Annotated in this window: 65 protein-coding genes and 1 tRNA gene (1 of these 66 running past the window's edge); 10 read left to right on the top strand and 56 right to left on the bottom strand. The window is 42.8% G+C overall.

What is annotated here, in order from left to right; translation table 11 throughout:
* Positions 1-389 precede the first annotated feature (389 nt).
* From WKT01_RS03170 to WKT01_RS03145, 6 genes are all read left to right on the top strand, one after another.
* Positions 390-542, top strand: coding sequence for a hypothetical protein (locus WKT01_RS03170; protein WP_270395115.1), 153 nt, complete (start codon positions 390-392; stop codon positions 540-542).
* Between the two features lie 177 nt (positions 543-719).
* Entirely contained in the window at positions 720-1013 is a 294-nt protein-coding gene (locus tag WKT01_RS03165; RefSeq protein WP_117973978.1) for a ribbon-helix-helix domain-containing protein, read from the top strand.
* The gene (locus WKT01_RS03160) at positions 980-2371 is read left to right on the top strand and encodes a relaxase/mobilization nuclease domain-containing protein (RefSeq protein ID WP_270395110.1); all 1392 of its coding nucleotides are present in this window, start codon (positions 980-982) and stop codon (positions 2369-2371) included. The genes WKT01_RS03165 and WKT01_RS03160 overlap by 34 nt, the downstream gene beginning before the upstream one ends.
* The gene (locus WKT01_RS03155) at positions 2368-2628 is read left to right on the top strand and encodes a transposon-encoded TnpW family protein (protein WP_117973976.1); all 261 of its coding nucleotides are present in this window, start codon (positions 2368-2370) and stop codon (positions 2626-2628) included. Before WKT01_RS03160 ends, WKT01_RS03155 begins: the two co-directional genes overlap by 4 nt.
* A gap of 104 nt (positions 2629-2732) precedes the next feature.
* Positions 2733-3563 (top strand): recombinase family protein, encoded by an 831-nt coding sequence (locus WKT01_RS03150; RefSeq protein WP_117973974.1) that lies wholly within the window; start codon positions 2733-2735, stop codon positions 3561-3563.
* A 54-nt stretch (positions 3564-3617) separates the two neighbouring features.
* On the top strand, positions 3618-4406 hold the full coding sequence (locus tag WKT01_RS03145; protein WP_270395109.1) for a DUF4368 domain-containing protein: 789 nt from the start codon (positions 3618-3620) through the stop codon (positions 4404-4406).
* 113 nt (positions 4407-4519) lie between these two features.
* On the opposite strand, the gene WKT01_RS03140 is transcribed toward WKT01_RS03145, so the two are convergent.
* From WKT01_RS03140 to WKT01_RS03090, 11 genes are all read right to left on the bottom strand, one after another.
* On the bottom strand, positions 4520-5500 hold the full coding sequence (locus tag WKT01_RS03140) for a LacI family DNA-binding transcriptional regulator (protein WP_117973971.1): 981 nt from the start codon (positions 5498-5500) through the stop codon (positions 4520-4522).
* Positions 5501-5508: 8 nt separating this feature from the next.
* Positions 5509-6264 carry an aminoglycoside phosphotransferase family protein gene (locus WKT01_RS03135; protein ID WP_117973969.1) on the bottom strand — a complete coding sequence of 252 codons (756 nt, stop codon included), beginning with the start codon at positions 6262-6264 and terminating at the stop codon, positions 5509-5511.
* A gap of 161 nt (positions 6265-6425) precedes the next feature.
* Positions 6426-9044, bottom strand: a complete 2619-nt coding sequence (adhE, locus tag WKT01_RS03130; protein WP_117973967.1) for a bifunctional acetaldehyde-CoA/alcohol dehydrogenase — start codon at positions 9042-9044, stop codon at positions 6426-6428.
* Positions 9045-9260: 216 nt separating this feature from the next.
* Complete coding sequence (locus WKT01_RS03125; RefSeq protein WP_117973965.1) at positions 9261-10844, bottom strand: response regulator; 1584 nt, start codon at positions 10842-10844, stop codon at positions 9261-9263.
* Entirely contained in the window at positions 10837-12624 is a 1788-nt protein-coding gene (locus WKT01_RS03120) for a sensor histidine kinase (protein ID WP_117973963.1), read from the bottom strand. The genes WKT01_RS03125 and WKT01_RS03120 overlap by 8 nt, the downstream gene beginning before the upstream one ends.
* 2 nt (positions 12625-12626) lie before the next feature.
* Positions 12627-15800 carry a hypothetical protein gene (locus tag WKT01_RS03115; protein WP_340311436.1) on the bottom strand — a complete coding sequence of 1058 codons (3174 nt, stop codon included), beginning with the start codon at positions 15798-15800 and terminating at the stop codon, positions 12627-12629.
* 68 nt (positions 15801-15868) lie between these two features.
* A complete protein-coding gene (locus tag WKT01_RS03110) occupies positions 15869-17185 on the bottom strand; it encodes an ABC transporter substrate-binding protein (RefSeq protein ID WP_117973959.1) in 1317 nt (438 codons plus the stop codon).
* Between the two features lie 50 nt (positions 17186-17235).
* Positions 17236-18078, bottom strand: a complete 843-nt coding sequence (locus WKT01_RS03105) for a carbohydrate ABC transporter permease (RefSeq protein ID WP_059067947.1) — start codon at positions 18076-18078, stop codon at positions 17236-17238.
* Positions 18078-18977: a carbohydrate ABC transporter permease gene (locus WKT01_RS03100; RefSeq protein ID WP_117973957.1), complete on the bottom strand. Its 900-nt coding sequence runs from the start codon at positions 18975-18977 to the stop codon at positions 18078-18080. The genes WKT01_RS03105 and WKT01_RS03100 overlap by 1 nt, the downstream gene beginning before the upstream one ends.
* Positions 18978-19174: 197 nt before the next feature.
* Positions 19175-19726 (bottom strand): hypothetical protein, encoded by a 552-nt coding sequence (locus WKT01_RS03095; RefSeq protein WP_117973955.1) that lies wholly within the window; start codon positions 19724-19726, stop codon positions 19175-19177.
* A 38-nt stretch (positions 19727-19764) separates the two neighbouring features.
* Positions 19765-20493 carry a hypothetical protein gene (locus WKT01_RS03090; protein WP_117973953.1) on the bottom strand — a complete coding sequence of 243 codons (729 nt, stop codon included), beginning with the start codon at positions 20491-20493 and terminating at the stop codon, positions 19765-19767.
* A 181-nt stretch (positions 20494-20674) separates the two neighbouring features.
* Here WKT01_RS03090 and WKT01_RS03085 point away from each other — a divergent pair, with 181 nt between their 5' ends.
* Positions 20675-21166, top strand: a complete 492-nt coding sequence (locus WKT01_RS03085; RefSeq protein ID WP_059067938.1) for a hypothetical protein — start codon at positions 20675-20677, stop codon at positions 21164-21166.
* A gap of 116 nt (positions 21167-21282) precedes the next feature.
* Here the strand turns inward: WKT01_RS03085 and WKT01_RS03080 are convergent, their stop codons facing one another.
* The 31 genes from WKT01_RS03080 to rpsJ form a co-directional block, all read right to left on the bottom strand.
* The gene (locus WKT01_RS03080) at positions 21283-21819 is read right to left on the bottom strand and encodes a bL17 family ribosomal protein (RefSeq protein WP_059067936.1); all 537 of its coding nucleotides are present in this window, start codon (positions 21817-21819) and stop codon (positions 21283-21285) included.
* A 120-nt stretch (positions 21820-21939) separates the two neighbouring features.
* Entirely contained in the window at positions 21940-22899 is a 960-nt protein-coding gene (locus WKT01_RS03075; protein ID WP_059067934.1) for a DNA-directed RNA polymerase subunit alpha, read from the bottom strand.
* 82 nt (positions 22900-22981) lie between these two features.
* On the bottom strand, positions 22982-23575 hold the full coding sequence (gene rpsD, locus WKT01_RS03070; protein ID WP_059067932.1) for a 30S ribosomal protein S4: 594 nt from the start codon (positions 23573-23575) through the stop codon (positions 22982-22984).
* A 98-nt stretch (positions 23576-23673) separates the two neighbouring features.
* Positions 23674-24069, bottom strand: a complete 396-nt coding sequence (gene rpsK / locus WKT01_RS03065; RefSeq protein WP_059067930.1) for a 30S ribosomal protein S11 — start codon at positions 24067-24069, stop codon at positions 23674-23676.
* A gap of 27 nt (positions 24070-24096) precedes the next feature.
* Positions 24097-24465 carry a 30S ribosomal protein S13 gene (gene rpsM, locus WKT01_RS03060; protein WP_059067928.1) on the bottom strand — a complete coding sequence of 123 codons (369 nt, stop codon included), beginning with the start codon at positions 24463-24465 and terminating at the stop codon, positions 24097-24099.
* A gap of 642 nt (positions 24466-25107) precedes the next feature.
* The gene (gene rpmJ, locus WKT01_RS03055; protein ID WP_003497809.1) at positions 25108-25221 is read right to left on the bottom strand and encodes a 50S ribosomal protein L36; all 114 of its coding nucleotides are present in this window, start codon (positions 25219-25221) and stop codon (positions 25108-25110) included.
* Positions 25222-25382: 161 nt separating this feature from the next.
* Positions 25383-25601, bottom strand: a complete 219-nt coding sequence (infA, locus tag WKT01_RS03050; protein WP_004074886.1) for a translation initiation factor IF-1 — start codon at positions 25599-25601, stop codon at positions 25383-25385.
* A 28-nt stretch (positions 25602-25629) separates the two neighbouring features.
* Positions 25630-25881, bottom strand: a complete 252-nt coding sequence (locus WKT01_RS03045; protein WP_117973951.1) for a KOW domain-containing RNA-binding protein — start codon at positions 25879-25881, stop codon at positions 25630-25632.
* A gap of 3 nt (positions 25882-25884) precedes the next feature.
* Positions 25885-26529 carry an adenylate kinase gene (locus tag WKT01_RS03040; RefSeq protein ID WP_059067925.1) on the bottom strand — a complete coding sequence of 215 codons (645 nt, stop codon included), beginning with the start codon at positions 26527-26529 and terminating at the stop codon, positions 25885-25887.
* Between the two features lie 93 nt (positions 26530-26622).
* Entirely contained in the window at positions 26623-27975 is a 1353-nt protein-coding gene (secY, locus tag WKT01_RS03035; RefSeq protein WP_117973949.1) for a preprotein translocase subunit SecY, read from the bottom strand.
* A complete protein-coding gene (gene rplO / locus WKT01_RS03030; RefSeq protein WP_059067921.1) occupies positions 27975-28415 on the bottom strand; it encodes a 50S ribosomal protein L15 in 441 nt (146 codons plus the stop codon). Before rplO ends, secY begins: the two co-directional genes overlap by 1 nt.
* Positions 28416-28443: 28 nt before the next feature.
* The gene (gene rpmD / locus WKT01_RS03025; RefSeq protein ID WP_059067919.1) at positions 28444-28623 is read right to left on the bottom strand and encodes a 50S ribosomal protein L30; all 180 of its coding nucleotides are present in this window, start codon (positions 28621-28623) and stop codon (positions 28444-28446) included.
* Between the two features lie 60 nt (positions 28624-28683).
* Positions 28684-29193 (bottom strand): 30S ribosomal protein S5, encoded by a 510-nt coding sequence (rpsE, locus tag WKT01_RS03020; RefSeq protein ID WP_059067918.1) that lies wholly within the window; start codon positions 29191-29193, stop codon positions 28684-28686.
* 16 nt (positions 29194-29209) lie between these two features.
* On the bottom strand, positions 29210-29578 hold the full coding sequence (gene rplR / locus WKT01_RS03015; RefSeq protein ID WP_059067916.1) for a 50S ribosomal protein L18: 369 nt from the start codon (positions 29576-29578) through the stop codon (positions 29210-29212).
* Positions 29579-29595: 17 nt separating this feature from the next.
* Positions 29596-30138, bottom strand: a complete 543-nt coding sequence (rplF, locus tag WKT01_RS03010; protein ID WP_059067914.1) for a 50S ribosomal protein L6 — start codon at positions 30136-30138, stop codon at positions 29596-29598.
* Positions 30139-30428: 290 nt separating this feature from the next.
* Positions 30429-30830: a 30S ribosomal protein S8 gene (gene rpsH / locus WKT01_RS03005; protein WP_059067912.1), complete on the bottom strand. Its 402-nt coding sequence runs from the start codon at positions 30828-30830 to the stop codon at positions 30429-30431.
* Positions 30831-31083: 253 nt separating this feature from the next.
* On the bottom strand, positions 31084-31269 hold the full coding sequence (locus WKT01_RS03000; RefSeq protein ID WP_059067910.1) for a type Z 30S ribosomal protein S14: 186 nt from the start codon (positions 31267-31269) through the stop codon (positions 31084-31086).
* A gap of 13 nt (positions 31270-31282) precedes the next feature.
* Positions 31283-31822, bottom strand: coding sequence for a 50S ribosomal protein L5 (gene rplE, locus WKT01_RS02995; RefSeq protein WP_059067909.1), 540 nt, complete (start codon positions 31820-31822; stop codon positions 31283-31285).
* 23 nt (positions 31823-31845) lie between these two features.
* A complete protein-coding gene (rplX, locus tag WKT01_RS02990) occupies positions 31846-32160 on the bottom strand; it encodes a 50S ribosomal protein L24 (RefSeq protein ID WP_059067907.1) in 315 nt (104 codons plus the stop codon).
* Positions 32161-32172: 12 nt separating this feature from the next.
* Positions 32173-32541 (bottom strand): 50S ribosomal protein L14, encoded by a 369-nt coding sequence (gene rplN, locus WKT01_RS02985; protein ID WP_059067905.1) that lies wholly within the window; start codon positions 32539-32541, stop codon positions 32173-32175.
* Between the two features lie 37 nt (positions 32542-32578).
* Entirely contained in the window at positions 32579-32836 is a 258-nt protein-coding gene (gene rpsQ, locus WKT01_RS02980) for a 30S ribosomal protein S17 (RefSeq protein ID WP_059067903.1), read from the bottom strand.
* A gap of 11 nt (positions 32837-32847) precedes the next feature.
* Entirely contained in the window at positions 32848-33054 is a 207-nt protein-coding gene (gene rpmC, locus WKT01_RS02975) for a 50S ribosomal protein L29 (protein ID WP_059067901.1), read from the bottom strand.
* Entirely contained in the window at positions 33044-33481 is a 438-nt protein-coding gene (gene rplP, locus WKT01_RS02970; RefSeq protein WP_059067899.1) for a 50S ribosomal protein L16, read from the bottom strand. Before rplP ends, rpmC begins: the two co-directional genes overlap by 11 nt.
* A complete protein-coding gene (rpsC, locus tag WKT01_RS02965; RefSeq protein ID WP_059067897.1) occupies positions 33481-34137 on the bottom strand; it encodes a 30S ribosomal protein S3 in 657 nt (218 codons plus the stop codon). Before rpsC ends, rplP begins: the two co-directional genes overlap by 1 nt.
* A gap of 11 nt (positions 34138-34148) precedes the next feature.
* Positions 34149-34535 carry a 50S ribosomal protein L22 gene (gene rplV / locus WKT01_RS02960; protein ID WP_059067895.1) on the bottom strand — a complete coding sequence of 129 codons (387 nt, stop codon included), beginning with the start codon at positions 34533-34535 and terminating at the stop codon, positions 34149-34151.
* 32 nt (positions 34536-34567) lie between these two features.
* Entirely contained in the window at positions 34568-34849 is a 282-nt protein-coding gene (gene rpsS, locus WKT01_RS02955; protein ID WP_059067893.1) for a 30S ribosomal protein S19, read from the bottom strand.
* 26 nt (positions 34850-34875) lie between these two features.
* Complete coding sequence (rplB, locus tag WKT01_RS02950) at positions 34876-35718, bottom strand: 50S ribosomal protein L2 (protein WP_059067891.1); 843 nt, start codon at positions 35716-35718, stop codon at positions 34876-34878.
* Positions 35719-35956: 238 nt separating this feature from the next.
* Positions 35957-36256, bottom strand: a complete 300-nt coding sequence (rplW, locus tag WKT01_RS02945) for a 50S ribosomal protein L23 (protein ID WP_059067889.1) — start codon at positions 36254-36256, stop codon at positions 35957-35959.
* Positions 36256-36876 carry a 50S ribosomal protein L4 gene (rplD, locus tag WKT01_RS02940; RefSeq protein ID WP_059067887.1) on the bottom strand — a complete coding sequence of 207 codons (621 nt, stop codon included), beginning with the start codon at positions 36874-36876 and terminating at the stop codon, positions 36256-36258. The genes rplW and rplD overlap by 1 nt, the downstream gene beginning before the upstream one ends.
* Before the next feature lie 30 nt (positions 36877-36906).
* The gene (gene rplC / locus WKT01_RS02935) at positions 36907-37593 is read right to left on the bottom strand and encodes a 50S ribosomal protein L3 (RefSeq protein WP_059067885.1); all 687 of its coding nucleotides are present in this window, start codon (positions 37591-37593) and stop codon (positions 36907-36909) included.
* Positions 37594-37710: 117 nt separating this feature from the next.
* Complete coding sequence (rpsJ, locus tag WKT01_RS02930; RefSeq protein WP_059067884.1) at positions 37711-38028, bottom strand: 30S ribosomal protein S10; 318 nt, start codon at positions 38026-38028, stop codon at positions 37711-37713.
* A gap of 451 nt (positions 38029-38479) precedes the next feature.
* Here rpsJ and WKT01_RS02925 point away from each other — a divergent pair, with 451 nt between their 5' ends.
* Positions 38480-39148, top strand: coding sequence for a hypothetical protein (locus WKT01_RS02925; protein ID WP_059067841.1), 669 nt, complete (start codon positions 38480-38482; stop codon positions 39146-39148).
* A gap of 4 nt (positions 39149-39152) precedes the next feature.
* Here the strand turns inward: WKT01_RS02925 and WKT01_RS02920 are convergent, their stop codons facing one another.
* From WKT01_RS02920 to WKT01_RS02890, 7 genes are all read right to left on the bottom strand, one after another.
* A complete protein-coding gene (locus WKT01_RS02920; protein ID WP_117973945.1) occupies positions 39153-39986 on the bottom strand; it encodes a VanW family protein in 834 nt (277 codons plus the stop codon).
* The gene (locus WKT01_RS02915; protein WP_059067837.1) at positions 39961-40527 is read right to left on the bottom strand and encodes a YqeG family HAD IIIA-type phosphatase; all 567 of its coding nucleotides are present in this window, start codon (positions 40525-40527) and stop codon (positions 39961-39963) included. The genes WKT01_RS02920 and WKT01_RS02915 overlap by 26 nt, the downstream gene beginning before the upstream one ends.
* Positions 40528-40741: 214 nt before the next feature.
* The gene (prdB, locus tag WKT01_RS02910) at positions 40742-41467 is read right to left on the bottom strand and encodes a D-proline reductase (dithiol) protein PrdB (protein ID WP_082667501.1); all 726 of its coding nucleotides are present in this window, start codon (positions 41465-41467) and stop codon (positions 40742-40744) included.
* The gene (locus WKT01_RS02905) at positions 41433-41777 is read right to left on the bottom strand and encodes a CBO2463/CBO2479 domain-containing protein (protein ID WP_267304062.1); all 345 of its coding nucleotides are present in this window, start codon (positions 41775-41777) and stop codon (positions 41433-41435) included. Before WKT01_RS02905 ends, prdB begins: the two co-directional genes overlap by 35 nt.
* Positions 41770-43665 (bottom strand): D-proline reductase (dithiol) proprotein PrdA, encoded by a 1896-nt coding sequence (gene prdA / locus WKT01_RS02900; protein WP_059067832.1) that lies wholly within the window; start codon positions 43663-43665, stop codon positions 41770-41772. The genes WKT01_RS02905 and prdA overlap by 8 nt, the downstream gene beginning before the upstream one ends.
* A 24-nt stretch (positions 43666-43689) precedes the next feature.
* Positions 43690-45015: a proline reductase-associated electron transfer protein PrdC gene (gene prdC / locus WKT01_RS02895; protein WP_059067830.1), complete on the bottom strand. Its 1326-nt coding sequence runs from the start codon at positions 45013-45015 to the stop codon at positions 43690-43692.
* Between the two features lie 49 nt (positions 45016-45064).
* Positions 45065-45162 (bottom strand) — tRNA-Sec (locus tag WKT01_RS02890).
* A gap of 215 nt (positions 45163-45377) precedes the next feature.
* On the opposite strand from WKT01_RS02890, the gene WKT01_RS02885 reads away from it, so the two are divergent.
* Positions 45378-46415, top strand: a complete 1038-nt coding sequence (locus WKT01_RS02885; RefSeq protein WP_117973943.1) for a proline racemase family protein — start codon at positions 45378-45380, stop codon at positions 46413-46415.
* Positions 46416-46536: 121 nt separating this feature from the next.
* Positions 46537-47124: a TetR/AcrR family transcriptional regulator gene (locus WKT01_RS02880; protein ID WP_059067826.1), complete on the top strand. Its 588-nt coding sequence runs from the start codon at positions 46537-46539 to the stop codon at positions 47122-47124.
* 74 nt (positions 47125-47198) lie between these two features.
* On the opposite strand, the gene WKT01_RS02875 is transcribed toward WKT01_RS02880, so the two are convergent.
* The 7 genes from WKT01_RS02875 to WKT01_RS02845 form a co-directional block, all read right to left on the bottom strand.
* Complete coding sequence (locus WKT01_RS02875; RefSeq protein WP_059067824.1) at positions 47199-50189, bottom strand: SHIRT domain-containing protein; 2991 nt, start codon at positions 50187-50189, stop codon at positions 47199-47201.
* A gap of 242 nt (positions 50190-50431) precedes the next feature.
* The gene (locus WKT01_RS02870; RefSeq protein WP_059067821.1) at positions 50432-51058 is read right to left on the bottom strand and encodes a recombinase family protein; all 627 of its coding nucleotides are present in this window, start codon (positions 51056-51058) and stop codon (positions 50432-50434) included.
* Positions 51059-51225: 167 nt separating this feature from the next.
* Positions 51226-54687, bottom strand: coding sequence for a leucine-rich repeat protein (locus tag WKT01_RS02865; RefSeq protein ID WP_340311435.1), 3462 nt, complete (start codon positions 54685-54687; stop codon positions 51226-51228).
* Positions 54688-54974: 287 nt separating this feature from the next.
* Positions 54975-55214 (bottom strand): DUF3343 domain-containing protein, encoded by a 240-nt coding sequence (locus tag WKT01_RS02860; protein ID WP_059067818.1) that lies wholly within the window; start codon positions 55212-55214, stop codon positions 54975-54977.
* Positions 55214-55417: a sulfurtransferase TusA family protein gene (locus tag WKT01_RS02855; RefSeq protein WP_059067816.1), complete on the bottom strand. Its 204-nt coding sequence runs from the start codon at positions 55415-55417 to the stop codon at positions 55214-55216. Before WKT01_RS02855 ends, WKT01_RS02860 begins: the two co-directional genes overlap by 1 nt.
* Before the next feature lie 22 nt (positions 55418-55439).
* Positions 55440-56537, bottom strand: a complete 1098-nt coding sequence (yedE, locus tag WKT01_RS02850; protein ID WP_340311434.1) for a YedE family putative selenium transporter — start codon at positions 56535-56537, stop codon at positions 55440-55442.
* A 12-nt stretch (positions 56538-56549) separates the two neighbouring features.
* Positions 56550-57671 carry the 3' portion of an aminotransferase class V-fold PLP-dependent enzyme gene (locus tag WKT01_RS02845; protein ID WP_340311433.1) on the bottom strand. 15 nt of this gene lie beyond the right edge of the window, so only the last 1122 of its 1137 coding nucleotides appear in the window; its start codon lies beyond the right edge, outside the window; it ends in the stop codon at positions 56550-56552.

The raw sequence follows: 57671 nt of genomic DNA, 5'->3' as shown, positions 1-57671 counted from the left end.
GCGTTCGACAGTTAGTATAACAAAATAGTATACCCCGCTTTTGCAAAAACTATACAGAACCTCACCAAAAACTTGATTTTCGGCGAGGGTTTTGGTATAACGAAATCCCTCATGAAAGAGGACTACAACTAAATACAAGATGTTTCGATTGAGAATGCGGTGTAAGCCGCCCAACGCCTGCGGTATGCTAAGAGAAAATACCGCCGTCTGCACTCTATGCTTTTTGGTACTGTCAGCGAGTGAACGGATGAACAAACAGTCCCGTCTTTGAATTACAAAGCCGGGACATAGAACATCATTTTGAAGCGAGAGCAACGCTCCCGTCGATTTTTGATGTCTCTGTGTATCGGCTTTTTGCTTTGCCGATTAACAACTGAATGACCGTCTGAATGGGATATGATTTTGCCAAGACCGTCGGGGATCCCGAAAAGTCATTAGACTTTTTGGGGAGAGGAGGAGCAACGGCGGGAGTGAGTTTTCGTGCCTGCACGAAAATGAGCGATACAAAGTTTGTGACGACGAGAGCGAAACAACGCTGCTGAAAAACAGGGGCAGGAACGACATTCAGGGAGAACGGCAAAGAGAAAGACGATGTCCATAAGTGTAGCGAGCATCGGATTGTGACCCCCACAATCCCAATCCACAGCCTAAAGGCGTGTGGACTAATTTCAGGGGAATACCCCTAAAAAAGATAAAACGCAAGAACGGAGATGATAATTTTGAACAAAGAAAACAATAAAAAAGTGCGTATCAAAGTACGCTTAACCGAAGAAGAAAATGAAGAATTGAAACGCTGTGCGGCAGCGTGTGGACTGTCCCAATCGGAGTTTATCCGTCAGCTTTGCAAAGGAAAAATGCCGAAGGCGAAACCTGCAAAAGAGTTTTGGGAACTATTGAATACCCTTTACTCTGTCCATAACAGCTTTCAGAAATGTGCTAAGTATGAACATTCTGCTTTAGAAATCTGCAAGGAAATTGAATGCCTGATCCTCGATTTACAGGAGACGACATAATAGCAACAACGAGTTTATGGCATATTGAGGGCAGACTGAAAGACCTCATTGCCTATGTGGAAAATCCCGAAAAGACAAGAGCAGACAATCCGAATTTACAGCCGTTGTGGGATATATTTTCCTATGTCAGCCGCCCCGAATCCACCCATCAGGGCGAGTATGTTTCGGCTATCAACTGTCTGAAAGAGATTGCATTACAGCAGATGATTTTAACGAAAAAGCAGTACGGCAAAGAAAATGGATATATCGCTTGGCACGGGTATCAAAGTTTCAAGCCGAACGAGGTCTCGCCCGAACAGGCGCACCAAATCGGATTGCAGACCGCAGCAGAAATGTGGGGAGATAAGTATCAGATTATCGTTACCACCCACCTTGATAAAGACCATCTTCACAACCATTTCTGCTTTAATTCTGTTTCCTTTCTTGACGGGAAGAAATACAACTATTCCAAAACAGAGCAGAGAAAACTCCGTGATGTTTCCGACAGAATATGTATGGAACATGGATTATCGGTCATAGAAAACCCCCGTAAAGCACCGTCAAGACAAGTATGGCTTGATGAAAAAAGCGGCAAGCCCACAAGGTACAATGTCTATCGTGAAGATGTGAAAGAGGCAATCAATTTCAGCCGCCGCCCCTATTATATGGAGGAATATCTGCGGCGAAAAGGATATATTACCGACTTTACGGGAAAGCATTGGAAAATACGATTGCCACAGTATGAGCATTTCACAAGGCTTGAAACACTGGACAAAAGATGGACACCCGACAATATTCAAAGGACAATGGGTGCATATGCTTCCTTTGGAAACCGCAGGGCAACCATCAACTATCCGCCGCAAATGCCTCAAGATTTACGGGATTGGTTTCATCCTTTTCACAAAACAAGTCATATCTACAAACTGTATCTCCACTACTGCTATCTGTTAGGCGTTCTTCCGAAAAATACGGAATACAAACCGACAAGCCCATACCTCAAAGAAGATTTGAAAAAACTCGAAGTCTTTTCCGAACAGGTGCGGTATATGAGCAAATACAGCATTGAAACCTTTGACGATTTGTATGCAGATAGAGATAAATTGCAGGGCGAAATGGATAAGCTGATTGCCTACCGCACCAAGCTGCAAAACAAAATCCGCAGAACCTCACCAGCCGAAAAAGAAACTCTGCGAGAAGAAAAATCAGGCGTTACTGAAAGGATAACGGAACTGCGAAAGCAACTGAAACTGAACAAAGGGATTGAAGAACGGTCAGTCAAAATTCAAAAGAAAACCGACCTGCTCTATGCCAACGAATACAGGGCAAGAGAGGAAGAACAGCATAAAAAATCACAGAAAAAGGAGTGCTATGAACGATGATGTATGTAAATAATCAGGGCAACACTATAGAACGAACAGGCGAAATTTACACGCTGCTCGATGAGATAACCGACTATCTTGCCACTCTTACCAAAGAAGAGCGTATAGCGTGGTTCCGGCAAAGTATGTATCTTGAACCACTGAACTTTGTAAAAGAGACTGACGGCACGCTCTATGCAGTTAGAGCTTTTTTCAAAGAAAACGCAGGCGAGAATATCACAGACAAAGTGGAACGCATTATTTTGAAAAAAGAGTAGAAAAGATTGAGTTTACCGCGTTAAAGCGTTGAACAATTACAGCCGATATGGTATCATAGGTACACCTACAAATCCTATCATATCTGGCTGTGGAAAGGAGAACTATGAATAAACAGTCAGAAAAGATAACCGCCTTGTATTGCCGCCTATCCCGTGACGATGAACAGGAAGGTGCTTCGGGCAGTATTAAAAATCAGCAGTCCATACTTGAGAAGTACGCAAAAGACAATGGCTTTCCCAATCCCCGTGTATTCGTTGACAACGGTTGGTCGGGTACAACTTTCGCAAGACCTGCCTTTACGGAGATAATGGAACTTGCGGAAAAGGGCTTGATAGGAACGCTGATTGTTAAAGACCATTCCCGTCTTGGTCGTAACCGCTTGGTTGTCGGTCAGTTATTGGAAGAAGGCTTTGACAGTTTAGGCGTGCGATATATCGCCATAATGGACAATATTGACACCGCTAAAGGTATCAGCGACCTTGTTCCGATGCAGGACTTATTCAATGAATGGCACGCTAAAAACACAAGCCAAAAGGTACGCAATGTCTTTAAGAATAAGGGTATGTCAGGCGTTCCTCTTACAACAAATCCACCTTTCGGGTATATGAAAAACCCCGATAACAAAAAGGAATGGATGATTGATGAGGAAGCCGCCAAAGTTGTTCGCAAAATCTTTGCCCTGTGCATTGACGGTTTCGGACCTACGCAGATCGCCAAGAAGCTGAAAGCCGATAAGGTAATGACGCCCACAGAGTATTGGAACAGTATCGGCAGAAATTGCAGTAAGCCGCCTGCCGTTCCATATAACTGGTGTTCCGCTACGGTTGCGGATATTCTTTCCAGGCAGGAATACTGCGGAGACACGGTCAATTTCCGAAGCACGACCAAATCTTTCAAAAACAAAACGAAGATTGAAAGACCGCAGGAGGAATGAAAAATCTTCCCGAATACCCATCCCGCTATTATCGGGCGTAAGGTGTTTGAGTTGGTGCAGGAACTTCGACAGCATCGCCGCAGACCGACCAAAAGCGGAATTGTCAGTCCGTTTTCGGGACTGCTCTACTGTGCGGATTGTGGACAGAAACTATATTACAGCGTAACGGGTAACTACAAGCGTGAACAGGCAAATTTCTTTTGTTCCTCATACCGCAAAAATTCCGAAGTATGTTCCGCCCATTATATCCGAGAAAAAGTCGTGATGGAAACGGTATTGGAAAGTATGATGAGAATCCTCTTAAATGTGCAAGCCTTTGAAAAAGAGTTTGTCCGCAAGCAAATGGAATGTTACAGCGAGGAGAAAAAGAAAGAACTTGCACGGAAACGCCGTGAACTGAACAAGGCGAAAAAGCGTATTGCCGAGATAGACAGTCTGATACAGAAAATCTATGAAGATAACGCTGTCGGTAAAATATCTGATGAACGCTATGCGACTCTTTCAATGTCTTACGAGGAAGAACAACAACGCTTAAAGGCAGGTATTCCCGAAATGGAAAATTATCTCGAAACTGAAACGGACAAGACCAAGAGCCTGCAAAAATTCATTGACAAGGTAAAGAAGATTACTGAACTCAAAGAACTTACGCCCGAACTGATACACGAGTTTATCGACAGGATTATCGTGTACGCACCGAGATACCTTGACGGAAAGCGTGTTCAGTTGATGGACATTTATTACAACGGTGTAGGCATTTTACGGGAACTCAGTCCCAAAGAAATGGAAAATGCGTTCCAAGAGCATTTAGAAGAACGGGAACGCAACAAAGCAAAAACGGCATAGCCAACAGGCTACACCGCTTAAACAAAACTATAATTAAATTCAATATACAAAAGCCTTGGGGCACCTTCCTTACGGAGGGTGCCCCAAAACCGTTTCCCTTTTTATCTCCGTCACTAATAAAAACGTTCTTCTTTTTTTCGCTCACCCACAGAACCGCGCCAGTGTACTTTAGCCGCTATTTTAAATACATCGCAATCCATATTTCCTGTGATCATCTGCAATAAAAACCGTGCCGCCAGATACCCTCTTTCGTAATTTGGAATATCTACAGTTGTCAGATTCATAAAATCTGCCATATCGTTTCCATCGAATCCTGTCACCGCAATATCCTCCGGCACGCACAGCCCCTCCTGCTGAAATGCTTTGATCGCCCCGATTGCCATATTATCATTCGCACAGACAAGTACTTCCGGTATATTTTCCGACAGCAGCATAAGCTTTGCCGAATAATATCCGCTTTTCTCCATGTAGTCCCCCATCAGATAATCCTCACGCCGAAAACAGATCTGATTTTTAAAAAGGACATCCTGGAATGCCCGGAACCGTTCCTGATTATCTACCGTGTCGATCCCCGCCAGATATCCGAAATGTGTATATCCTCTGTCGACCAGCCCCTGCACCAATTCGCTCATAGCGACATAATTATTGACAACGATACTTTTTATATTCGGCTGTTCTATGATCCGATCTAATGTAACAATAGGATACCCTGTCTCTGCTTTTTGCATAAGCATGGCGTCACTGCACTTCATATCCAGCATGATCGTTCCGCTTGTCACGCTTGGTTCCATAAATCGCTGACAGGATTTACTGGTGCTTATGATCAGATCATATCCTCTCGAGTATACATAATCACTGATGCCATGTATGATCTTCAAATAAAACTTTCTGTCATAGTCGCTGAAATTAAACAGTATTGTTTTATTCTGGTACTTTTCCAGTCTCTTTTTTCTCTGCTGGCTGTATCCGTTTTCTTCACAAATTTTAAGTATACGTCTTCGTGTTTCCTCGCCGACATTTTTTCGATTATTCAAAACATTTGAGACAGTTGCCGGAGACACCTTCGCCAGTTCTGCTATTTCTTTAATCCTCATGCTGTTTCCTATTGATAATCAATGATGTCTATCCACTTCATCAAAAATTCTTTCTCCAGTTCATTGTTTTTCGTAAGCTGTGCCGCCGCCACGATCGGAAGCCACTGCTGTACGTACTGCCTTGGCGTATCGCTCTTCTGGCAGAACAGTTTCATATACAGATCGGCCGTCTCCTGGTCTTTTAACGCGAACAAAAGATAGGTCATCGCCGCGTCTGCGCTGGCATTCCCCTGTGTCGCATGCGCCCAGTCAACTACAGTCATCTTCCCATTTTTCCCTACGATCACGTTACTCGGATTGAAATCTCCATGGCACACTTTATTATGCTTTGGCATACTCTCAAGACGTGTCAGAAGTTCATAGCGGTTCGTGGCATCCAATTCCTTCAGGCTATTAATCTGGCGTACCAGCTTATCCTTCATTCCCTTTAACAAAGGCGACGTCTTTGCATGGATCTCCAACTGCAGATCCACAAAATCACTCATGTACTTATCCAGATTTTTCTTGTCAGACTCCATCATCTCTTCTAAAGTCTTTCCATCCTTATACTCGATCGCTATGGCCCACTTTTTGTCTACCTGAAATACCTCTTTTACTTTCGGTATATCCAGCCCTGTCTCTTCTATCCTGGCAGTAATCAAGGCTTCATTAAATACGTCTGCTTTGGGATGAGATTCCTTAAAAACCTTTACGATCATATCATCGCATTTATATACTTCCTTATACGGGCGCTGTACGATCAGTTCTTTGTTTTCTAATTTCATACGACACATCCTCCTTTATTGGATAGTGCACATCCTATGTCCGCTTTCCTATCCATTTTTAAATTGTCCTTATTATACAACAACTCCCGGAGCAATGTAAGCCCCGGGAGTTAATTTTGTGCAATTTTTAACTAACTTTTTCCGCGCGAAAAGATTGTTAATTATTTGCCATAATAGCATTTCAAATAAATTTCCTTGATTTCTTTCATCAATGGATATCTTGGGTTAGCTCCTGTACACTGGTCATTAAATGCCTGTTCGCACATCTCATCCAATGTATCCAGGAAATATTTCTCATCAATACCATAATCTTTAATTGTCTTCTTGATACCGATCTTCTCTTTCAGATCTTCCAGTTTTGCAAGGAAGTTTTCAAATACTTCTTTGTCATCTTTTCCTGTACAACCCGCGAAACGTCCCAGTTCTGCATATCTTGCAAGTGCGTGCGGATACTGGTACTGTGAGAATGTTCCCATCTTTGTCGGTACTTCCGCCGCATTATATCTCATAACTTCTGTCAGAAGGACTGCGTTTGCCACACCATGCGGAAGATGATGGAACGCGCCAAGCTTGTGGGCCATGGAGTGGTTTACGCCCAGGAAGGCGTTAGCAAAAGCCATACCTGCCATACAGGACGCATTTGCCATTTCTTCACGTGCCTTTGGATCATTTGCGCCGTTTTCATAGGCAGACGGAAGATTGTCAAATACCATCTTCACTGCCTTCATGGCAAGACCATCCGTATAATCTGTCGCCATGATCGATACATATGCCTCGATCGCATGGGTCATAACATCGATACCGGAAGCGCTTGTCAGTCCCTTCGGCTGTGTCATCATGTTGTCTACATCCACGATCGCCATATTCGGGAGCAGCGCATAGTCTGCGATCGGCCATTTTACACCTGTATCCGCATCCGTGATGATCGCAAACGGCGTTACTTCCGAACCAGTTCCTGAAGATGTCGGAATTGCTACAAAGTATGCCTTTTCGCCCATCTTAGGGAAGGTAAATACTCTCTTTCTGATATCCATGAAGTCCATTGCCATGTCTTCGAAATTTGCTTCCGGATGCTCATACATGATCCACATGATCTTTGCGGCATCCATTGCAGAACCTCCGCCCAGAGCGATGATCGTATCCGGTTCAAACTGTCTCATCTGGTCCACGCCTTTTTGCGCGCACTGCAGAGTCGGATCCGGAGCCACTTCAAAGAAGCATGTATGCTGGATTCCCATTTCATCCAATTTTGCCTCGATCGGAGCTACATACCCGTTTTTATACAAGAAAGAGTCTGTTACGATGAAAGCTTTTTTCTTGTGCATAACTGTTCCAAGTTCATCTAACGCAACCGGCATACAGCCTTTCTTAAAGTATACTTTTTCCGGTGTTCTAAACCACAGCATATTCTCTCTCCTCTCAGCAACCGTCTTTACGTTCAGCAGATGTTTTACTCCTACGTTTTCAGATACGGAGTTTCCTCCCCATGAACCACATCCAAGCGTCAGAGATGGAGTCAGTTTGAAGTTATACAGATCACCGATACCACCGTGGGAAGACGGTGTGTTGATCAGTACACGGCATGTCTTCATTGCCGCCGCATGTTTTGCGATTTTTTCTTTCTCTGCCGGATGTACATACAGAGAAGCTGTATGTCCGTATCCGCCGTCAGCTACTAACTGTGCCGCCTTTTCAAGAGCCTCGTCAAAGCTCTTTGCTCTATACATACCAAGTACAGGAGATAATTTTTCATGCGCGAATTCTTCTGAAATATCCACAGACTCTACTTCACCGATCAGGATCTTCGTATTCTCCGGAACATCCACGCCAGCCATTTTAGCGATCTCATACGCAGATTTTCCCGGGATCTTACTGTTCAAAGCACCGTTGATGATGATCGTCTTGCGGACTTTATCAAGTTCAGCGCCTTTTTTCAGGAAATAACAGCCACGATATGCAAATTCTTTCTTAACTTCCTCATATACACTGTCCAACACAGTTACGGACTGCTCAGATGCACAGATCATACCATTGTCAAATGTCTTAGAATGAATGATAGAGTTTACAGCCATTCTCACATCTGCTGTATCATCAATGATAACCGGTGTGTTTCCTGCGCCTACACCAAGAGCTGGTTTTCCAGAAGAATAAGCAGCTTTTACCATTCCCGGTCCGCCTGTGGCAAGAATAATGTCGGATTCTTTCATGACCATATTCGTCAATTCCAAGGACGGTGCGTCAATCCAGCCAATAATACCTTCCGGTGCTCCAGCTTTTACCGCTGCATCCAGAACTACTTTAGCAGCTGCGATCGTACAAGCCTTTGCTGATGGATGGGGACTGATAATGATCGCATTTCTCGTCTTTAAGCAGATCAATGTCTTAAAGATCGCTGTAGAAGTCGGGTTTGTCGTAGGAATGACAGCAGCTACCAGTCCGATCGGCTCAGCGACTTTTTTAATTCCATACGCCGCGTCTTCTTCGATGACGCCGCATGTCTTTGTATTTTTATATGCATTATAAATATACTCTGCCGCATAGTGATTTTTGATCACTTTATCTTCTATGATTCCTCTCTGTGTCTCTTCCACAGCCATCTTCGCAAGCGGTATTCTCTGCTTGTTTGCAGCCATAGCCGCCTCGTAGAAAATCTTATCCACCTGTTCCTGTGAAAACGTAGCAAAAATTTTCTGTGCTTCACGCATTGCTTTCATTTTGGCTTCCAGCGTCTCTACACTGTCGACAACCTCCGGCATTACTGCTTTCTCTTTCTTCGCCATTTCCAAACTCCTCCTATAATTGAAAATAATAAACTTTTCCTAACCACAAGTCTCAGTATACATAGTTGTTAAATAATTGTCAATATGCTATTTGTAGATATTTTAACGTTATTTTTTTAACAATATTTGTGCATATTATACAAATAGGAACTGCCGCTTCACGATTTTTTAATCGTTAAAGCGACAGCCCCCAATGTCAGTAATATATCAAATATTTTACTTAATGCCTTTTTTTGCCCTATATTCTCCCGGCGTCATACCGGTATACTTTTTAAAAGAACTGCTGAAATATTGTGACGAATTATATCCTACCAAGAACGCTACTTCATATGTCTTGTGTTTCCTATCTTTTAAAATCTGCTTTGCCTGCTCCATGCGGATATGATTCAGGCAACTGATATAGCTGTATTCACTGTATTGCTTAAATAGCGTGCACAGATAACTCGCACTGATATGTACAAAATCTGCCACTTCATTTAAGGACAGTTCCGGGTCGTCATAATGCGCTTCCATATATGTGACTGCTCTTTGCAGCATTTTCTCCGGCTGGCTCCTTTTCTTTTCTTCCAGATACTGGATCAGATCTGCGAAATATTTTCCCGTGATGCTCCTGAGTCCATCTATATTTTTTTCCTGCAGCATGCGAGGATAAAAACTTGTAGATTCTTTTACAAATTTCTCTTGTAATTCTCCGTCCTGTGTCTCTCTGTACGACAAAAGCAAAAATTCCATCACCATCAAGGCTGCTGCGCAAATACGCATATCCGGCTGTTTCTGCATTCTTTCAAAAAAACTTTTGACCGCGTTTTTTACTTTTTCCGGTTCTCCTTCCCGAATACCCGCACAGGCATTCTCTATATATTCCTGAAAATTAATCTGTTCTTCTACTGTCAATTTTTCTACATCTTCTACATACAACACACTATATTGTTCAAAATAATACCGATACTTTAAAACTTTCTGCGCCTCTGCCACGGATCTGCTGATCTGCTGATTGCCTGTATAACATCTGCCAATAGCGGCCGTCAAAAATAAAGCCCCTTCCTCCGACAGCTGTTCCATACATTTTTTCAAAAAGACTTGTATTTTTATATCGCCATTTACCCCCGGCTCTGTAAACAAGAAGATCATCTGATTCTGACAGCGGCAGATTTTTATCTTTGTCTCTATTTTTACCATTTCTCTTATTTTTTCCACCGCCCTGTCGATTGCCTCTCTTTTCTCTTTCACTGCCTCTTCTGACTCTTCCCCCTCCAGCAGCGTTCCAATATCCAAAACTGCCGCCGAATATTGATTTTGGGGCGGAAACAAGCGTTCTATCTCCGTTCTGTTCCTATCGGTGATCTTTCCTGCCGCGGCTTCTGCTATATATTTTTCCTCTATAACTTTGATATTTTTTTGTATCTCGCCTTTTATCCTTTTTTCATCTTCTATTTTTTGGATCACCCGACACACTGTCTCTAATACATGTTCGTTTGAAAATGGCTTTGTCACATAATCAGACACTTGCAGTTCGATCGCCCTTTTCGCATATTCAAATTCTCTATATGCGGTTATCAGTATGATCTTTAATTCCGGAAATATCTTTTTTGCTTCTGCGCTAAACTCCATCCCATCCATAAACGGCATATTAATGTCCACCAGCGCAATATCCGGATGATATTCTTTGACACATTTAAGTGCTGTCTCACCGTCGCACACTGCTGAGACAATTTCTATATTATGTTCTCTCCAGGGAATACATCTCGAAAGCCCCTGACAGATGATCTCGTCATCATCTGCTATCAACAATTTATACATGCTTGCCCTCCCCACTGTACTTCTTGGCAGGAATACGCACTGTCACATCCGTGAATACACCTTCTTCGCTGTCGATCGAAACGCCGCCTTCTGCGAAAAACATACGTATCCTCTGATCTACATTTATAATACCAATATGCTCACGCTTCGTACTGCCGTCACACCGTTTCAATTCTTCTTGGATTTCTCTTAGTTTCTCTTTCTTTATACCAGCACCGTTATCCCATATGTGTATCTGTATTTTTCCATTCTCTTCTCTGGCAAAGATTCGTATAAATCCTTTCTCCCTCGACATTTTCACGCCATGATATATGGCATTTTCTACGAGCGGCTGCAGAGAAAATTTTACAATTTCATATTTTTCCAATTCTTCCGGAATGTCGATCTCATAATCATATTTAGAACTATAGCGCAATTTCAATATCTTCATATAACAGGACAAATGTTCTTTTTCTTCCGCAAGACTGACAATATCCTCCACTCCGCTCAGACTTAATTTATAGAACCTTCCGATAGCGTCTATCATTTCTACAGCGTTTTTGTCCTGCATTTCTACAAGAAATCTGGTTGCCTCCAGAGAATTATACAGAAAATGCGGCTTGATCTGCAATTGCAGAAGTTTTAGATAATTTCTCTTGTTCTGCTGCTGTTCTTCGGCAATGTTTTCCATCAGACCTTGTATCTTATCCATCATATGATTATAGGCTTTTGCCATCACACCTACTTCATCCTGGTAGCGCACCGGAAAACGTTCCGGAAACTGCGGATTCTCTCCGTTTCTTACGATGATGGAAGTCATCTTATTTAACGGTTTCGTAATGGAGGAAACAATAAAATACCCAATGATAACAATCACACACCCTGCTGCCAGAATCAGCAGCAATAATGAAGTCGATATGGTAAATACTCCTACCTGCATTTCTTCTTTAGGGCATATCATGTATAACTTCCAGTCATTCGCCCTCAGTTCTTCCTTTAATACCACGTACTTTCGCCCTTCACTGATTCCATCTTTATCTTTTAACAGCTGCTCTGCCGCCTCATGCTCTGCCCATTTATCCATCTCTTTCCCCGCACGGACAGTTCCCTGCCCCAAGTCGAGAAGGAGCCTCTCACTGCCACTTCCCAGTCGTTCCATATACTGCCTCACCTGTTCTGCAGACAGATTGACGATCAGCAGAGATCTGTCCATTCCCGTTCCATTTACCGGCATCAAAATACTGATGATCTCTTTTCTGTAATTTGAACTGTAATAGGTGCCGTCGAGGATACCGGTCCACGTACATGGTCGGTGCGGTTCAAAATCATGCCATACCGTATCCAATATATCTTTACTGTCTATATTTTTCGCCGCGTTTACCGAAAAGAAATGCGATTTTTCTTCTGTAAGCACTATCATCGAATCGACTAATTCATAATTATTTCCTCTGGAGATCATTTCATTGAAATATCCTCTGTATACAATATCATTATTCAAATACCGGGTATCAGGATCCCTGACTTCTTTGCCGCCATCCGCCGACTTAAGACTCTCTTTGATAAAGATCATTTCTTCTACAACATCATACAGACTGCCATCCATGTTTGCAGTAATCTGCAACAATGTCTCTGCCTTAGAATCCGCTATCTGCTTTTCATAATTGTCAGACATCACTCTTCCGAACAACATAAGACTGACCGCTTCCAGAACAACGATCAGGACGATCAGCAAAGAGACCAGTTTTACCTGCAATGACTGGTTCATAAATTTTACCGTACATTTTTCCCGGAATTTTCCCACTCCTATTTCCCCTTTTCCTCATTTTCTTCCTTCTGAGTGTATATATACACAGTAGGTGTTGTCAAGACTCCCGCCTGTTTTATGTTATACTGTGGACACCACGCATTTCCTGCTGTCCGCCACGTCTTCGGCCCAAAATAAACTTCCCCTGGATCACAATTGTGAAGTTGTCCAAACGTATTGTAGCGATTACCATAACAGCAGATACGCACCTTGTGTCTGCCCGCCTCCACATCTTTAAATACAGCACGGTACGGCGCTTCCACGACAATTTCTTCTCTGCCATCCATAGAGACTTTCAAAAGCGGAGCTCTATAATGCGGTATCTCGATCTCTACGTCGCCGTCCGGAATCGTTATTTCTGTCTCAAGATACATATTTCCTCCGTAAAATGGGAAGCCCTGCATACTGTAATCTCCATATCGCAGTTCTTTGTTTATAGGGATGATCCGTGTCTTTGCCCCTGCAAGAACAACAGAAAATGCTCCTAACAGATAACACCATTCCAGATTCTCTTTTTCCCCATACTCTACTTCCAGCTCCAGTTCATTATCTCCCCGCACTATATTTCCTGCTCGGTATATTTGCAGACATCTGTCTACATACCAACCTTCAGGCTGCACAGATGCCTCTCTTCCGTTTAAGGCCAATTTCTTTACAGTCCCTTCCGCCGCAAGTTTCACTTCACAATCTATATCGGATTCTATTGCAAAACGAAATGTTACCCTGTGTGTGCAGTTTTTCTTCTCCAACAACCATGGCTGCGGCTGACTCTCTGTTCGCAGTGGATATCCCAGTCTTCTTCTAAGTCTGTCATCCACTTTCAAAAGTTCTTCCTCGTTCTCCCATGCTCCGTCATCCAGACGATACCTTGCTTTATCTAAAAGAAGCACATTATCCTCTTCCAAAAAGCAGGTTTTCGGCTCCGGCAATAGACTGCGATAAATCTCTCTGCGTTCATTAGGGGCAGATTTTTTGTCTCTTGTCCCATTTACAGAGTTTTGTCTTTCTCCTGTTTCCTGTTCTGTCAGTTCCAACAGCAGGCTGTCCTGTTCAAAACGTTCCCACACATAAGATGTCCAGACTTCGTTTTTTTCCCATCTGTCTGCCGCATCGTTTCGTATGATTTTTTCACCTTTTTCTAAAAATTGTTCTCCCGATTTTGCATCACATACCTGTATATCCCAATCGCCTTTTATCTGCACTGTCAATCTTTCTTTTCTCGGAAGTCCATAGTTTTCTTTTGGCTTCCCAGGCGCCAGAAATACATATCTTTTCCCTGTTCCCTCGCACATCCGACAGAGCAGTTCTTCCTCCCGGCTTCCATCACTATGAAGGAGCTCTATTTCTCTGTATGGTTCCAATGCCTCATATAAGGCAGACTGCTCCCACGCAATACGCCTGCACCGAGAAGCAAGATCTCCAGCTCTGTTATTTCTGACCGCATCTACATACTTAGGCGTTCTGCCCATAAACAAAACCTCTCCTCCATGCGCTGTGAACCATTCCAACCTATCCAGAGTAGAACTGCGTATCGTATCCATTCCTGCTACGATCACCACATCATACCGCATAGCGCCTACACAGAATTGGCTCTCTGTTTCTGTATATTGACCAGGCAGAACAGACTCCGCAATATAATCAAAATCTAATTTTCCAAACAGCAGCCAGCGAATCAGTTCCTGAAACTTTATTTCCAGCTCTCTTCGCCTATTCTTTGTAAGTTTTTCGTTTCCGAACCACATCCAGCAGCTCTCTACCGGATGAATGACCCCGATACGCACCTTTGGTTTCCCCTGTTCTAATACAAGCCGTATCCTGGCAAAATAGTCCTCTATCCAATGATATTCTTTATGCCAGGGAACCTGGCCTCCGATCGAGGGAGGATAATCTCTTTTCGCTTCCCCGCCCATCGAATACCACGTCAGATGATGTACTCTGTTGACAACTCCTAATGCAGCCTGCCAGTCTCCTATTGCTTTATAACCACGGAAATCAAAATTCCAGTTTGTCACCCCATAAAGTTCACTTGTGATTCCAGACAACCCTTTTTGATTTGCCTCGCTTTGCGCCTGTTTTGCTGTGGTATACTCCGTCCTCCACGCCAGCATGTCTATACCCGGTACCTGAAAACTCTCATACGTCCTCATCACCTCGCCCACAGCCCTAGTTTGTTCTTCCAAAGACGGTTCGTTCATCACATGGCCTGTAAGCGCAATGTGATGACGGGCACACCATCTGCTGACTGTATCCATATACCCTGCGCAAAACCGGTATGCTATATGCTCATGGTACTTCCAGCGAAAACTGTAATCTTTTCCATCTTCCGGTTCCCAAAATAACTTTGGCAGATTTGCAAGAAAGGAAATCCCTTCCCGTTTCCGAAATGTTTCCTCAAAATCATCCGTATATGGAATTCCCGCCTCTGTAATACCTCTGTTTTCGGAAAGAGATTCTTTTAAGATAAACTGCGGTTCATCCGTAAAGATCATGGGTATACTCTTTGAAAATTCTTCTTCTAAAGAGTCTGCATATACTTCATGTGTAACACGCAGAAACTCCTCTGCTGCTTTTGGATTTAGCGTATCCAGATATGTCTGTTTATCAAACCAAGAAGAATCTCCCGAAATGACAAGATACGCATGCCAGATTTTCCCGCCTTCACTGCACTTTTCCGGCTCTGCAACTTGATCGCTTCCCTTCTTCAAAAAACGATACTCCTTTAGAATTCCATTTTCTTCCTTTACGATATACTCTGCCAGTTTCTGTATCTTTCCGCTTAATACCAGTCTCGTCGGAGGCGTCTTTCCTCTTATAAATGCTCCGTCAGGATATTCTTTATCCGAAAATAGGAGATATCTGCTGCGGTATATTTCTTTATCCGTCACCCTTCCCGCGCCGTATCCTGACGGCCATTTATCCTCATCATACAGCCATGTACTAAGATTCTGTTTCTTCCCGTATGTATTACAGAATTTGACCAATTCCATGAACTCTCTTCCCAGATACTCTGTGTCGAGCCCAATCCTGCTGTGAATACAAAAACCGCCCATCCCCATCTCTTTAAAGCAATCGATCTGTTCTTTTAAAATCTCTTTCTCAATCTTTGCGTTCCATGCCCAAAAAGGGGTACCCTTGTACCTTGAAGGGGGCTCTAAAAATTCTTTTTCTGTCATTTTCTTTCTCTTCCAAAACAGGGTCTGCCCTTCCTAGTGCAGACCCTTGTCTTATATTTCCTTTGCTGTTATTTGGTTGATTCCAGATATCCTTTCTGGGCAGCTGTCAAGTATTCTGCCCATTCCTGCAGTACTTCTTCAGCCGTCTTTTCTTTGAGCAGGACAGCCTGCAGTCCTGGCTCCTGTACCTTTGTCAAAAATTCATTCCATTCAGGTAGCCATAATGGTCTGGCAAGAAATTTTACATCCTTTGAACTCATCATTTCTTCATATACCGGCATATATGTATTGTCCTGATACCATTCGTCCTCATAGACTAGATCATTGACCGGAACTCGTCCGTCTTTTTCACAGAAATAGGATACTGCGTCGTGAGATACGAGGAATTCTAAGAATTTTACTCCGCCTTCTCTGTTTTTTGCGCCTTCAAACACAGTATAGCCCAAGAATGGAACATCTTTTGTCACCACAACACCTTCCTTATTTGCCGGAGCAAGCGCGTTGGTAAAATTCCCTTCACCCAAATTATTAATATTTTCTGCCAGTGCAGAAGAATTATTCGCGATTCCCATAGCCGTACCGGAGCCAAATTCTGCTACCATTTCTTTATAGCTGTTAGATACACTGTCTTTTGATGTCCAGCCATTCCAGTAGATGGAAGCGTATGCCTCCAACGCTTCTGTAAAGATCGGATCGCTTAATACGCAGTTTCCGTCTTCATCAAAAAGCTGATCCTGATTTGCGTAAGTAAAGATAAAATCCAGCATATTATCCAGGGAACCCGCTCCGCCTCTCAAAGAGTAGAAATATGTACCATTGTCCGCGTCTGCATAAGTTTCACAGTCCTGCATAAATTCATCGATCGTTTTCGGAATTGCTACTCCTTTTTCTTCCATCAGAGTCGTGTTATACCAGTATACCTGCGGCTGTGTGTATTGCGGCAGACAGTAGAGTTTCCCATCTGTCGAACAATTCCGTATAGCGTTGAGCGCATTTTCGGCAATATGATCTTTTTCTTCAAAGCTGTTAAAATCTTCGTCAATGCAGGATAGCGCTCCTTGGTTGATCAGTGTCGATACATCCTGATCACGGATACTGGCAACATCCGGCACTGTATTTGTAGCGATCGCCGTATTATATTTCTGCAGATAAGAATCTGACGGCAGTCCCACATATTCTACCTTATACTCCGGATTTTCCTCCTCAAACTGTGCAATCAGCTTTTCAAATATAGCGTTCGAATTCGCGTTTCCATCATGGTACCAAAACTCGATCGTCTCTTTGTCTCCCGACGCGCTTTCCTCGCCTTTTGCTCCGCAGCCTGCAAGCATGCCTGTCAGCAAAACACCTGTCAGCAATATGCTGATGACTTTCTTTTTCTTCATAGATCTTTTTCCTCCTTTATTTAACTGCCTTTATACGGCATTTTTTACAATTATCCTTTCACAGCTCCCGAAGCAAGTCCCTGCACCAGATATTTCTGAATATAACAGAAGATCAGAAGCACCGGTATCAAAGCCACGACCGTGCCAGCCGCCAGCCCCCCGTAATTTACGGTAAACTCGCCTTTCATCATACTTAAGCCAACCGGAAGCGTGAATTTATCTGAATCACTGATAAAGTTCAATGAATATACAAATTCATTCCATGTGTTGACAAACGCGAAAGCGCCGCTTGCCACGATTCCCGGCAGGATCGTAGGCACAACTATTTTAAATACAGATTTTAGGATCGTACATCCATCGATCTGCGCCGCTTCCTCCAATGTAGGGGAAACTCCCGAAAAGAAACCGCTGATCATAATCGTGCAAAACGGAAGATTCACGGTTGTATTTACGATAACAAGCGACCACAGATTATTGATCAGTCCCATATTATTAAAGATCGTGAATAACGGTACCAGGATCACGACTCCTGGAAGCATCTGTGTCACCAAAAGCAGAAGAAAGACAAATTTTTTGCCTCTGAATTTATATCGTGAGATCGCATAGCCTCCCATGATTGCGATCGCTATAACGAAGATGGTCGTAACGATAGATACAAACAAACTGTTTAAAAAATATTTATCGAATCCCATACTGGAAAGCATGGACGCATAGTTGTCCATTGTAAACGGATCCGGAAGGTATTTCACCGGAAGTTTCATGATAGAGCCCTGCTCTTTGAGTGAGGTATTTAGAAACCAGTAAAACGGAAACAACATGATGATTGTCACGACCGCAACAGGTATGTAACAGGTAAACGTCTTAATGATCCTTTTTTTCGTTGTCCGTTTCATCAGTAATACTCCTCCTCTCCGTATTTTCCAATTTTTAGATATATCGCCGAGAAAATAACGAGTACGATCATTACGATAACTGCCATTGCGGAAGCATATCCTGCATCCAGTGAATCATTGAACGTCATCATGATATATACCGGAATCGTTAATGTGGAGAAATTCGGTCCTCCCTTTGTCATTCCATAAATAATATCTACGATATTTAAAGTCCATATCGTCCTAAGCAGCGTCGTAAGCAACAGCGTATCCTTTATCAACGGCAGTGTGATCTTGAAAAACTTGTATATAGCCGACGCGCCGTCCACATCTGCTGATTCATATACTTCTGTGGGTATCGTCTGTAGCGCTGACAATATGCTGATAGCAAAAAATGGAACGCCTCTCCAAGTATTTGCTATGATCATTGCCCACATGGCAGAAGTCCCGCTGGAAAACCAGGATATTTTTCCATCCACGATCCCCAGTTTCATCAACAGATCTCCGATCACTCCTACACTTTCGTTAAACATAAAACTCCAGATCAGCGCCACTAGAATTCCGCCTACCGCCCAGGGTGTAAAGATCAGCGCCCGGAACACGCCCCTTCCTTTGAATTTCTGATTCAGCAGAAGCGCTACGAGCAGACCGAAGAACAACTGCAAAATAACATTAACAACTGTCCAGAAAACGGAGTTTACAGCCGCTTTCCAAAATGTCTCGTCCTCCATGAGCCTTACGAAATTAGCGCCTCCGTTAAATCCCATGTCCTGCATATTCGTCAATACATGATCCTGCATACTCAGCCAGAAAGTATTAAATATAGGATACAGCATAAATACGGCAATCACGGCAAGAAGCGGCAAAAGCATAAAATATGGCATCGCCTTTTTCTTATAGTATTGCTTCTTTTTGAACATCTTTGCTTCCCCCTTTCTGACTAAAATTCTATCTTTTTCCGTTGTTTTTTTCGTTCACTATTTTCTCATTTTTGTTCAATATTTTACTATATTATAAATTTTTCATATTTTTTCTATTATAATCCGCTCTATTTTATACAAAAGTTTCAAAACCGCGATCCTATAACAAGATGCTTCTGTGGACTTCCCGGTGTCCTTCACCAAAGATCATATTTTGTATTGTCTACATATCCGCTTTCCCTCAATTCTGCCAGATATCGTTTTGCAGTATCGGCTTTCCAACTGCCTCTTTTGAGCATGACAAGGGGCAGATGAAGATCACAGAAATTTGAATAAGGTATATCAAATAATTGTCTTGCCGCTTCGCGCTCACATCTTTCTGCCATTTCTGCCGGAAGTACGATTTCATATGCAAAGTCCATATTTTCATCACACCAGAATCTGCCTCCTGAATACAGTTCTATATTTGCCTCATTGGCAAAAAGAATAAACTCCCTTCTGGTATCAGCAGTCATCATCACAGGATGCGGATACCAAACAGCCCTGATATACTCCTCCTCCACATAGAAGGAAGACTGTATCTCCAATATAGAAACCAAAGGATGTAAAAGTCGTGCGAACACATGCCATTCTTCACGGAAAATCGTTACAATAGAGGCGCTTGTATCCCACTTTTGCTTCTCTAAACATAGTTCTCTGGATTTTCTGTTTACAATTTGTTCTAATATGATCCTGCTGTCTTGTTTCATCCTGACACTCCTCCTATATACATACCATAACGTATTTCTTACACAGCCGCCGAAAGCCTTTTTTTGCGCTCTTTCAAAATCGCAACGTAATTTATCAGCAGTTTCTCCAAATCTATATTTTTCGGGGCATGCTTCCACACCATTCCTGTACCTGCCAAATCTTTGAGAGACTCTTTTTCTAACCTCTCATCCATAAAGAACATTTCCAGATGTTCACTTCTTATCCAGGCAGACATTGCCTGTAAAAATATAGGCGAATCTGTACGCAAAAGATCATACAAAAAATGCGGCAGATATTCCCAGTAAGGAGCTTCACCTCGTCTTCTGTTCCATGCCCTGTAGGGCAAGATCATCACATTGCAGCGCTGTTGTCCAAGATCAAATAATACAGATAATAATGCTGTCAGTTTCTCTGCCGGTAAATACTCTTCCATATTTGCCAGAAGGTCATTTAAAAACTCCGGATACTCTTTTAATCCTACTTTTTTAGGTTTCAATTCTTCATACTCATATTCCTTCCACTTTTCCCATGAAGCACAGGCAAAATGATTTAAAACATAACGCAGTGGAAGCCACAGAGAAAAAATCGTGTCGGCATTCAAATTTCCGTCTGTCAGTATGCAGTCTAAATCTGTTTTCTGCCGGTACAGATCGCCTGCTTTTGTTTTCTTTCTCCAATATCTGATTTTTTCTCTTATTGGTGAATACATCTGCATATTCTTTATCTTTTCTGATCTTTTTCCCTTTTCCATATCTGTATGTTCCATTTTTTCTCCTCCCGACATGTTTTTCGATGTTTAAATATTAATATATTATTATATATGTATTTTACATTATATTAACGTATAGAAACACACTTGTCAACAATTAGCTTAAATGTTTTTACATTTGTATTTTTTATTAATCTGTGCTATACTAAATTATCAAACATCAAGGAGGTATACATTTATGTACAGTTATATATTGGATGTCACGGCAGCTAATAAAAAAATCCCCCTTACTGAAGAATTCGAGCATGCCATCGCAGAGGCCTGCCAAAATGCCAATACTACCACGAATTCGCAGCGTTATGGCCGGGAATTCCGCTTTATTTCCAGAATAGACCCCTATACGATCCGACTTGGCCTCAAGGCAGAAAAAGCAGTTATCGCTACCAGAGCAATATCCAGTATTACCAGGGCTTTGATCCGTACCTACGATACAGATAAACTGGAGACATTAAAATATAATGGAAGTATTCTAAATGCTACGGTTGCAGAGCAACATGAAGACGCCGCAGAAATATACATCAATCTAGAACCTTATGAAATCTTACAGAGCGTGACAGAAATATTTTTTGGTCAGGGGAAAAAAAGAAATAAAGATAAAAAAGTCGCTGAGGAAGCGGCAGATAAAATAAAGCAGATTGTGATCGATTATAAAAGCAGGACATTGCTATGAGCGTAATAAAAGAGCCGCTGTAAAATAGATGTTGTACATCATCTATTTTACAACGGCTTCTTGTTTCTTTTATAGTCTCATTTTATGATCGCTCTGCGTCCGGCGCAATGATACAACTATACAAGTTCGATCAGAACTTCCATAGCAGCGTCACCTTTACGCTGTCCTATCTTTACGATTCTTGTGTATCCACCATTGCGGTCAGCATACTTTGGTGCGATCTCTGTAAACAGTTTGTCTACCAGATCTACATTTTTCGTATTTTTCTTTCTTCCAGCTCCTGCAGCAGGTACTTCCTTTACAGGATAAAGAACCTTCAGCATTTCTCTTCTTGCATGCAGTCTGCTTGGCTGATCTTTTTTAATCTTCTTCTCAACTTCGTCATATACAGTAACTCTCTTGCCATCAACGACTTCTTTTACTCTCTTGCCGTCTTTATCTTTACGTGCAACCTTTGCCATTACTGTAACTTCATCAAAATTGTCTTTTTCTTTTACTGCCATAGCGATCAGGCCTTCTGCGATCTTACGGATCTCTTTTGCCTTTGCTTCTGTAGTAATAATCTTTCCATGGTTCAGCAGTGCTGTCACCTGGTTTCTAAGTAAAGCTTTTCTCTGGGAAGAAGTTCTTCCGAGTTTTCTATACTTTGCCATTTTATTCATCCTCCATAAAAAACATTTGGTTATGCGTCTTCGGGCTTATTAATCAAATGCCCCTGCCATGCACGTCGGACTTACTGACAGGATATTTAAATAATAAATCTCTGATCCGGATTACTCTTCACCTTGATTTAATTCCAGATTCAGTTCTTTCAATTTTGCAAGTACTTCTTCCAAAGACTTACGTCCAAGGTTACGCACTTTCATCATATCTTCCGGCGTCTTATTTGTCAGTTCTTCTACTGTATTGATGCCGGCTCTCTTAAGACAATTGTAGGAACGTACGGAAAGTTCAAGCTCATCAATGCTCATTTCCAATACTTTCTCTTTCTCATCATCTTCTTTTTCAATCATAACTTCAGCAGACTGCGCAACTTCTGACAAGTCGATAAACAGCTTTAAATGCTCGCTTAAAACCTTTGCCGCAAGACTTACCGCCTCATCCGGATGCATGGTACCTTTTGTCCAAACATCTAAAGTCAGCTTATCATAATCCGTGATCTGACCCACACGCGTATTTTCAACCGTGAGGTTTACACGTTCTACAGGTGTATAGATCGAATCGATCGGAATGACCCCGATCGGCAAGTCCTCGCTTTTGTTTTTATCTGCGCTTACATATCCTCTGCCCTTTGTTATGCTAAGTTCCATATATAGTTTGCTGTCTTTGCCGCCGTTTAAAGTAGCAATGACCTGCTCCGGATTCATGATCTCAACATCCGAATCCGTCTGTACATCAGCGCCTGTGACAACGCCTTCACCTTCAAATTCTATATATGCGGTCTTAACTTCGTCTGATTCCGATGTGTTTTTGATCGCCAGAGATTTCAGATTCATGATAATCTCAGTTACATCTTCTTTCACACCTGGGATGGAACTAAATTCGTGCAGTACGCCGTCGATCTTTACAGAACTGATTGCTGCGCCCGGCAGAGAAGATAGCATGATCCTTCTCAGGGAATTTCCCAAAGTAATGCCATATCCTCTTTCCAGTGGCTCTACTACGAATTTTCCATACTTTTTATCTTCTGAAATTTCTGTAATTTCAATATTCGGTTTATTAAAATCAAACACTACACAGACCCTCCTTATGGGTTAAAATATGTTGAGGGGGTACGACTCCTTATATGATCTGCGCTTTTAAGCACAGACTATATTATTTAGAATACAACTCGACGATCAACATCTCATCAACAGGAACATCGATTGCCTCTCTTGTCGGAAGTTCTTTTACAGTGCCCTTCAGATTCTCAGAATCCACATCCAACCAGTCCGGAACCATATTTCCGCCTGTCACTTCCAGAATGTCTTTATATCTCTGGCATCCTTTGTGTTTTTCTTTGATTTCAACCGTATCTCCGGCTTTGAGCAGGTAAGAAGGAATATTTACCTGTTTGCCGTTTACAAGTACATGTTTATGGTCTACAATCTGTCTTGCTTCTTTTCTTGTTCTTGCAAATCCCATGCGGAACATTACATTGTCCAGTCTGGATTCCAGAAGAATCATCAGATTCTCACCTGTCATACCTTCCATCTGTTTTGCTTTCGCATAGTAATTCCTAAATGGTTTTTCCAGCACGCCATAGATGAATTTTGCTTTCTGCTTTTCACGCAGCTGCAAACCATATTCGCTCATTTTTCTATTTGTTCTTTTTAACTGTCTGTTAGATTTTTTACTAATTCCTAAATAGATTGGATCCATTCCTAAAGAACGGCATCTTTTAAGAACCGGAACTCTGTTTACTGCCATGTTTCTCCTCCTAAATTCTATACATGTCAGCGGATTACTACCGCATTTTTCGTTTACTTCCAGTGCTACTGATTAAATCAAGGTCTGCCGGACACAGATTACACTCTTCTGCGTTTCGGTGGACGACAACCATTGTGCGGTACCGGCGTTACATCTTTGATACTTGTCACATCAATTCCGCAAGCCTGCAATGCACGGATCGCTGCTTCTCTGCCTGAACCTGGACCCTTTACGAAAACATCTACTGTCTTAAGACCATGTACTAATGCCGCCTTTGCTGCTGTCTCAGCCGCCATTTGTGCTGCATATGGAGTAGATTTCCTTGAACCTCTAAATCCCAGACCGCCTGCACTTGCCCATGAAAGAGCATTTCCCTGTCCATCTGTCAGTGTTACGATTGTATTATTGAAAGATGACTGAATGTGTGCCTGTCCGCGTTCAACGTTTTTCTTGACACGTTTTTTTGTTACTTTTTTTGCAACTTTTTTCGCCATTTAAACTAACCTACTTTCTTCAATTTGTTATTTTTTCTTATTTGCTACTGTTCTCTTAGGACCTTTACATGTTCTTGCGTTTGTCTTTGTCTTCTGTCCACGCACCGGAAGTCCTTTTCTATGACGGATTCCACGATAGCAGCCGATTTCTTTCAGTCTCTTGATATTCAGCTGGATCTCTCTTCTCAAATCACCTTCTACAACCTGAGTCTCATCGATCACTGCGCTGATCTTTTTTACTTCTTCACTTGTCAAATCTCTGACACGAGTACTAGGATCTACTCCTGCCTCTGATAAAATACGGTTTGCACTTGTTCTTCCGATTCCATAAATATAAGTCAAACCAATTTCTACACGTTTGTCTCTTGGTAAGTCTACACCTGCGATACGAGCCATGTGTCTTTCCTCCATTTTCTTTTTCGCTGTTCTTTCGCCATACAAGTTCGACTTCGTGCTCCGCACTACTTCTCACTGTGGCGTGCGCCTCTTCTGCGCTTTTTCGCCATGCAAGTCCGACTTCGTGCTCCGCACTACTTCTCACTGTGGCGTGCGCCTCTTCTGCGCTTTTTCGCCATGCAAGTTCGACTTCGTGCTCCGCACTACTTCTCACTGTGGCGTGCGCCACATACAATCTTGCCCGAAACGCTCTTGGCAAATACATTTGCCTGTGCGTTTCTGTCAATCTTGTGCATGGCTTTACGTTGTTACATATTGTCCCTAATTGAGGCTGTGGATGTGGTGTTTATTGTACATCCTACCGGGGTATGTTCCCGATATCCCAGCCCAGGCATGTTTGTTGCATACCCTTTCCCGGCACGGAAATTTTTCCGCCAATGCAAATGCCGAGTATTATAAGCAATATACACCTGCACATTTTCTAAGACAAAAAAGTGCAGCAGACTACCCGCTCTGCCGGTACCTTACGCAGCCGCGGTGTATCCTTACTGTATATTAAACAGCTCTACACACCTCCTGGTGTATCGTGCTGTCAGCCGCCTAAATAATTACACAAATCACCTCGGATATTTTTCTATTCCCTTATCCCTGACGTTGTTTGTGTTTCGGATTCTCACAGATTACTCTGATACTTCCTTTTCTTTTAATAATTTTGCATTTTTCACAAATTGGTTTTACTGATGACCTAACCTTCATGTTAAATCCTCCTTTCCCTACTTTGCTCTGCCTATATTTCCTGCTGTTTCAGACACACCATCCCAAAAACAGCCACTTAACAGTATAACGCCTAACTGCCAATAAAGTCAATAACTAACTTTATTTTTCTCTGTAATTTTTCGATATTCTCAAAAAAATAACTATTTGTCTCTCCAGACGATCCTTCCTTTGCTAAGATCATATGGAGACATTTCCAGAGTCACTTTATCTCCCGGTAAGATTTTAATAAAATTCATCCGTAATTTTCCACTGATATGTGCCAGAACTATATGGCCATTTTCCAATTCCACTTTAAACATGGCGTTTGGCAGCTTTTCAACTACAACTCCTTCAATTTCAATTACGTCAGCCTTTGACATACTTAATCCTCCTGCATTTACAGCACTTTTACATGTAATCCTTTTTAAGGGAATATTTCAGTATCATATTTCTAACTGCTATCTCATCCGCTGTATCTTCAACTCGTTCCTTCAAAATAACCTGCAGATGTTTTTTATTCTTCTTTTTTAATCTTTCAGACGAATACGACTCTCCGTCTGAAAGATATACATATTCATCATTGACACGAATAATGACATATATACGATTTTTGTCATGTCCCGCCTTTGACCGCACAAGCATTCCCGGTTCAAACAGCATACGCTATTCCCCTAAAATCTTTGTGACTGCATCGAATACAACATCTATATCTACTGTTCCATCGACATTTTTCAAAATTCCTGCCTGTGTATAATATTCGATCAACGGCTGTGTCTGCTCATGGTATACATGGAGACGCTTTTCTACGGTTTCCGGCTTATCGTCATCTCTGAGGATCAGACTGCCCTGGCATTTATCACAAACGCCCTCCTTTTTAGGAGCCGCATAAACAATGTGGTATGTTGCGCCACAATCTACACATGCACGGCGTCCAGACATACGCCTGATGATATTTTCATCCGGCACTTCTACATTGATGGCATAATCCATTTTCTGATCCATGTTGGCAAGTGCTCTATCCAATGCTTCCGCCTGTGGGATTGTTCTTGGGAAACCATCCAGGACATACCCTTTTTGGCAGTCCTCCTGATTTACTCTGTCCACGACAAGATCTACGACCAATTCATCCGGCACTAACAATCCCTGATCCATATAGGTCTTCGCCTTTTTCCCCAATTCCGTGCCATTTTTAATGTTTGCGCGGAAAATATCTCCTGTTGAGATATGAGGGATATCATACTTTGCCGCGATTTTTTTAGCCTGTGTGCCTTTTCCGGCGCCTGGAGCTCCCAGCATAATAATTTTCATATCCGTATACCTCCGTTAATGCACAATAACGAGTGTGCCCCTGAATACGCTTTTACGCAGTTCTCCCGGGTCACCCTCGCTAAAGTAATCTAATTAGTATCCAAGGAAACTATTCTTCATGTTACTTCCCTTGTTATTCAAAAATCCTGTATAGTTGCGGACAAGCATTTGTGATTCAATCTGCTTCAATGTCTCTAATACGACTCCGACTATGATGATAAGGGATGTTCCTCCAAAAGAAACATTTGCCCCGAATACACCATTAAAGAAATACGGTATTACCTGGACAATGACAAGCCCGCATGCTCCAATGAAAATAATGTAATTCAATATTTTTTGTAAATATTCTACCGTCGGTCTTCCTGGACGTATTCCCGGAATAAAACCTCCGCTCTTTTTCATATTGTTTGCAATCTCTAACGGATTGAATGTAATAGAGGTATAGAAATATGCGAAAAAGATGGTCAATAAAATATATACGATCAGCCCGATCGAATAAATCGGATTCTCTGGATCACACCACGCATTGGAATTCATTCCTCTTAATATCTGACTTCCGATACCGGTTCCATTTCCTTTTCCAAGGAACTGCGCGATCACGATCGGTGTCTGCATCAATGACGATGCAAATATGACCGGAATAACTCCCGCTGTATTTACTTTCAGCGGAATGTGTGTGGATTGACCTCCATATGTTTTTCTTCCCTGTACTTTCTGGGAATACTGAACAGCAATTCTTCTCTCCCCACTCTGCAGAAGTACGACAAATACGACAACTACTAATAAAACTGCCAATATGATCAGCGCGGCAAGTCCTCCCTTTGCCAGTGTCTTTCCCTTTACGAACTGTGCATACAGTGTAATAAAATCCTCCGGCACACGAGATAAAATATTGATCAAAAGAACAATGGATATACCATTTCCAATGCCCTTTTCTGTTATACGTTCGCCAATCCACATCAGAAATGCACTACCAGCTGTTAACGTACATACAACGATCGCCGTATTCACAAAATTATACTCTACTAACAATCCCTGTCTCCCAAAACCAACTGCCATTGCGGTAGATTCGATCAGAGCAAGTATGACTGTCACATAACGGGTGATCGTCGCAATCTTCTTTCTTCCGTCCGCGCCTTCTTTTTGCATTTCCTCCAGTTTCGGGATCGCAATGGTCAAAAGCTGCATGATGATGGAAGATGTGATATACGGTGTAATGCTCAAAGCAAATACGGACATCTTGGTAAATGATCCGCCGGTAAATGCGTCAAAGAAATTGAACGCATCACCGGTCTGGCTCGCAAATAAATTCTGAAGTACGGTTGGATCTACGCCTGGAGTAGGCAGTTCAGAGCCGAGTCTTACGACGACTAACATCATAAATGTATAGAAAATTCTTTTTCTGACATCTTCTATCTGAAATGCCCTTCGTACAGTCTGTAGCATTAGATCACCTCTGCTTTTCCACCAAGTGACTCAATCTTTTCAGCTGCTTTTGCACTAAATGCATTTGCCTGAACAGTAAGTTTCTTAGTTAACTCTCCATTTCCAAGAATTTTAACACCATCTTTTGGATTTTTTACGATTCCGCTTTCAATCAATGTCTCTACGGAAACTGTAGCGCCGTCTTCAAATACTTCCAGCGCGCTTAAATTGATGCCCACGATCGTCTTAGAGTTTCTGCATTTGAACCCTCTCTTTGGCAGTCTTCTATATAAAGGCATCTGTCCGCCTTCAAAGCCTGGTCTTGGAGCCCCTGAACGTGCTTTCTGACCTTTATGGCCTTTTCCGGCTGTTTTGCCATTTCCAGAAGCGTGGCCGCGGCCTCTTCTGAAATTATCACTCTGTTTGGAACCGTCTGCCGGTCTTAAGTTTGATAAGTCCATGACGTTACCTCCTTATCGTTTCTTAAATTTATGCTTCTTCAACTTTTACTAAATGTCTAACCTGCTGTACCATACCTCTGGTAGCCGCATTATCCGGCAATTCAACTGTCTTATTGAGTTTGTTCAGACCCAGCGCTTCAACAGTTTTTCTATGCTTAGGTATAGCACCGATTGTAGACTTTACTAATGTCACTTTCAAATTTGCCATTTTGTTTACCTCCTATGCGATAAAGCTTCCCTGTTTTTATAAAACAGGGGAAAGCTCATCCTAGCCTACGACCTCTTCTACTGATTTGCCACGAAGTCTTGCAACCTCTTCCGGTGTCTTCATCGCTTTCAGACCTTCGATCGTAGCAAGCACTACATTCTGTTTATTGTTTGAGCCCAAAGACTTTGTACGGATATTCTTAATACCTGCCAGCTCGATCACGGCACGTGCCGGACCTCCAGCGATCACACCAGTACCATCCGGAGCTGTCTTCAAAAGCACTGAAGCGCTTCCGAATTTTCCGATAACATCATGTGTAACACTTTCGTTTGCATCCATCGCAACAGAGATCATCTTCTTCATTGCGTCTTCTTTCCCTTTACGGATTGCTTCCGGGATCTCAGTAGCTTTTCCCAAACCTGCACCAACATGGCCATTTCCGTCGCCAACTACAACTAAAGCTGTGAACCGGAAGTTACGACCACCTTTAACGACTTTGGTAACACGTTTGATTGATACCACTTTTTCTGTTAATTCTAATTGATTAGCATCAATACGTTCCTGTTTCATCTGTGTTCTCCCTTCCCTAGAAATTCAGCCCAGCTTCTCTTGCTGCGTCTGCCAGTGCTTTGATTTTTCCCTGATATATAAAGCCGCCTCTGTCAAAGACAACCTCAGTAATACCTTTTTCTTTTGCCTTTTCAGCAATTACTTTTCCAAGATATGCCGCAGCGTCAACATTGTTGGTCTTTTCTAATTCTGCTTTCACGTCTTTCTGAAGAGTGGAAGCTGCAACCAGAGTGTTTCCAACTGTATCGTCAATGATCTGCGCATACATATGATTATTACTTCTAAACACAGCTAAACGTGGTCTTTCAGCTGTACCGCTGAAACGGTTACGTAATTTCATGTGTTTTTTTCTACGAACTTCGCTTCTTGATTTCTTACTAACCATTTTCACACTCTCCTTATTTATTTCTTACCAGTCTTACCAACTTTACGTCTAATAACTTCATCAGCATACTTGATACCCTTGCCTTTATATGGCTCCGGTCTTCTCTTGTCTCTGATCTCAGCAGCGTATTGGCCTACTTTTTCTTTATCGATACCTTTTACAGTAATTTTGTTCTGACCTTCCAGAACTGTCTCAAGACCTTCCGGATCTGTCATTTCAACTGGGTGAGAGTATCCTAAGTTTAATGTCAGTTTATTTCCTGATTTTGCAGCTCTGTAACCGACACCGTTCACTTCCAGAACTTTCTGGTAACCGTCTGTTACACCGACTACCATATTGTTGATCAGTGTTCTTGTCAGACCATGCAAAGACTTCATTTTCTTTAAGTCATTCGGTCTTGTTACAACGATTTCTTCACCTGTAACTTTTATTTCCATTTCAACCGGGAGTTCTTTTACAAGAGTTCCCTTAGGACCTTTTACAGTCACTACATTATTCTCTGCAATTTCCACAGTAACGCCTGCTGGAATTGCGATCGGCAGTCTTCCTATACGTGACATACCTGTTTCCTCCTTAACTTAAATTTTCGGAATAGATGCTGTGTCTATTCTGTTTTCAGTTGCTTATGGGAGCCATTCTCCCTAGACCAGTTCCGTACGCCTAAGCTCAAACTTCGCTTTACAGCTCGTTCTCGCCAATGCTTGGGAACGACCTCGCGCTAGGCTCGACAATACCTCGCCAAGCTGCACTGGATGAGTATGTTCTTCTCGCTAAACTCGACACCACCTCGTTAAGCTCCAAGAACGACCTCGCGCTAGGCTCGACAATACCTCGCCAAGCTGCTTTCGGTCTACCATACGAAGCAGAGTACCTCTCCGCCTACGCCGAGTTTTCTTGCTTCTTTATCTGTGATCACACCTTTATTTGTGGAAATGATCGCGATACCAAGTCCTCCAAGTACTTTCGGGATTTCTTCGCTGTTTACATAAAAACGAAGTCCTGGTTTTGAAATTCTTTTCAGACCGGAGATAACTTTTTCATTCTTATCTGCGCCATATTTCAATGTGATATGAATTGTCTTGAAGTTTCCATCTTCTACGATATCATATTTTGCAATGTATCCTTCATTGTAGAGAATCTCAGCAATCGCTGTCTTCATCTTTGATGCAGGAACATCAACGGTATCATGTTTAGCAGTATTTGCATTACGGATTCTTGTAAGCATATCTGCGATTGGATCACTCATGTTCATGTGAAAGTATCCTCCTTCTATTCTTTCAATGCCTGTGTCAGGCTTAATGTCCTAGCATAGGTACATGTTCCATGCGCCTAAGCTCGACCTGCGCCTTATGGCTTGCTCTCGCTAACGCTTGGGAGCAGCCTTCTCACTAATCTCCGTCAGCGCTTCTAACGAAGTTCTTCTCGCTAAACTCGACATCGTCTCGTTAAGCTCTAAGAACGGCCTCGCGCTAGACTCGAAAAGACCTCGCCAAGCTGCTTTCGGTCTACCAGCTGGCTTTTTTCACTCCTGGAATCTGTCCTTTATATGCCAATTCACGGAAGCAGATACGGCAAATTCCATATTTTCTTAAATATGCATGCGGACGTCCGCAGATCCTGCAGCGGCTGTATTCTCTTGTGGAAAATTTTGCTTTGCGCTGCTGTTTGATTTTCATTGATGTTTTAGCCATGAATTTCCCTCCTTTACTTTGTGAATGGCATATTGAACTGTGTCAATAATTCACGGGCTTCTTCGTCAGTCTTAGCGGTTGTAACAAAAATGACATCCATACCTCTGACTTTATCTACTTTATCGTACTCGATCTCAGGGAAAATCAGCTGCTCCTTGATACCAAGAGCGTAGTTGCCTCTTCCATCAAACGCGTTCGGATTAACGCCTCTGAAGTCACGTACACGAGGCAGTGCAAGATTGATCAGGCGGTCTACAAATTCATACATTCTCTCGCCTCTTAATGTAACTTTGCATCCGATCGGCATTCCTTCTCTGATCTTAAAGTTTGCCACAGAATTCTTTGCTCTTGTAACAACAGCTTTCTGACCAGCGATCTTTTCCATATCAGCGATTGCTGACTCTAACACTTTTGCGTTTTCTTTTGCTTCGCCAACGCCCATGTTGATCACAACCTTATCAAGCTTTGGCACTTCCATAATATTCTTATATCCAAATTTTTTAATCATTGCGTCAATGATCTCATTCTGATACTGTTCTTTCAGTCTGCTCAAGTCTAAGGACCTCCTTCCTTGTATTAATCGTCGATTACGTCGCCTGTTGCTTTTGCAACACGCACCTTTTTATCGCCATCCATTTTAAAGCCGATTCTTGTTGCTTTTCCATTGTGTACATACATCACGTTGGAAATATCGATCGGTCCTTCCTGATGAACGATACCGCCGTTTTGATTGGCAGCGCTTGGTTTTGTGTGCTTTGTCAGCATGTTGACGCCCTCAACCAGAACTTTTCCGTCCTCTTTATTTACAGCAATTACTTTGCCTTCTTTGTCTTTATCTTTACCAGCGATGATTTTTACTGTATCGCCTTTTCTAATCTTCATTGTTGACATCTTAGGCACCTCCTAAAGTACTTCCGGAGCCAGGGAAACGATCTTCATAAAGTGCTTCTCTCTTAACTCTCTGGCTACTGGTCCAAAAATACGTGTTCCACGTGGATTTAAATCATCTTTTATAATAACCGCAGCATTTTCATCGAACCGGATATAGGAACCGTCTTTACGACGTGCACCTTTTACAGTACGGACAACAACAGCTTTTACGACATCACCTTTTTTCACAACGCCGCCTGGTGTTGCATCTTTAACAGTCGCAACGATCACATCGCCGATATTAGCGTATCTTCTTGTAGAACCGCCCATAACACGGATACAGAGTAATTCTTTCGCACCTGTGTTGTCTGCTACTTTCAGTCTGCTTTCTTGTTGTATCATGCAGGTAAACCTCCTTCAAAAATATATGCGAAACTACTTATTTCGCTTTTTCCATGATTTCTACAAGTCTCCATCTCTTATCTTTAGAGAGAGGTCTTGTTTCCATAACTTTCACTGTATCTCCTACATTACACTCGTTATTTTCATCATGAGCTTTCAGCTTATAAGTTCTCTTTACGATCTTCTTATAAAGTGGATGCTTCACGTGGTCTTCGACTGCAACAACGATTGTTTTGTCCATTTTGTCACTAACAACCTTGCCTGTACGAGTTTTTCTTAAATTTCTTTCTTCCACAGTACAACCTCCTATTCAGCTTTGGAAGCTTCTGTAATCACCGTCTGGATCCTGGCGATATTCTTTCTTACTTCCTTGATTCTGCTTGTATTATCTAACTGGTTCGTTGCATTCTGGAACCGAAGGTTAAACAGTTCCTTTTTCGCAGCTACTAATTCCTCATTTAATTCTTCTACAGATTTTCCTCTTAATTCGTTTACAAATGTATTAATTTTCACTGTTATCACCGCCTTCTAATTCTGCGCGAGAAACGATTTTGCATTTGCAAGGTAATTTATGCATTGCAAGACGAAGTGCCTCTCTAGCTATTTCCTCTGATACTCCTGCAATCTCGAACATTACACGGCCCGGTTTTACAACCGCTGCCCAGTATTCTACTGTTCCTTTTCCACTACCCATACGAGTTTCTGCTGGTTTTGCTGTTATCGGTTTATCCGGGAAGATTTTGATCCAAACCTTACCGCCACGTTTGATGTAACGAGTCATAGCGACACGGGCTGCCTCGATCTGATTGGAACGGATCCAACAAGGCTCTGTTGCGATGATCCCGTACTCACCATAAGAAATCGTGTTACCTCTTAAAGCTTTTCCTTTCATGGTACCACGGAATTGTTTACGACGTTTTACTCTTTTTGGCATTAACATTATTTATCGCTCCCTTCCTTATCTGCTTTAGTCGGAAGAACTTCGCCTTTGTAAACCCAAACCTTTACACCGACTTTTCCGTAAGTTGTGTCAGCTTCTGCGAATCCATAATCAATGTCAGCTCTCAGTGTTTGAAGCGGAATTGTTCCCTCACTGTAGAACTCTGTACGAGCCATATCAGCTCCGCCAAGACGTCCGGAAACAGATGTCTTAACACCAAGCGCGCCTGCTTTCATTGTTCTTGACATGCAGGACTTCATTGCACGTCTGAAAGAAATACGGTTTTCAAGCTGCTGTGCAATATTTTCTGCTACCAACTGCGCGTCTTTATCCGGTCTTTTGATCTCTTTGATGTCAACGACCAGTTTTTTATCTGTATATTTTGCAAGTTCACCTTTTACTTTTTCGATCTCAGCGCCGCCTTTTCCGATCACTACGCCCGGTTTTGCTGTATAGATCACGATCTTAACACGGTCAGATGCTCTTTCGATCTCGATTCTGGAAACACCTGCGCTGTATAATCTCTTTTTAAGAAATGTTCTGATTTCATGGTCTTCCACAAGGTTGTCTGCAAAATCTTTTTCTGCATACCATCTGGAATCCCAGTCTTTTATAACGCCGACTCTTAAGCCATGAGGATTAACTTTCTGTCCCATTATTGCCCTCCTTATCTTTCATTCAGCACGATTGTGATGTGGCTCATTCTCTTTTCGATCCTGTATGCCCTGCCCTGTGCTCTCGGTCTGATTCTCTTCATTGTTGGTCCTTTATTTGCATAACATTCCTCAATATAAAGGTTTTCAACACTCATACCATTGTTATTCTCAGCATTTGCGATAGCTGATTTTAATAATTTCTCTATTACGCTTGAAGCATATCTTGGATTATAAGCTAAAATACCAAGCGCTGTCTGTACATCCTTACCTCTGATGGCATCCAAAACGTAGCAGGCTTTCTGAACAGATACTCTGGCGTAAGAAATCTTAGCTGATGGTCTTGTATCCTTCTGCTCGTTTCTCTCTCTCTTAATTTGACTTCTATGCCCTTTTGCCATGGATGAACCCTCCTTTCGAAATATATAAATAATTATCTAACTTTTGACTTTTTCTCGTCCTTGCCATGTCCTCTGTATGTTCTTGTTGCCACGAACTCTCCGAGTTTGTGCCCAACCATATCTTCTGTTACATATACTGGCACATGCTTTCTTCCGTCATGGACAGCAAATGTGTGTCCGACAAATGACGGGAAGATTGTAGAACGACGTGACCATGTCTTAATAACTGTTTTATCACCTGATGCATTCATAGCGTCTACTTTTTTCAGTAAGCTTTCGTCTGCGAATGGTCCTTTTTTAAGTGAACGAGCCATAGGTTCTAACCTCCTTGTGAATCTAATTATTTAATCGCTTTACCGTCTCTTCTTCTTACAATCAGTTTGTTAGAAGCTTTATTTTTCTTACGCGTCTTAAGACCGAGCGCCGGTTTGCCCCATGGAGTACATGGACCTGGACGTCCGATTCCGGTCTTACCTTCACCACCACCGTGCGGATGGTCGTTCGGGTTCATAACAGAACCACGTACTGTCGGTCTGATACCCATATGACGTTTACGTCCTGCTTTACCTATGTTGATCAGGCTGTGATCGCCGTTTCCTACAACACCGATGGATGCTCTGCAAATGATCGGAACCATTCTCATCTCGCCGGAAGGAAGTCTTAAAGTAGCATATTTTCCTTCTTTCGCCATCAGCTGTGCGCTGTTTCCCGCTGAACGAACCATCTGTCCGCCTTTTCCTGGGTACAGTTCAATGTTGTGGATCTGTGTACCAACTGGGATCTCAGAAAGCGGCAGGCAGTTTCCTACTCTTACTTCTGCTTCCGGTCCATTCATAACTGTCATACCATCCTTTAACCCTTCCGGAGCAAGGATATATGCTTTTTCACCGTCTGCATAGCAGATCAAAGCGATATTGGCTGTTCTGTTCGGATCGTATTCAATACCGATAACTTTTGCCGGAATGCCATCTTTCTTTCTCTTAAAATCAATGATTCTATATTTTTTCTTTGCGCCGCCTCCGCGGTGTCTTACTGTAATCTTTCCCTGATTATTACGGCCGGCTGTTCTGCTCTTGGAATCTAACAGAGATTTCTCAGGAGTTGTCTTTGTGATTTCAGTGAAATCAGAGCCAGTCATCTGTCTTCTGGAAGGTGTATATGGGTTATATGTTTTAATTCCCATTACTGTCTCTCCTTTCGTTCATCCTAATTATTAGTTTCACGGATTTGCACCGTTTAGATTGATGAATTTTCATCATATGATACCAAGTTCGGTCCACCAAGCTTGTTCTGCGTTTCCGGCTTGATGCCAGAAGTCCGTGCGCCTAAGCTCAGGCTTCGTTTGCACTCGCTTTCACTAATGCTTGGGAACGGGTCTCGGCTAAAACTCAACCTGCGTCTTCGACTTGTTCTCGTTAAGTCTACAGACCCTCGAAAATTTCAATATCAGCGCTGTCCTCTGTGAGCTGGACAATCGCTTTCTTTGTCTTTGCTGTCTTTCCGTATGTCATACCACGTCTCTTTGTCTTTCCGTCCAGATTCATAGTATTTACACTTTTCACTTTTGTTCCTGAGAACATTTTTTCAACAGCTTCTTTTATCTGAGATTTAGTAGCTTCTGTATGAACAAGGAATGTATATTTCTTGTCAGCCATCAGCTCCATACTCTTTTCAGTAATGACCGGTTTAAGGATTACATCATAATACTGGATATTTGCCATTATGCGTACACCTCCTCAATTGTTGCAACTGCAGCTTTCGTTGTGATCACTGTGTTGTATTTCAGGATGTCATATACGTTGATCGTATTTGTGCGTGCTGTCTTTACAGCCGGGATATTCTTCGCGGAAATCTCTACATTTGTATTTCCGTCTTCCAGAACAACCAGTGCTTTATTTACATGCAGGTTGTTTAACACTTCCTGGAATTTCTTTGTCTTGATCTCATCAAATTTCAGTTCATCGATCACGATGAATTTATTTTCTTCTACTCTGGAAGAAAGTGCAGATTTCAGAGCCGCTCTCTTTTCCTTCTTATTCATCTTGAAAGAATACTCTCTCGGTGTAGGAGCAAATACCACTCCACCGCCTGTCCACTGCGGAGCTCTTGTAGAACCTTGTCTTGCATGTCCTGTTCCTTTTTGTCTCCACGGTTTTCTTCCGCCGCCGGAAACTTCAGAACGTGTCTTTGCTTTCTGTGTTCCCTGACGATTATTTGCAAGCTGATTTACGACCGCCATGTGTACAAGATGTTCATTCACCTCAACACCAAATACAGCATCGTTTAAATCGATCGTACCAACTTCTTTACCTTCGATATTATAAACAGATACGTTAGCCATCTGTGTGTTCCTCCTTTCTTATCTGTCAGACTATTTGCCGCTCTTTACTGTTTCTCTGATCGTTACCAGACATTTCTTCGGTCCCGGAACAGAACCCTTTACTAACAGCAGATTGTCTTCAGCGTCTACTCTGACAACCTCAAGATTCTGAACAGTGATTTTTTTGCATCCCATCTGTCCCGGCATCTTTTTGCCTTTGAACACCTTGCTCGGATCAGATGCAGCGCCGTTGGAACCGGCATGACGATGAAATTTAGAACCATGTGTCATAGGTCCTCTGCTCTGATTGTGACGTTTGATAGCACCCTGGAAACCTTTACCTTTAGAAATCGCGGTAGCGTCAATTTTATCGCCCGCCTCAAAGATGTCAGCTTTAATCTCCTGTGCCAATGTATACTCTTCAGCATTTTCAAATCTGAATTCTTTAACATATCTCTTTCCAGATACGCCTGCTTTGTCAAAATGACCTTTTTCAGCCTTTGTCACACCATTTCTGTGCGCGATTTCTTTTTTGCCGCTCTTGTCCTTTGTGACAATCTTTTCTTTTTTGTCAACAAAACCAACCTGAACCGCACTGTAACCGTCATTCTCTGCTGTCTTTACCTGTGTTACCACACAAGGACCAGCCTGAAGGACTGTTACCGGAATCAATCTTCCGTCTTCTTCATTGAAGATCTGCGTCATTCCAACTTTTGTCGCTAAAATAGCTTTCTTCATTATTATTACCTCCTGTGATTTACAGCGGAACGCTTGCGCGCTCATCCTAAATATAGGATCGTTACTGTTACTGTGTTCGTTTACCTTGCCATATCCGGCAAAGCTTCACCAAATGTTTTACTTGTTTTTCATTTTGATATCAATGTAAACACCAGCCGGCATTTCCAGTCTGGAAAGCGCATCCACCGTCTTCTGTGTCGGTGTCATGATATCGATCAGTCTCTTATGAGTTCTCTGCTCGAACTGCTCTCTGGAGTCTTTGTATTTGTGTACCGCTCTCAAAATTGTAACTACTTCCTTTTTCGTCGGAAGTGGTACCGGTCCACTAACCTGCGCCCCGTTCTTTTTTACAGTTTCGATGATTTTCTTTGCGGATGCATCAACAAGCTGATGATCATACGCTTTCAATGTGATTCTCATTACTTGACTTGCCATAAAAAAAGTCGCCTCCTTTTCGTACTTTTGACTTCAGTACGACAAGCGGTGACTGTACACTCTCCCGTGTGTGTCGCGAGAAACTCACACGTTGTTTCCTACTCTTACCTTACGGTAAACAGTGATCAGTTGTGATACGTACAGTGACTTGTCGCCAGTTTCCTAACTTGACATTCGCTCCACGGAAAACCTGCCATACAGTGCTTTCACACTATCAGCAGCAACCTCACGCTTCATAGCTATCATGCCACAGCTCTCTTAGTATATCTGATTCATACCCATTTTTCAAGTAGTTTTTTAGAAATATTGTATTTTTTTCAATACAATCTTGTTTTTAATCTCCTTCCTCATAACACTTTTCCTTTTCTTTCGTTTGCCATTGCGCCTTTCCTCGTGTTATAATAAAAATTGACAATTTCACCGAAAACGCGACAGAAAGGACAGGAAAAATATGGAACATGGCACACAGCTGATTGTAATGCTGACACAGCATGACTGTACCGTCAGAAATGCTTACGAAATTTTTGATCAATGCAAACACAGCAAGGTAAAATTTTGGGGCTTTAAAGAAAAGCCGCTTCCACTAGACCAGATGAAAGCATTATATTCTTATATGAAAGAATATGGAAAGACGACCTTTTTAGAAGTCGTTGCATATACAGAAGAGGAAGGTCTGCACGGTGCCAAAATAGCAGCAGAGTGCGGCTGCGACGTTCTGCTTGGTACTCTCTTTTCTGATTCGATCAATCAATTTTGTCAAAAAAACCACTTAAAGTATATGCCTTTTGTCGGAACGGTCACAGGCAGACCATCTGTCTTAAACGGCGCGATCGATGAAATGATACAAGAAGCCTGTTCCCTTCTTAAACAAGGGGTATATGGCGTCGATCTGTTAGGATACAGATACACGCAAGACGCTTCTCTTCTTATTAAAAGATTCGTATCTGAAGTGCCCGCCCCCGTCTGTATCGCCGGCAGTATCAACAGCTACAGTAGGCTTAAAGAGATCAAAGAAAGCGCCCCTTGGGCCTTTACTATTGGAGGCGCTTTTTTCGAAAATACATTCGGCGACTCATTTGGCAGCCAGCTTGACAATGTTTGCCGATACATAGACCAGTAGAGGATCACTCCTCTTTTCGTATCTGTTCCTGAGGAATCAGGCTGTAGTCATACATGACTTCTGAATGATTCTTCAGGAGCAGTTCTCTTTTTGCAAGCCTTCCTGTATCCTTTTCATATATATTTCTGTAGATCCGGGAATTTCTGTAATATTTTTCTCCCTCTTTTGCGAAATGATGATCTTCCTCCATCAGTTCATACTGCCATGGATAGGCTTTTTCGCTCCTTAACTGCGCATGCAGTTCCTCTTCATCACACCACACCAACAGCTGCACATTCTGCCCAGTCGTATTTTTAAACCGGTAGTCTACATTATTATAGCAAACAGACGTCCCGGAACTAAAAGGCATCCGTTTCCCTTCATTCGGTGCCAAGGCATCCGAATGTTGGTGAAATTCTGTTACTTCCAGCGGACTGTGCAGTACAATCCAATGGATCGTATTTGCCAGATTACAGAGTCCGCCTCCCAGACCCGGCTTGATCTCATCACCGCTGATCACACGCCCTTCCTGATACCCTTTTCTCTTTGTCGTATTTCCCACCCTCTTCCAGAAAGAAAACACTTCTCCCGGACGGATGAGCAGCCCGTTGATCTTTTCACATGCCAGACGGATATTCACAGCCTTCCCTTCCTGCAGTCTGCTGTCGATCCCCTTCCCTCTTTTTATCAGATGGGAACTATGCTCCGATACGACCACCGGCAGTTTTTCTTGCTGTATCGTCTTCGCAAACGGCTCCCTTTCAAAAAAATCTTTGATATGACGTTTCAAAATCTCTTTTCTAAGAGCGATCGCATAGCAGAACGGATTAATCTCACAAAATAATTTCTTCCTTTGCATTGTCACTTTTCCCTCTCTTTTGTATATTTCCCAGTCTATTCTGACATTTCTTATTATAACTATAAAATTTCAGAAGCAGTTTTTCCACAGTTCTTCTGATCCCTATTTTTGTTTCCGTGTCATACCCTATAAAACGCACCAATATGCTGTCAAGGCCGCTTAGATTCGCTCCTAGTATATCTGTAAAAACCTGATCTCCTATAAATACCGTCTCTTCCTTTTTCATATCTAACATCTCTACCGCCTTTCGGTAATTTTCAGGCTTTGGTTTCTGTGCGTCGCATATGTAAAAAGAAGAAATATTCTTTAAAAATCTTTTCACGCGTTCTTCATCATTATTTGACAGTAAAAGTGTCTGAAATCCCAGATTATGCAGCCAAGAAAACAGTGCGTCTACTCTTTCTTCCGAATCGTTTCCATGAGGCACTAAGGTATTGTCTATATCAAATATAAGACCTCTATATCCTTTATTATACAATTTTTCATAATCAATGGTAAATACACTTTCTACGTATTCACACGGATAAAATAATTTAAACATCTCATCCCCCTATTATTTTCGCTGTCACTATATATTTATAAACCATGTCTGCAAATAGAGTATAACACGAGTTATTTTTATCCTTCAATCCTTTCTTAGCGTCATATCTGTTTTATACACTTAGCCGTACTTTTTCGCGCCATACTCCAAAGAGATAGAACAGCATAAAGCAAAAGGACACTCCGACCCGGAGCATCCTCTTACTTTACCGTATTTATATTTTTGCTACATATTCAAACGGAAGCGGTACAACCTTACCCGGCGTATCGATCTTCACAAGCTGTTCTAATGTTGCTTTTACGATATTCGTCTGCATTTCTACGTCATTCGGCGCACCTGCGTTAGCACCCATCGGCACTAACGGAGCTACGGCACGTGGCGTACCGGTCTGACGAACGACCGGTGGGAGAGCTGCAATAATGATCGTCGGTATTCCAGCCTCCTCGATTGCTCTCTGCACTAAAACTGCAGAGCGATGACAAGTACCTCATCCAGCAGTTAAAATAACCGCGTCCACATCTTCTTCTTTAAACATCTGCGCGATCGCAGGTCCTGTCTCATGTTTAAATCTTTCCTGATCTCCGCCGCCGCCCATAAAACCGGCATGTACAGGCGCACATGCCCGGATGACTCCTTCTGCCGCCAGTTCATGGATACGGTCTATCGGAAACATACAGTTGATATCTTTATTCACATCACTGTTGTCATATCCGCCATGAGAGACCATCAATTCACTGGAAGGAGTCGTATTGGTAATCTTTCTCCAAGTAGAATCTCCGGCAAGATTAAAACGTTCCTGTGTTTTCAAATGTACACCCGCAGCTGTAGCAAGCGCGATAGACATATCCTTTAACTCCTTTTTCACAGGCGTCCAAACTGCCGGCGGTGTGATCGGGACAAATATCTCAGATTGAATCCCTTTTACCGTTGTCAAACTCATCTTCTCCACCTCCTTTATGATATATATCCTTTTTTTCACACATCTTTTTACGATGTCTGATATATGTGTCAAGATTGGATACGTATTTCTGATTCACCTCGGAATCCAGCTGTTCTATAAAGCTCATATTCCATGCGACCTCCTGTCCTATCTTCAGAGGATACTCTGTTATAAGCATGCGCATAGGTATTTTCAGGAACCCAAGCCGCCCCTTTAGATCTATTCCGACACATCCATCGTGAAGTTCCACAATAATGCCTTCCATACGTATCATCTTATCACCGTACTGCAGTACTGTTTTATCAGTCATATTTCTCTCTTCTCTTCTTGCTCATCGGCAGAGACTGCTCGTTTTTCACAAGCTCCACCGGTTTTCCTGTTACATTGGAAATCAATTCTACATTCGCCGCCTTCACCTGCGGATTCCACTTTCTCTCCGGTTTTTTTACATCTTCGCCCGCCATTGCGTTTTTCAGCATGGCAAGTGCTCTTAAAGCATCTTCTGTACACAATGTATTACAAGCGAGGACTTCGTTTTCGATTCCCGATTCTGACTTATTATTATCTACCATATTGGTCATATACTTATTTCCTACGACTAAAGCTCCCTGCACTGCGCAGAAAGAAAGTCCCACTACCGGGATGCCCCGCATGCCGATCTGTTCATGATGACTGGCAAAATCAATATGATTATTCCCAAAACCTTCCGTCGTCACGAACGCTCCATCCACATCCATCATCTCTACCATCATGCCTACTCGTTTAGACACATAGAATTTTTCCGCATTGATCTGCGGACTCCCCACAAAAATAACGCCGCACAAATCTACTTCTTTGTCATGGAGCGCTTCCAACACAAGCGGCTCTCTCCAGTAATGTCTGGACATTTCCTTAGATGCCGGTCCGATACAGGTCAATGCATGGATACAGCCGTCCAGCACTTCCAACGGTGAGACACAGACGGGCACATTCCCCAGGTCTACATTTGGTTTCGCTCCCAGCACACCGACCGGTTCTACCGGAAGGATCAGATTATCATGCATAGCCCCCTGTCCCATGATTTCTTTTACGATCACGACTTTTTTCTTTCCCGGCCTTCTCACTTGCTTAAACTCTTCTGTATCTACTACCAGGCTTTCATCTTCTACTTTTTTCAATGCTTCCCGGATTTCCTGGGTGATCACATCTGTGGCTGCATGTGCCGCCAACGGTCCCGGTCTTTCCATATTCATACCAGCTTCTATAGTCACCTGTGTCTTAATGAAAATCTCACCCTTATCCGGCGCTCCTGGGCGGTTCCACATAATATTTTCATCCAGATACCCTTCAGAAGAACCAAATTCTCCGATCTGTACTCCGTTATCGTCTGTTCCCGTCACCATCATAATGACGCCGTCCAAGACTCTCGTCACACCTGTACCGATCTCTGCCTCTCCTTCTTTGCAGGCAATAGGCTGTACATCCATGATCGTTTCCGAATACGTATGGTATTCTTCCGGTGTGATGATCTGGATCTTCAAGTCATGCACTAATTCCTGGGAAGCGACACACTCTGCTTCGATTCCCTCGCGGATGTACAGCACCGTCCCTTCTATTTTCGTCTCAGGACCACGCTTCACTTCCGTAATTTTGTAGTGCTTTCTCGTGAGGTTTCGAACCGTTTTTTCTTCTGTTGCTTCTTCTGCCATTTCAGCTGCCTGGACAGGCTGTGTGGATTCCTTTGCGATTCCCATCTCTTTCGTGCCGGATGGCTGTACGCCGCCTGCCATAGCGACCGGAAGCTCTATATCTATATCTTTTCCTTCTCCAATATGGATCTTCAAAATACTGTTCTGTATTACCGTCTGCGGCTCTTGTATCCTATCCGCAGCCAAATCCTGTGCTTCTGCTTCTTGTTCTGCTTCCGATCTCATTGCTTCCTTTTCTTCTGTATCCGGCTGTTCCTGCACAGCAATCCCTTCTACCACCTCAGCAGTTAAAGGACACAGTGAATCACAGGTCTTCTTTAATTTAGCGCCCAATACCTGTTCGATCGTAAGTGCCCCTGTCAGATCCAAAAGTCCCGAATCCACCAAATCATCAAAAATTGCCGGATCTTCTAAGTTAGAAGCCTGGATCGTGATTCCTTCTTCTGCCCTGCAGCAAAGCACTGCCGGGTCTTTTGCGTGTTCTTTCGCGGTTTCCGCTGTAATAGACATATCCTCTCCTCCTGTTATGAAATTCTATTTTCCGTTCGGCAACTGTTCCACCTGTTTTGAAACTTTCAGCCGTCTGTATAATGGATGATGTATCGTCCTCATCACGTGGTCTGTTTGATGAAAGACTTTCAGCTTCATCTTTGGTGCAGACCCCATTACTGTGTTTGAACAATCCGAACAGTTTCCGATGATAATGTATTCTGCTCCATCCTTTTTAAACTGTAGACATTTTGCCGCCTGTCCGGGACAATTCCCTGGATTTTCACATTTAAGCGCCCCATTTTTCATCTCTATCGCCTGCTTACATCTCGCCACTGAGACAGGTGTGCCATGCATTTTCTCACAAATATCACGCATTCTCTCTTCGCTGCCTCCACAGGCGCATACAAGCAGTCCGACCGGTGCTCCATGCAGATCCGGAAGATCGATCGTCACGATAATGCCGCCTGTCGTCTTTGTGACCGGCTCTGTCAGGCTCACCGCTTTCCCGGTAAAGGGACCGCCCATGATAACTTCTCCATACGCTCCGTCTATCCCGCCTGCCTTCTCGATCAGATCTTTGACACTTATGCCGACCGGAACATCCATATAAATACGCGGTCCTTCCTCGCCTTTGAGCTTGCCTGTCACAGTTATATTCTTGCTGAAACAAGGCTTTTTCAATTTTACTGCTTCAAAGACTCTAAGGACTGTTTCTACATTGATAACTACGGCGTCCGCTGCTGAGGGAAGCTGTACCGGATCCAGAAGTTTCCCCAGGCATTCCCGCACGATCGCCCTTTCTTCTCCCATTGGATATATATCCGGAAGCAGATGTATGTACATAGCTTCTTCTTTCGCTACCGCGCTTCGCAGTCTTTCGACTGCCCGTTTATTTTTCGCCTTTATCGCAAATATGACTTTGGCTGCATGTGTCATCTCCATACACAGCCTTGCTCCTTCTATAGTCATATCTGTCTTTTCTTCAATCTGCCGGATATTGTGGCCTAGTCCGGGCTCACATTCCACAGCATTGACAAGGAGCGTGCCGCCATGCAGATCTATATCCAATTTTACTCCTGTAGGGAAACCGGCGCCTCCCATTCCAACAATCCCCGCCTCCTTTACCATCTCCAGCGGGCTCCCCGGCTCCAAGGAAAGAAACTCCTCTTTCTGCACTTCATCCGGACAAATAATGATACGGTCGTCTCTGACTTCCTGTACCACTCCGTATACACTGGAAAACAAATTAGCTCCCAGCCCCTGCGGCTTGGCAAGCAATGTCCCTTTCTGCACCTTCTCGCCCTCTTTTACCACCGGTCTGCACGGTGCGCCGACATGTTGTTTTAAAAGAAACTGAAGATTCTCCATTGTCCTTAAACTCCTTTATTTCCACTGTCCCTGCCGGACAGTTATTTTCTGGCGGAGGCATGTGGGAATCGAACCCACCCAGGACGCTTCAAACGCCCAACACTGGTTTTGAAGACCAGGAGGCACACCAGTTACCTTACTACCCCCATATTTCGTTTTTGTAAAATCATAGTAACAAATAATCATTGACTTTTCAAGGGGTTTCAGCCATAATAATAGTTAAATAATGAACTATATACTAGAATATAGTCTATAATATTGCCGTACAAAATACTAGAATATAGTCTAATTACAGGCATTTGCGAAATCGTACTTTTATTTTGCCTGTTTACAATTTTTTTATTTTAGGAGGAAATGTATCTATGAATTGTACACCTGCTATCAAATTAGATTCTTTCGAATCAGCCTTTCATGCGATCGACACACACACGGTCGGTGAATTCACCCGCATTATCACGTCCGGTTTTCCTGCGTTGCAAGGCGCCACGATGATAGAAAAGAAGCAATACCTGGCAGAACATTATGATAAATACCGCCAAGCGCTCATGTATGAACCACGCGGGCATCATGATATGTTCGGCGCTCTCATCACAGAACCGGTACATGAGGAAGCCGATTTCGGCGTTATCTTCATGGATACCGGCGAATATTTGAACATGTGCGGGCATGGAACGATCGGGACGACTACAGCATTGATCGAATCTGGACTTGTTCCGGTTAAAGAACCTTATACTGAGATCGTGTTAGATGCCCCTGCCGGTCTCATACACGCCAAAGCAGAAGTAAAAGACGGAAAAGTTTTAAACGTAACATTGACAAACGTCCCTGCTTTTCTCTATAAAGAGAACCTTACCACTGTTGTAGATGGAAAAACCATCCACTATGATATTGCATTTGGAGGAAGTTTTTTTGCTCTGACAGATGTCGAACAGCTTGGATGGACAGTAGATAAAGAATCCATCCCAAAGCTGACTGACCTTGGCATGAAGCTGCGCCACCAGATCAACCAGGAAGTGGAAATCCGACATCCCAACTTAGATATTACAACTCTGGATCTGGTAGAATTCTACTGCCATACGGATACGCCTGGATGCAACTACCGTAATGTCGTTATTTTCGGAGACTGCATGTCAGACCGCTCCCCCTGCGGCACCGGAACCAGCGCTAAGTTAGCTGCCTTGTATGCCAAAGGCGAGATCAAAATCGGGGAACCTTTTATATATGAAAGCTTCATCGGATCCCGCTTTAAAGGAGTCATCAAAGAAGAGACAACCGTAGGTCCCTACAAAGCTGTCATCCCCCAGATTACAGGGAGCGCATATATAACCGGCATATCCACCTATGTTATCGATCCGGACGATCCGCTCAAATACGGTTTTAAAGTCGCACGCGGCGAATAGCTTTCACTTAGCGTGGGGCACACAGCCTATACTTACAGTGACTGTGCTCCTTGAAATTCCCGGAAATGCTGTATATAATAGAGACAACACTCATCTACTTTAGAAAGGAATTTCATATACTATGCCCCGTAAAAAATCGACCACCAAAAACCGGATCGTAAAAGCTGCCTGGAATTTATTTTATAAATATGGCTATCACGATACGACCGTGGAGGACATCATCAAACTCTCCAAAACGTCTAAAGGAACTTTTTATCACTATTTTAAAGGGAAAGATGCCTTACTCTCCACGTTGTCCGATCTGTTCGATCAAAAATATGAAGAGATCAGCACTTCTATGGATCCCACGCTAAATGCGCGAGAAAAACTGCTTCTCTTAAACCACGAACTTTTTTATATGATCGAAACGAGTATTGATCTGAAACTCCTGGCGTCTTTGTATTCCTCACAGCTGATTACGAAGGACAGCCGTTCCCTGCTGGATGATAACCGCTATTATTTCCAGCTGGTCCGTGATGTCATTGCAGAAGGTATGCAGACAGGCGAATTCAAAAACACTTCTTCTGTAGAGGAATTAACAAAAATATATACCATGTATGAGCGCTCTCTTCTCTATGATTGGGCGCTGTGTGAAGGGAATTATTCTCTGTCTGCCTACAGCGACAGACTTCTCCCTCATGTATTAGATACATTTGAAAATGGAATTTGAGCGTTCAGCTTAAACAGAAAATAAAAGACTAGGAGAAATCACACTCATGTATGTTTCTCTTAGTCTTTTTTAGTTTACGATTTATTCGTTTTTCGTTTGACTGATACAACGATCAGCACCGCTAAAGCTGAAATAATAGTGCCTATTCCCCACAGCAAAATATTTGTTTTATCTCCTGTTTCTACACTTCCGTGATCATTAAGTTTATTACTATCTGGTTTACTAGGTTTATCTGATTCATCAAAGATTATTGGCGCATCTTTATCTTTAACAAATTCCCACGTTCCAATAAACTTAATATTCCCATTTTCATCTGTATGTTCAGTATTTGCCACCTTACTGTCAGCGTCATACCCCTCAAATTTCCATACTCCGTCTGAAACTGCAATTTCTGTTTCATCCGGTTGCATAGCATTGACTGTAGCACCTTCTGCATATTTATCAGAATCTATAGGCAATACGTCTGTAATGGCATCCGGGAGTTGTTTTCCGGCTGTTCCGCTCACAAATTCATACAGCACCTGATATACATCTTTTTTTGCCACTTGCCACATATCATAATCGCCTTTATCTTCTGTATTTGCATCTGCAAGTTTCTTAAAATATAAACCACAAGATACAGCATTTTTGTTTGCCAACTCAAAAGTATCTTCACTTACTTTCAAAGCATTGATATAATTTTGTCCAACAATCGGTTTTCCCTCTTTTGAAGTGTCTGTCTTATCAACAAGGGTTACTGCCGTTTTCCCTGTAGCCGTGCCCAGAATTTCTAGAGGTATCTTTTCGTCAGGGTAATTTTCTTGATCTACAAATGCTAATACATTTAATTTGTTTGAAGCTGCTATATAATTTCCACCAATCATGGTTGGTACGAATACATTCCATGTACTGTTTACAATTGCAGAATTACCATAGATTTTATCAACATAAGCACATTGGTTAAATGTATATATATCATCATTGCTTGTCACAACCGTTTTATCATAAGCATTATCATTTTTATAACCATATCCAAATGCAGCATAATCATTCATCACAATTTTAGAATTGTTTGTATTAGTTGTAGTTGTAACATAAAGAAACCCTTTTGCAATCCAAGTCCCATGATCCATTGTCAGAGCACCTTTGGAATATGCCTGTTTATTGGTTGTGAGGCTAGCGTTTGTATTAATGTTAACATCATAAACAGTACCAAATGCATTCTTCTTTTCATTTCCTAAAGTCACATCAGACTCATTAATAACATTCATCTCTGTGAAATAGCCTACAATCGGAATAGAAGTTTTAGCTTTGTCAAAGTTAAGAACAGATCTTTCTTTTGAATCTGTATTATTCACTCCCCAGACGCCGGCTTCATCATCGGTAAACTTTGGAGTTCCTGTAATATTAATTTCCATATTACCACCAACTGTACCACCATAACCATAAATACCAGACAACAGTCCACTATCCAAATTTACAGTTACATCTTTTCCGGCTTTCGTTCCACTCAAAAGTGGTAAAATACCACTTTTCTCATTATAAGAATTTCTCAAATCAACATTTTGGGCGTTGATTAAAATATCTCCGCCGACACTTGAACCTGACGTTCCTGTATTATCGGCTCCCACAATATCTTCCAAATGAGAACCCTTGGCATTGATCGTTACTTTTCCAGCAACTGTGGCAGATCCTGCACCCACAATTCCCGGAGGATCATTAGCCGGAGTTCCATCTTTATCCCACCCCCAAACATTTTCATAAGTATCAATCGTTACATTTCCACCAACTTGGAATAAGCTGCCTGTTAAATTTATTTTTTCACCGGCACCAACAATATCCCAGTTAGCAGCAATTCTGCAAATACGATCTGTACCTTCATATGCAGGATCCCCTGCAATAATATGTATATCTCCATCAACAATTGACTGTGTTGGATCTTCTCTCATTCCTTCAATACCAATTGCATACCCAGCTTTCACTTGTACAGTTACATTTCCCTTAACATGAGAGTTATACGCTCCAACTATATTTTGTGGTGCCGTACCTGTGACCGGACCATCAAGAATCAATGTTACATTTCCACCTACCTCAAGTGGTGTACCACTTGGCTTATCTCCGCCATAAGCAGTTGCTTTATTGGTTGCCACAAGATAATGACCTGCCTTGTTTCCGTAAGTAATATTACCTGCAAGTTCTACATAAATATCACCTTCCACGGAACCCTTATAACTACCACCAACAACTGTATTTTCTATATCAGTAGTGTTGATTTTTCCTGTACCATTGATTTTTACATAAACGCTTTGTACTGTCTTTGCTTTTCCTCCACCATAAAGTGTACCAGAAATCGTAAATTCGCAATTCTCTGTAAAGATAGTTCGATGTCCACTACAATACAATGTTTCGGCAGATGCCTTTACATTATCTAATGTAATATCACCTACTAATTCACTTCCAAGAGTAAGTGCGTATTTCTGTCCGTCTGTGCTTTTTACAGTAATGGTTTTATTAGCAGCACCAACAAATTTTACATTAGTTCCAATATCCGCAGTCAACACAATTGTTGCCTCTGTTTCTTGGCTATTTTCAATTTGCTCTAATGCAGTCGTCAATTCATCTCCACTAGAGACCTCATAAGTATTTCCATCTGCTTGCAGCAGATTGGAGGTTGTTTCTACAGCAGTAAGCTTTTCTTTTTCTTCTGCTGGAATTTCTTCGCCCGTTTTCTTTTCCACTAATTCAGTTATTTCAACCGGTATTGTTTCTTCCTGTTCAACACCGTCCGTAAAATAGTCTACCTTAAAATCATATTTTTCATTTACAGAAACGGTGTAGGTAATAACAGTCAAATCTTCTGTTTTCTCTGTACCGTCGGGCAATGTTACCTTCTCCAACTGAACAGTTTCTGTCTCCGTAAATTCTAAAGAAATCGTTGCTTCTGTTTTATCTTCATTGATTTCCTGCAAAACTTCATATTGAAGCGGAAAAGCCGTTGTTTCTTCAGCAAACACAGTCTGCGGCACCAAACCTGCTGCCACAATCAACGTAAAAAACCACGCAGCTGCTCTTCTGGTTAGCTTCATTCCTATTTCCTCCTATCTATCTTTTGAACCAAATGTATATAAAGAGATAAGTGAAATGGTAAAAAAAGCAGACATTTTTTACCAGTGATGGTAGAATGATAAAATGAGATACAGTAAGATATGGTAAGTATTTTTTTATCGAAAATGTATAAATCAAAATAAACTATGATGATTTCCGGATAAAAAAGTATTTGACGCTATGGTAGGAAATGTCTACTTTCTGTGTCAATAAATGTCTACTTTTAATTGCATGAAATACTACTGTTTTCCACGGTTTTTTCATATTTTTTTATCCAGTTAGAGAAAGTATTATGGTTTGTATGCAGCAGCAATGCGCCTTTACGTTTACTGATTTTATTTTCTTTCCATAATTGATAGATTTCTTCAAATTCTTTTGGCACAGGCAACGGCGGTCGTCCCAGTCGTATTCCTTTTTCTTTGGCAATGCGTATGCCCTCGGCTTGCCGCTGTTTCGTATTTTCTCGTTCTATCTGCGCTGCATAGGAAAGTATTTGTAACACTAAGTCAGCTATAAACTTTCCTGTAATCCCATTTACTTGATTTCTGGTATCTAAAAGCGGAAAATCTAACACGATAATATCTATATTTACCTTTTTTGTGAGACGACGCCATTGCTCCTGTATCTCATCATAGTCTCGTCCTAATCGGTCGATTGATTTAATATAAAGTTCATCGCCGGATTTTAACCGCTTTAATAACAACTGATATTGTTCGCGATGAAAATCTTTACCGGATTGTTTATCAATATACATATCTTTCTCTAAAATCCCGATATTTAGCATTGCTTCTACTTGTCTTGCAATATTTTGATCTTTACTCGAAACTCGAATGTAAGCATATTTATTCATTATACTTCCTCCTATACATTAAATTATAAGAGAAATTATAATTTTCTTATCGTTTAAATTTGAAATAAAAATCAAATTCCATATGAACTATCTAACGTTCTTTTTTTGAGAAACGGCGCATGAAAAAACTTTCATTTTTTCATGCGCCCTGATTTATTTATACAAAATTATCTGTTATGTTTTCTCCTTCTGCCATGAAGAACTATACCAGTCAATACAGCGCCTGACAGGAGCATAGCTGCGATCCAGATCATCTTATGGCTACTGTCTCCCGTTTGCAGACTGCCTGCCGTTCCTTTATCCAAATCTGGTTTTTTCGTCGGCTTTGTCGGATCTGTGGTTTCAGGCGGAGTCACAGTACCGGTTTTCGTATTCGTTATGATAAAACCTGTCTGTGCATCTCCGGTTATCTGCGTAGTATAACCAGAAACAGATGCCTCAGATACAGTATATGTATAAGCTTTGCCGTCCTTATCCTTGGTTGGCAGATCCTCAAAGGTATGGTTCCAATTATCTGCCGCCGTCAAGACTGCGGTATCGATAACTGTACCATTGCTCAACAGATCCACCTTGATGGACCCAGGACGGTCTTGTTCACTGTCTCCGGACCACACCTTAGTTACACCAACTGAAGCTGCAGCAGACGCCCCGATAATGATGCCTCCGTTAGCGCCTATGCCGCCGCCCTTATCCGCGGTATTTCCTGTGATAAACAGGGCTGCTTCCTTTTCTGCCATAGTCTTAACATCCTCGGAATGTGGAATCGCCTTTAATGCCAGGCAATCCTTATATCCGATCACGGTCACCGGATCGGTGTCGGCGCCATCCATTCCATAACGTGGAACTCCTTCCTGCGTAATAGGGTACACACCAGTACTAGGCAGGTAAACGGCTCCGTCTTTGTACCACTGGACGGCGCCGCCGCCTAATAGACGCTCAGCCAATGTAGCAGGATAATCATCCGTCGAATATGCAGAAAAGACAAAATCGTCTCCTGCGCCTTTCTGCATATCCATGTCTTGCGCCGTGTTGTCAAAAACAGCCGCACCTTCCGTCACATAGACCGTAACCTTGCCTGTAGCGCAGAACCACATGCCGCCGCCCTGACGAGCGGTATTGCCCGTGATCAAAGCGTTAGACAAATGCAGGGTACTATAATAGTCATAGTTTCCCTCGCTGTATATACCACCGCCCATATTCGAAGCCGTATTTCCAATGATCTTCCCGGCCTTTAGTTCCACCCCATTAGAATAGGAGTAGATACCGCCGCCAATGCTTCCTTTATTGTCGGAAATGGAACCTCCCTCCATCACAAAGGCCGTATTGTACTCATTCTGTCCCGTCTGCAGATTGCCGTCCACCACACAGACACCTGCCCCCTGAACGCCTTTGTTGCTGCCAATGCTGCCGCCAGTCATATGAAAGGCAGCATTATTCTCTACATGAACAGCGCCGGAGCCTTTCGTTCCGCCTGAAGAAGTACAAGAATTACCGCTAATAGAACCGCTGTCAGACAGGGTAAATTCCGTACGGTGAGCAGCATCACCGCCCCACAGCATCACAGCACTGCCTCGATGCCCGGTATTCCCGCTGATAACGCCGCCGCTCATAGTTCCACTGGCATATCCATACAATAAAACTCCTGAAGAACAGTTCAGCGCAGCAGCAGCCGAAGCACTGTTATCGGAAATCTCACCGCCTGTGATCTTTATCCTTGCCCCCTCACTGACCCGTACGATCCCGCTGTAAGATACAGAGTTGTTATGCAGAGCATTCCCGGCGATCTTACCGCCAGACAGGGTGAATACTGCCCCTTCTCCCCGGCTGTCGATCACTCCCAGACCGCTGGAGGCAGTTCCATTAGCACGATCATTCGTGATCTTAGAGCCAGTGACTGCGGCATTCCCAGTCAGTTCTAAGCTTCCCTGGTTCAGTACGATACTGCCGCTGTTATAGCGGCCAAAGAGTGTAACTGCCCCGTTGATAACCAAGGAGCCGCCTTCTTCTACCACAAGCAGATTTCTCAAATCGACGGCTGTCTTCGTCCCGGCGATCTGACACGCCTGCTCTGCGGTGATAGTGACAGTCCCTCCGGCAGGGACCGTAACAGCCGTATCCAGCTTAATGTTCTTTTGCAGTGTTACTGTACCGCCATTCTCCGACGCTGCCGCCGTATTTACTGCCTCTTGCAGAGTAGGCGCGCCTGCTTTATCAGAAATTGTATCCCCCACACTGTCCTCAATGGATTGCTGGGTGTAGGTGACGGTAACGCTGTCCGGAAGCGTTCCTATTATGCTTACGTTATCCTGGCTATTGTCAAATATGATCTCCTGCAGGGCAGTATTTTCTCCAAACGCATTGGCATTCACACTCTCTATGCCGCTGCCGATCTCAAATTTTTCTACTGCGGTATTGTTAAAGGCATATTCGCCAATAGTAGTCACGCTGTCTGGGATCTTTACCGTTCCATTTAAATTTTCTGCATACCAGAACGCATAGTTCCCGATAGACGTCAAGGTATCCGGAAATACAATATCAGAAATATTCGTATACAAAAAAGCCCATATCCCAATGGAAGTCAGGCTGTCGCTCAAAGTTACGGCGTCAATGCCTGTATAACTAAAGGCTTTGTTTGGGATCACATTCAGATTGGAAAGGTCTAATGCCCCGGTCAGATTCTCACAATTATAAAAAGCATTCGCCCCCATCTCGCTCACACTGTGCAGATCTACCGGACCGGGCAAAGCGGTACATTCATTAAAAGCATACTGCTCCACCTTCGTAACCTGACTTAGATCAGGGATGGTTGTCAAAGTCGTACACTTATTGAATGCCGAGGAACCGATAGATGTGATCGTCCCTTTGGCAGTAACACTCTTCAAACTGGTACAGCCACTGAAAATACTAGATGGGATCTCCGTCATAGAAGCCGGCAGCTCTATACTTGTTAAGGAAGTACAATTTGAAAACAGACTGCCCTCTTCGACAACAAGCCCTTCTGGCAAAGTAATCCCCGCCAGGGCAGTAGCGCCGCTAAAAACCGCAGGCTGCGTGATACGCTTGAGCGTGGAAGGCAGATTGATCGTAGTCAGAGACGAGCAGCGAGCCACCATAGAATTGGAAGAAATCTCCTCCACGCCTTCCGCAAAACTCAAAGTCTGCAAATTTGTCATGCCTTGAAAGCTGCCGTTAAAATTTTTAATGCTGCCCGGAATACTCAACTCTGTTAAGCCGGGAAATTTAGAAAAAGAAGACCAATTTACCGTAGTCAGAGTATCCGGCAAAATCAACTTCGTGATGTTCGCACATTTTGAACTCGCGGAAAACTGTATCTCTGTGACCGGATATTCTTCTCCCTCATATACAGCAACACTGGGCAAAGTAACTTCCGTAGGCATCTCTGGATTCTTCACCTGCCACAGATTTGCCCAACGATTCGTTCCATCACTATGAAAATCTATGGTGTAGGTGATCCCATTTATAATAAGTTCCTCATTCTCCTTTACTATAGTGGAATCTGCCAAAGAAGTCTGCTCATTCTCCCCGGCGGCAAGTACGCTCTGTGAGCATAAGGAAACGAGCAGTATAAAACTAAGCAGCAAACTCATATATCGTTTTCTTATCTTCATTTTACTTTCATCCTTTCTCTGATTTTTTACAACAAAACAAGCGTATTCTCTCCCATATAAAATGGACGAAATACGCCTCTAATATTGTATGATCTTTTCTGACAGATAAAAATGAATAAAATTATGCCAAGCAGGCAAAATCTTGTCATATTCCATTATATCTGTCAACCCCTTTTTGAAAAAAATTATTAAAAACTATAAGTATAATACCATAAATCACCTTTTCCGGCAAGAAAATTTTTGGCGAAATATGGTGGAATATACAGCAAAAGAGGCGGCAAAAAGCCTTACACGAGCATCTCGTGCAAGGCTTCTTCTTCAATCTTCTTTTCTTCCATGATCTGCATGATCTGCTCTTTTTCTTCTGTTTCCGCACACCAGGCAAGTCCGCATCCTGCGGAAAGCGATCGTGGGACCGGGATCAGCCGACCTTTTATCCCCGTCGTTTTACATGCCTTTTCCATCGCCATGGCGTCTGCTGTCGTATGGAATGTCACGACCAGTTTCTTTTCTTTCTTTCGGAGCATTATTCGATCACCACCGCAAATCCGTCTGCTGTCTCTTCAGAAACGGCTTTTTTCCCATGGTCTTTTGCAAATTTTTCCACATTCATTTTCTGATGTGGCTCTGTCACTAAAATCCGTACCGGACCGCTGTTTTCTTTTAATGCCTGTGCCGTAAGCATTAATGGCTCCGGACAGGAGAGGCCTCTTGCATCTACTTCTTTCATTTCTTCTATCCCCTTTGTTTATCTATTTACCTTCTTTACGTTTATTGAGAAACGCGATCACAAAACACACAGCAATACAGATCAATACCGCGATCTTTCCATTGAGCGGTACTGCGCCTGCCACGACTTCTTTTGTTTCCGCATTTATGGCTGTTCCGCTCGCTGCAAGGCCAAAATTATGACACATAGCCGCCCCTGCGAACATTCCCAGAACTGTCACCGCCGCATCGGAAGAGCCCTGTCCTGCCAGGATCAACTGGCGCAAAGGACATCCTCCTGCAAGTACTGCGGCAAATCCAACAGCATACATTCCGATTATATTCCACAGATGTTCAGAGTGCGCGATAATCCCCGGCGTATCAAACGCTAATACAAATTTCCCAGTCGCCACATTAAAGATAAGCATCACTGCGAATACACCGCCGATCACTGTCAACAGATCGAAATTTCTCATCAATATAACATCCCGGATACTTCCCGCAAAACACATCCTGGATTTCTGTGCGAAAGCTCCAAATAGCAGTCCCCCTGCCAAAGCCATAAGAATGGGCGCATGCATGCTTCCCGGTCCGCTGACGCTCGATTTTAGCAAAGACGTGCATACCGCCAGCAAAAGCACGCCCACCATCAATGCCGGAAATACGCCTCCGCTCATCCGATTGGTAAGATGCGCACGTCCAAGACTAAATCCTTTTTTCAGCGCGATACACCCTGTCCCTACTCCAAGTATAAAACCGACCAGTGCAACCCAGGCGTTTAGATCTCCCGCCGACATACGGATGATCATCCGCAGCGGACAGCCCAGAAATACAAGGGAACCGATCATGATCACGATCCCAAGGACAAAACGTACCATAGGCGACGAGCCTGCTGTCGAACGGTACTCTTTCGTCAGTACGGATATGATAAAAGCGCCAAGTACTAAACCGATGATCTCCGGTCTTGCATACTGCACCACCTCCGCAGAGTGCATGCCAAGCGCGCCGGCTGTATCCCGGATAAAACAGGCAATACAAAACGCCATATTTGCCGGATTGCCAAACCAGGCAAGACATGCGGCCACCGCGCCGCAAATGATCCCTGCCAACGCCAGCTTTTTCTTTGAATCTGATAAGTTCATCTTTCCTCTCTCCTAACTCTTCGCAAGTTCTTTTACTGCCAAAATGGCAGTTTCTATCTCTTCTTCTGTATTAAAATGTGAAAAACTGAATCTGACCGCTCCCTGTTTTTCAGTCCCCAACGCTTTATGCATCAGAGGCGCACAGTGTGCACCCGGCCGGGTAGCGATCCCGAAAGATACCTGCAGTTCATCACTGACTTCAGAAGAATCATAATCCCAGATATTAAGAGATACGATCGGACATCTCCATTTTACGGAAAAGTCCCCATATATCTGAATACCTGGTGTCTGGGAAATGGAGTCATAGAAATGTCTCATATGCTTTAATTCCGTCTCACGTATCGTATCGATGCCAGTCCGCTCCAGATAAGTAAGCGCCGCACTCAGGCCGGCGATTCCATGTCCGTTCAGGGTTCCGGCCTCCAACGCCGTCGGCATTTCATCCGGATGATGCATATTATATGTATCGATCCCGCTTCCTCCACTTAACAGAGGACGCACTTTCACGCCTTCCCGGACATACAGTCCCCCTGTTCCCTGCGGTCCCAAGAGTCCTTTATGTCCGGTAAAACACAAGATGTCTATGCCCATCTTCTGTACATCTATAGGATAAACACCTGCCGTCTGTGAAGCGTCTACGATCAAAAGAAGCCCATACTTTCTGGCGATCGCGCCCACTCTTTCAATGTCTATCATATTCCCTGTCAGATTCGATCCATGTGTACAGACGATTGCCCTCGTATTCTTACGGATACTCATTTCCATCTCTTCAAAAGAGAGATTTCCCCTTTGATCGCAGCCTAAAATAGTCAGTTCCACCCCTTTTTCACGACATTCGTAGAGCGGACGTAAGACAGAATTATGCTCCAGCACTGTCGTGATCACGTGATCCCCCCGCTGAAGCGTTCCTTTTAAAGCGATATTCAAACTTTCTGTAGAATTTGCTGTAAATGCAATGCGTGACGCACCCTCGGCGCCAAAAAGTACTGCCAATTTTTCTCTCGTCTCATAAATGATCCTTGACGCGCTTAAGGCTCCGTCTGCAGCGCCTCTGCCGGCATTTCCTATTGTAGAAAGCGCCTGGCAGATAGCTTCTCCCACCTCTTTTGGTTTCTGCATTGTTGTTGCAGCATT

It is taken from the genome of Mediterraneibacter sp. ICN-202921 (assembly GCF_037890075.1).
Lineage (GTDB): Bacteria > Bacillota > Clostridia > Lachnospirales > Lachnospiraceae > Mediterraneibacter > Mediterraneibacter massiliensis.
The sequence above is the reverse complement of the archived record's forward strand: the minus strand, read 5'-3'. Positions and strand labels throughout refer to the sequence as shown.

Coding starts and splice junctions, on each gene's coding strand:
- WKT01_RS03170 (WP_270395115.1), top strand. CDS start 390: ATGGGATATGATTTTGCCAAGACCGTCGGGGATCCCGAAAAGTCATTA.
- WKT01_RS03160 (WP_270395110.1), top strand. CDS start 980: ATGCCTGATCCTCGATTTACAGGAGACGACATAATAGCAACAACGAGT.
- WKT01_RS03155 (WP_117973976.1), top strand. CDS start 2,368: ATGATGTATGTAAATAATCAGGGCAACACTATAGAACGAACAGGCGAA.
- WKT01_RS03150 (WP_117973974.1), top strand. CDS start 2,733: ATGAATAAACAGTCAGAAAAGATAACCGCCTTGTATTGCCGCCTATCC.
- WKT01_RS03140 (WP_117973971.1), bottom strand. CDS start 5,500: ATGAGGATTAAAGAAATAGCAGAACTGGCGAAGGTGTCTCCGGCAACT.
- WKT01_RS03135 (WP_117973969.1), bottom strand. CDS start 6,264: ATGAAATTAGAAAACAAAGAACTGATCGTACAGCGCCCGTATAAGGAA.
- adhE (WP_117973967.1), bottom strand. CDS start 9,044: ATGGCGAAGAAAGAGAAAGCAGTAATGCCGGAGGTTGTCGACAGTGTA.
- WKT01_RS03125 (WP_117973965.1), bottom strand. CDS start 10,844: ATGTATAAATTGTTGATAGCAGATGATGACGAGATCATCTGTCAGGGG.
- WKT01_RS03115 (WP_340311436.1), bottom strand. CDS start 15,800: ATGACAGAAAAAGAATTTTTAGAGCCCCCTTCAAGGTACAAGGGTACC.
- WKT01_RS03110 (WP_117973959.1), bottom strand. CDS start 17,185: ATGAAGAAAAAGAAAGTCATCAGCATATTGCTGACAGGTGTTTTGCTG.
- WKT01_RS03105 (WP_059067947.1), bottom strand. CDS start 18,078: ATGAAACGGACAACGAAAAAAAGGATCATTAAGACGTTTACCTGTTAC.
- WKT01_RS03100 (WP_117973957.1), bottom strand. CDS start 18,977: ATGTTCAAAAAGAAGCAATACTATAAGAAAAAGGCGATGCCATATTTT.
- WKT01_RS03095 (WP_117973955.1), bottom strand. CDS start 19,726: ATGAAACAAGACAGCAGGATCATATTAGAACAAATTGTAAACAGAAAA.
- WKT01_RS03090 (WP_117973953.1), bottom strand. CDS start 20,493: ATGGAACATACAGATATGGAAAAGGGAAAAAGATCAGAAAAGATAAAG.
- WKT01_RS03085 (WP_059067938.1), top strand. CDS start 20,675: ATGTACAGTTATATATTGGATGTCACGGCAGCTAATAAAAAAATCCCC.
- WKT01_RS03080 (WP_059067936.1), bottom strand. CDS start 21,819: ATGGCAAAGTATAGAAAACTCGGAAGAACTTCTTCCCAGAGAAAAGCT.
- rpsD (WP_059067932.1), bottom strand. CDS start 23,575: ATGGCAGTAAACAGAGTTCCGGTTCTTAAAAGATGCCGTTCTTTAGGA.
- rpsK (WP_059067930.1), bottom strand. CDS start 24,069: ATGGCGAAAAAAGTTGCAAAAAAAGTAACAAAAAAACGTGTCAAGAAA.
- rpsM (WP_059067928.1), bottom strand. CDS start 24,465: ATGGCTCGTATCGCAGGTGTAGACTTACCAAGAGACAAACGTGTAGAA.
- rpmJ (WP_003497809.1), bottom strand. CDS start 25,221: ATGAAGGTTAGGTCATCAGTAAAACCAATTTGTGAAAAATGCAAAATT.
- infA (WP_004074886.1), bottom strand. CDS start 25,601: ATGTCAAAGGCTGACGTAATTGAAATTGAAGGAGTTGTAGTTGAAAAG.
- WKT01_RS03045 (WP_117973951.1), bottom strand. CDS start 25,881: ATGCTGTTTGAACCGGGAATGCTTGTGCGGTCAAAGGCGGGACATGAC.
- WKT01_RS03040 (WP_059067925.1), bottom strand. CDS start 26,529: ATGAAAATTATTATGCTGGGAGCTCCAGGCGCCGGAAAAGGCACACAG.
- secY (WP_117973949.1), bottom strand. CDS start 27,975: ATGCTACAGACTGTACGAAGGGCATTTCAGATAGAAGATGTCAGAAAA.
- rplO (WP_059067921.1), bottom strand. CDS start 28,415: ATGGACTTATCAAACTTAAGACCGGCAGACGGTTCCAAACAGAGTGAT.
- rpmD (WP_059067919.1), bottom strand. CDS start 28,623: ATGGCAAATTTGAAAGTGACATTAGTAAAGTCTACAATCGGTGCTATA.
- rpsE (WP_059067918.1), bottom strand. CDS start 29,193: ATGAAACAGGAACGTATTGATGCTAATCAATTAGAATTAACAGAAAAA.
- rplR (WP_059067916.1), bottom strand. CDS start 29,578: ATGGTTAGTAAGAAATCAAGAAGCGAAGTTCGTAGAAAAAAACACATG.
- rplF (WP_059067914.1), bottom strand. CDS start 30,138: ATGTCACGTATAGGAAGACTGCCGATCGCAATTCCAGCAGGCGTTACT.
- rpsH (WP_059067912.1), bottom strand. CDS start 30,830: ATGAACATGAGTGATCCAATCGCAGATATGCTTACAAGAATCCGTAAT.
- WKT01_RS03000 (WP_059067910.1), bottom strand. CDS start 31,269: ATGGCTAAAACATCAATGAAAATCAAACAGCAGCGCAAAGCAAAATTT.
- rplX (WP_059067907.1), bottom strand. CDS start 32,160: ATGTCAACAATGAAGATTAGAAAAGGCGATACAGTAAAAATCATCGCT.
- rplN (WP_059067905.1), bottom strand. CDS start 32,541: ATGATACAACAAGAAAGCAGACTGAAAGTAGCAGACAACACAGGTGCG.
- rplP (WP_059067899.1), bottom strand. CDS start 33,481: ATGTTAATGCCAAAAAGAGTAAAACGTCGTAAACAATTCCGTGGTACC.
- rpsC (WP_059067897.1), bottom strand. CDS start 34,137: ATGGGACAGAAAGTTAATCCTCATGGCTTAAGAGTCGGCGTTATAAAA.
- rplV (WP_059067895.1), bottom strand. CDS start 34,535: ATGGCAAAAGGGCATAGAAGTCAAATTAAGAGAGAGAGAAACGAGCAG.
- rpsS (WP_059067893.1), bottom strand. CDS start 34,849: ATGGCTCGTTCACTTAAAAAAGGACCATTCGCAGACGAAAGCTTACTG.
- rplB (WP_059067891.1), bottom strand. CDS start 35,718: ATGGGAATTAAAACATATAACCCATATACACCTTCCAGAAGACAGATG.
- rplW (WP_059067889.1), bottom strand. CDS start 36,256: ATGGCAAATATCCAGTATTATGATGTAATCCTTAAACCGGTCATTACT.
- rplD (WP_059067887.1), bottom strand. CDS start 36,876: ATGGCTAACGTATCTGTTTATAATATCGAAGGTAAAGAAGTTGGTACG.
- rplC (WP_059067885.1), bottom strand. CDS start 37,593: ATGAAGAAAGCTATTTTAGCGACAAAAGTTGGAATGACGCAGATCTTC.
- rpsJ (WP_059067884.1), bottom strand. CDS start 38,028: ATGGCAAGTCAAGTAATGAGAATCACATTGAAAGCGTATGATCATCAG.
- WKT01_RS02925 (WP_059067841.1), top strand. CDS start 38,480: ATGGAACATGGCACACAGCTGATTGTAATGCTGACACAGCATGACTGT.
- WKT01_RS02920 (WP_117973945.1), bottom strand. CDS start 39,986: ATGCAAAGGAAGAAATTATTTTGTGAGATTAATCCGTTCTGCTATGCG.
- WKT01_RS02915 (WP_059067837.1), bottom strand. CDS start 40,527: ATGTTTAAATTATTTTATCCGTGTGAATACGTAGAAAGTGTATTTACC.
- WKT01_RS02905 (WP_267304062.1), bottom strand. CDS start 41,777: ATGACTGATAAAACAGTACTGCAGTACGGTGATAAGATGATACGTATG.
- prdA (WP_059067832.1), bottom strand. CDS start 43,665: ATGTCTATTACAGCGGAAACCGCGAAAGAACACGCAAAAGACCCGGCA.
- prdC (WP_059067830.1), bottom strand. CDS start 45,015: ATGGAGAATCTTCAGTTTCTTTTAAAACAACATGTCGGCGCACCGTGC.
- WKT01_RS02885 (WP_117973943.1), top strand. CDS start 45,378: ATGAATTGTACACCTGCTATCAAATTAGATTCTTTCGAATCAGCCTTT.
- WKT01_RS02880 (WP_059067826.1), top strand. CDS start 46,537: ATGCCCCGTAAAAAATCGACCACCAAAAACCGGATCGTAAAAGCTGCC.
- WKT01_RS02875 (WP_059067824.1), bottom strand. CDS start 50,189: ATGAAGCTAACCAGAAGAGCAGCTGCGTGGTTTTTTACGTTGATTGTG.
- WKT01_RS02870 (WP_059067821.1), bottom strand. CDS start 51,058: ATGAATAAATATGCTTACATTCGAGTTTCGAGTAAAGATCAAAATATT.
- WKT01_RS02865 (WP_340311435.1), bottom strand. CDS start 54,687: ATGAAGATAAGAAAACGATATATGAGTTTGCTGCTTAGTTTTATACTG.
- WKT01_RS02860 (WP_059067818.1), bottom strand. CDS start 55,214: ATGCTCCGAAAGAAAGAAAAGAAACTGGTCGTGACATTCCATACGACA.
- WKT01_RS02855 (WP_059067816.1), bottom strand. CDS start 55,417: ATGAAAGAAGTAGATGCAAGAGGCCTCTCCTGTCCGGAGCCATTAATG.
- yedE (WP_340311434.1), bottom strand. CDS start 56,537: ATGAACTTATCAGATTCAAAGAAAAAGCTGGCGTTGGCAGGGATCATT.